The sequence below is a fragment of the Streptomyces sp. NPDC048481 genome (assembly GCF_043200075.1).
GTDB lineage: Bacteria > Actinomycetota > Actinomycetes > Streptomycetales > Streptomycetaceae > Streptomyces.
This window is the reverse complement of record NZ_JBICXC010000004.1, coordinates 394,365-452,035: the sequence shown is the minus strand read 5'-3', so window position 1 is coordinate 452,035 and position 57,671 is coordinate 394,365. Positions and strand designations below refer to the sequence as shown.

General features: G+C 72.6%; 45 protein-coding genes (2 of these 45 cut by a window edge). 29 read left to right on the top strand and 16 right to left on the bottom strand.

Annotation, left to right across the window (positions count from 1 at the left end; all coding sequences use genetic code 11):
- The 5 genes in view from ACGFSH_RS16065 to ACGFSH_RS16045 are tightly spaced (at most 53 nt apart) and all read left to right on the top strand, a layout consistent with a single transcriptional unit that may run on beyond the window.
- On the top strand, positions 1–647 hold the 3' portion of the coding sequence (locus tag ACGFSH_RS16065) for a beta-ketoacyl-[acyl-carrier-protein] synthase family protein (RefSeq protein WP_393348844.1). It extends 622 nt beyond the left edge of the window; the window shows 647 of its 1,269 coding nt (coding positions 623–1,269); its start codon lies off the left edge, out of view; its stop codon occupies positions 645–647.
- Positions 644–1,894 carry a ketosynthase chain-length factor gene (locus ACGFSH_RS16060; protein ID WP_393348842.1) on the top strand — a complete coding sequence of 417 codons (1,251 nt, stop codon included), beginning with the start codon at positions 644–646 and terminating at the stop codon, positions 1,892–1,894. The genes ACGFSH_RS16065 and ACGFSH_RS16060 overlap by 4 nt, the downstream gene beginning before the upstream one ends.
- Positions 1,895–1,947: 53 nt before the next feature.
- The gene (locus tag ACGFSH_RS16055; RefSeq protein WP_393348840.1) at positions 1,948–2,202 is read left to right on the top strand and encodes an acyl carrier protein; all 255 of its coding nucleotides are present in this window, start codon (positions 1,948–1,950) and stop codon (positions 2,200–2,202) included.
- 1 nt (position 2,203) lies between these two features.
- The gene (locus tag ACGFSH_RS16050) at positions 2,204–2,683 is read left to right on the top strand and encodes an SRPBCC family protein (protein WP_393348838.1); all 480 of its coding nucleotides are present in this window, start codon (positions 2,204–2,206) and stop codon (positions 2,681–2,683) included.
- Positions 2,684–2,703: 20 nt separating this feature from the next.
- On the top strand, positions 2,704–3,036 hold the full coding sequence (locus ACGFSH_RS16045) for a TcmI family type II polyketide cyclase (protein WP_069772252.1): 333 nt from the start codon (positions 2,704–2,706) through the stop codon (positions 3,034–3,036).
- 90 nt (positions 3,037–3,126) lie between these two features.
- On the opposite strand, the gene ACGFSH_RS16040 is transcribed toward ACGFSH_RS16045, so the two are convergent.
- From ACGFSH_RS16040 to ACGFSH_RS16015, 6 genes are all read right to left on the bottom strand, one after another.
- Positions 3,127–4,194 (bottom strand): methyltransferase, encoded by a 1,068-nt coding sequence (locus ACGFSH_RS16040; RefSeq protein ID WP_393348836.1) that lies wholly within the window; start codon positions 4,192–4,194, stop codon positions 3,127–3,129.
- Positions 4,195–4,312: 118 nt separating this feature from the next.
- Positions 4,313–5,458 (bottom strand): nitrous oxide reductase family maturation protein NosD, encoded by a 1,146-nt coding sequence (locus tag ACGFSH_RS16035; RefSeq protein WP_393348834.1) that lies wholly within the window; start codon positions 5,456–5,458, stop codon positions 4,313–4,315.
- Positions 5,459–5,570: 112 nt separating this feature from the next.
- Positions 5,571–7,829, bottom strand: coding sequence for a nitrate- and nitrite sensing domain-containing protein (locus ACGFSH_RS16030; RefSeq protein ID WP_393348832.1), 2,259 nt, complete (start codon positions 7,827–7,829; stop codon positions 5,571–5,573).
- 254 nt (positions 7,830–8,083) lie between these two features.
- Positions 8,084–9,283, bottom strand: coding sequence for a sugar ABC transporter permease (locus tag ACGFSH_RS16025; protein ID WP_393349168.1), 1,200 nt, complete (start codon positions 9,281–9,283; stop codon positions 8,084–8,086).
- Positions 9,284–9,288: 5 nt separating this feature from the next.
- Positions 9,289–9,882: a sugar ABC transporter ATP-binding protein gene (locus tag ACGFSH_RS16020; RefSeq protein WP_393348830.1), complete on the bottom strand. Its 594-nt coding sequence runs from the start codon at positions 9,880–9,882 to the stop codon at positions 9,289–9,291.
- A gap of 24 nt (positions 9,883–9,906) precedes the next feature.
- Complete coding sequence (locus tag ACGFSH_RS16015; RefSeq protein ID WP_393348828.1) at positions 9,907–10,995, bottom strand: sugar ABC transporter substrate-binding protein; 1,089 nt, start codon at positions 10,993–10,995, stop codon at positions 9,907–9,909.
- Positions 10,996–11,116: 121 nt separating this feature from the next.
- Between ACGFSH_RS16015 and ACGFSH_RS16010 the strand changes: the two genes are divergently transcribed.
- Together ACGFSH_RS16010 and ACGFSH_RS16005 are read left to right on the top strand one after the other, a co-directional pair.
- Positions 11,117–13,462 carry a SpoIIE family protein phosphatase gene (locus tag ACGFSH_RS16010; protein WP_393348826.1) on the top strand — a complete coding sequence of 782 codons (2,346 nt, stop codon included), beginning with the start codon at positions 11,117–11,119 and terminating at the stop codon, positions 13,460–13,462.
- Positions 13,459–14,544, top strand: a complete 1,086-nt coding sequence (locus ACGFSH_RS16005) for a sugar ABC transporter substrate-binding protein (protein WP_393348824.1) — start codon at positions 13,459–13,461, stop codon at positions 14,542–14,544. Before ACGFSH_RS16010 ends, ACGFSH_RS16005 begins: the two co-directional genes overlap by 4 nt.
- A gap of 12 nt (positions 14,545–14,556) precedes the next feature.
- Here the strand turns inward: ACGFSH_RS16005 and ACGFSH_RS16000 are convergent, their stop codons facing one another.
- Positions 14,557–14,853, bottom strand: coding sequence for a zinc-ribbon domain-containing protein (locus tag ACGFSH_RS16000; RefSeq protein ID WP_393348822.1), 297 nt, complete (start codon positions 14,851–14,853; stop codon positions 14,557–14,559).
- Between the two features lie 204 nt (positions 14,854–15,057).
- On the opposite strand from ACGFSH_RS16000, the gene ACGFSH_RS15995 reads away from it, so the two are divergent.
- The gene (locus ACGFSH_RS15995) at positions 15,058–16,038 is read left to right on the top strand and encodes an SMP-30/gluconolactonase/LRE family protein (protein ID WP_393348820.1); all 981 of its coding nucleotides are present in this window, start codon (positions 15,058–15,060) and stop codon (positions 16,036–16,038) included.
- A 138-nt stretch (positions 16,039–16,176) separates the two neighbouring features.
- Here the strand turns inward: ACGFSH_RS15995 and dacB are convergent, their stop codons facing one another.
- The 3 genes from dacB to ACGFSH_RS15980 form a co-directional block, all read right to left on the bottom strand.
- Complete coding sequence (gene dacB, locus ACGFSH_RS15990) at positions 16,177–17,559, bottom strand: D-alanyl-D-alanine carboxypeptidase/D-alanyl-D-alanine-endopeptidase (RefSeq protein ID WP_393348819.1); 1,383 nt, start codon at positions 17,557–17,559, stop codon at positions 16,177–16,179.
- 166 nt (positions 17,560–17,725) lie between these two features.
- The gene (locus tag ACGFSH_RS15985; protein WP_393348817.1) at positions 17,726–19,294 is read right to left on the bottom strand and encodes a hypothetical protein; all 1,569 of its coding nucleotides are present in this window, start codon (positions 19,292–19,294) and stop codon (positions 17,726–17,728) included.
- A 240-nt stretch (positions 19,295–19,534) separates the two neighbouring features.
- Positions 19,535–20,119, bottom strand: a complete 585-nt coding sequence (locus tag ACGFSH_RS15980) for a hypothetical protein (RefSeq protein ID WP_393348815.1) — start codon at positions 20,117–20,119, stop codon at positions 19,535–19,537.
- 345 nt (positions 20,120–20,464) lie between these two features.
- On the opposite strand from ACGFSH_RS15980, the gene ACGFSH_RS15975 reads away from it, so the two are divergent.
- The gene (locus tag ACGFSH_RS15975) at positions 20,465–20,755 is read left to right on the top strand and encodes a DUF6355 family natural product biosynthesis protein (protein ID WP_329407447.1); all 291 of its coding nucleotides are present in this window, start codon (positions 20,465–20,467) and stop codon (positions 20,753–20,755) included.
- Positions 20,756–21,333: 578 nt separating this feature from the next.
- Here the strand turns inward: ACGFSH_RS15975 and ACGFSH_RS15970 are convergent.
- Positions 21,334–22,275: a TIGR01777 family oxidoreductase gene (locus ACGFSH_RS15970; protein ID WP_393348813.1), complete on the bottom strand. Its 942-nt coding sequence runs from the start codon at positions 22,273–22,275 to the stop codon at positions 21,334–21,336.
- 265 nt (positions 22,276–22,540) lie between these two features.
- Here ACGFSH_RS15970 and ACGFSH_RS15965 point away from each other — a divergent pair, with 265 nt between their 5' ends.
- Both ACGFSH_RS15965 and ACGFSH_RS15960 read left to right on the top strand, forming a co-directional pair.
- Entirely contained in the window at positions 22,541–24,601 is a 2,061-nt protein-coding gene (locus ACGFSH_RS15965) for a discoidin domain-containing protein (RefSeq protein ID WP_393348811.1), read from the top strand.
- 35 nt (positions 24,602–24,636) lie between these two features.
- The gene (locus tag ACGFSH_RS15960; protein ID WP_393348809.1) at positions 24,637–25,293 is read left to right on the top strand and encodes a TetR/AcrR family transcriptional regulator; all 657 of its coding nucleotides are present in this window, start codon (positions 24,637–24,639) and stop codon (positions 25,291–25,293) included.
- Between the two features lie 19 nt (positions 25,294–25,312).
- On the opposite strand, the gene ACGFSH_RS15955 is transcribed toward ACGFSH_RS15960, so the two are convergent.
- Entirely contained in the window at positions 25,313–27,385 is a 2,073-nt protein-coding gene (locus tag ACGFSH_RS15955) for a SpoIIE family protein phosphatase (protein ID WP_393348807.1), read from the bottom strand.
- A gap of 136 nt (positions 27,386–27,521) precedes the next feature.
- Between ACGFSH_RS15955 and ACGFSH_RS15950 the strand changes: the two genes are divergently transcribed.
- From ACGFSH_RS15950 to ACGFSH_RS15935, 4 genes are all read left to right on the top strand, one after another.
- Positions 27,522–29,984 carry a SpoIIE family protein phosphatase gene (locus ACGFSH_RS15950; protein WP_393348805.1) on the top strand — a complete coding sequence of 821 codons (2,463 nt, stop codon included), beginning with the start codon at positions 27,522–27,524 and terminating at the stop codon, positions 29,982–29,984.
- 123 nt (positions 29,985–30,107) lie between these two features.
- Positions 30,108–30,917, top strand: coding sequence for a BTAD domain-containing putative transcriptional regulator (locus ACGFSH_RS15945; protein ID WP_393349166.1), 810 nt, complete (start codon positions 30,108–30,110; stop codon positions 30,915–30,917).
- Positions 30,914–31,834, top strand: coding sequence for an amidohydrolase family protein (locus tag ACGFSH_RS15940; RefSeq protein WP_393348804.1), 921 nt, complete (start codon positions 30,914–30,916; stop codon positions 31,832–31,834). Before ACGFSH_RS15945 ends, ACGFSH_RS15940 begins: the two co-directional genes overlap by 4 nt.
- Before the next feature lie 55 nt (positions 31,835–31,889).
- Positions 31,890–33,194, top strand: coding sequence for a diaminopimelate decarboxylase (locus ACGFSH_RS15935; RefSeq protein ID WP_393348802.1), 1,305 nt, complete (start codon positions 31,890–31,892; stop codon positions 33,192–33,194).
- A gap of 20 nt (positions 33,195–33,214) precedes the next feature.
- Here the strand turns inward: ACGFSH_RS15935 and ACGFSH_RS15930 are convergent, their stop codons facing one another.
- Positions 33,215–34,696 carry a hypothetical protein gene (locus ACGFSH_RS15930; RefSeq protein ID WP_393348800.1) on the bottom strand — a complete coding sequence of 494 codons (1,482 nt, stop codon included), beginning with the start codon at positions 34,694–34,696 and terminating at the stop codon, positions 33,215–33,217.
- An 840-nt stretch (positions 34,697–35,536) separates the two neighbouring features.
- On the opposite strand from ACGFSH_RS15930, the gene ACGFSH_RS15925 reads away from it, so the two are divergent.
- The 6 genes from ACGFSH_RS15925 to ACGFSH_RS15900 all read left to right on the top strand — a co-directional run bounded on the left by ACGFSH_RS15925 (position 35,537) and on the right by ACGFSH_RS15900 (position 43,655).
- A complete protein-coding gene (locus ACGFSH_RS15925) occupies positions 35,537–37,225 on the top strand; it encodes a hypothetical protein (protein WP_393348798.1) in 1,689 nt (562 codons plus the stop codon).
- 645 nt (positions 37,226–37,870) lie between these two features.
- Positions 37,871–39,463 carry an arabinofuranosidase catalytic domain-containing protein gene (locus ACGFSH_RS15920; protein WP_393348796.1) on the top strand — a complete coding sequence of 531 codons (1,593 nt, stop codon included), beginning with the start codon at positions 37,871–37,873 and terminating at the stop codon, positions 39,461–39,463.
- A gap of 115 nt (positions 39,464–39,578) precedes the next feature.
- A complete protein-coding gene (locus ACGFSH_RS15915; RefSeq protein WP_393348794.1) occupies positions 39,579–40,739 on the top strand; it encodes a ricin-type beta-trefoil lectin domain protein in 1,161 nt (386 codons plus the stop codon).
- Between the two features lie 491 nt (positions 40,740–41,230).
- Positions 41,231–42,574 carry a ricin-type beta-trefoil lectin domain protein gene (locus ACGFSH_RS15910; protein ID WP_393348792.1) on the top strand — a complete coding sequence of 448 codons (1,344 nt, stop codon included), beginning with the start codon at positions 41,231–41,233 and terminating at the stop codon, positions 42,572–42,574.
- 380 nt (positions 42,575–42,954) lie between these two features.
- Positions 42,955–43,158: a cold-shock protein gene (locus ACGFSH_RS15905; protein ID WP_393348791.1), complete on the top strand. Its 204-nt coding sequence runs from the start codon at positions 42,955–42,957 to the stop codon at positions 43,156–43,158.
- 170 nt (positions 43,159–43,328) lie between these two features.
- Positions 43,329–43,655, top strand: a complete 327-nt coding sequence (locus ACGFSH_RS15900) for an SCO5918 family protein (protein ID WP_393348789.1) — start codon at positions 43,329–43,331, stop codon at positions 43,653–43,655.
- 113 nt (positions 43,656–43,768) lie between these two features.
- On the opposite strand, the gene ACGFSH_RS15895 is transcribed toward ACGFSH_RS15900, so the two are convergent.
- Entirely contained in the window at positions 43,769–45,454 is a 1,686-nt protein-coding gene (locus ACGFSH_RS15895) for a ribonuclease J (RefSeq protein ID WP_393348787.1), read from the bottom strand.
- A 267-nt stretch (positions 45,455–45,721) separates the two neighbouring features.
- Here ACGFSH_RS15895 and ACGFSH_RS15890 point away from each other — a divergent pair, with 267 nt between their 5' ends.
- Positions 45,722–47,635, top strand: coding sequence for an ABC transporter ATP-binding protein (locus tag ACGFSH_RS15890; RefSeq protein WP_393348786.1), 1,914 nt, complete (start codon positions 45,722–45,724; stop codon positions 47,633–47,635).
- A gap of 149 nt (positions 47,636–47,784) precedes the next feature.
- Here ACGFSH_RS15890 and ACGFSH_RS15885 read toward each other — a convergent pair whose 3' ends face one another.
- Positions 47,785–48,783, bottom strand: coding sequence for a PaaX family transcriptional regulator C-terminal domain-containing protein (locus ACGFSH_RS15885; RefSeq protein WP_393348784.1), 999 nt, complete (start codon positions 48,781–48,783; stop codon positions 47,785–47,787).
- Positions 48,784–49,008: 225 nt separating this feature from the next.
- Here ACGFSH_RS15885 and ACGFSH_RS15880 point away from each other — a divergent pair, with 225 nt between their 5' ends.
- Positions 49,009–49,506, top strand: coding sequence for a pyridoxamine 5'-phosphate oxidase family protein (locus ACGFSH_RS15880; RefSeq protein ID WP_393348782.1), 498 nt, complete (start codon positions 49,009–49,011; stop codon positions 49,504–49,506).
- Between the two features lie 153 nt (positions 49,507–49,659).
- On the opposite strand, the gene ACGFSH_RS15875 is transcribed toward ACGFSH_RS15880, so the two are convergent.
- Positions 49,660–51,126 carry a non-reducing end alpha-L-arabinofuranosidase family hydrolase gene (locus tag ACGFSH_RS15875; protein ID WP_393348781.1) on the bottom strand — a complete coding sequence of 489 codons (1,467 nt, stop codon included), beginning with the start codon at positions 51,124–51,126 and terminating at the stop codon, positions 49,660–49,662.
- Positions 51,127–51,710: 584 nt separating this feature from the next.
- On the opposite strand from ACGFSH_RS15875, the gene ACGFSH_RS15870 reads away from it, so the two are divergent.
- From ACGFSH_RS15870 to ACGFSH_RS15845, 6 genes are all read left to right on the top strand, one after another.
- The gene (locus tag ACGFSH_RS15870) at positions 51,711–53,147 is read left to right on the top strand and encodes an endo-1,4-beta-xylanase (protein ID WP_393348779.1); all 1,437 of its coding nucleotides are present in this window, start codon (positions 51,711–51,713) and stop codon (positions 53,145–53,147) included.
- Between the two features lie 684 nt (positions 53,148–53,831).
- The gene (locus tag ACGFSH_RS15865; RefSeq protein WP_393348777.1) at positions 53,832–54,146 is read left to right on the top strand and encodes a DUF6400 family protein; all 315 of its coding nucleotides are present in this window, start codon (positions 53,832–53,834) and stop codon (positions 54,144–54,146) included.
- Positions 54,133–54,390, top strand: a complete 258-nt coding sequence (locus ACGFSH_RS15860) for a hypothetical protein (RefSeq protein ID WP_393348775.1) — start codon at positions 54,133–54,135, stop codon at positions 54,388–54,390. The genes ACGFSH_RS15865 and ACGFSH_RS15860 overlap by 14 nt, the downstream gene beginning before the upstream one ends.
- A gap of 194 nt (positions 54,391–54,584) precedes the next feature.
- Positions 54,585–56,366 carry an enoyl-CoA hydratase-related protein gene (locus ACGFSH_RS15855; RefSeq protein WP_393348773.1) on the top strand — a complete coding sequence of 594 codons (1,782 nt, stop codon included), beginning with the start codon at positions 54,585–54,587 and terminating at the stop codon, positions 56,364–56,366.
- 63 nt (positions 56,367–56,429) lie between these two features.
- Positions 56,430–57,518, top strand: a complete 1,089-nt coding sequence (locus ACGFSH_RS15850; protein ID WP_007380333.1) for a hydrogenase expression protein HypE — start codon at positions 56,430–56,432, stop codon at positions 57,516–57,518.
- An 86-nt stretch (positions 57,519–57,604) separates the two neighbouring features.
- On the top strand, positions 57,605–57,671 hold the 5' portion of the coding sequence (locus ACGFSH_RS15845; RefSeq protein WP_097260870.1) for a nickel-dependent hydrogenase large subunit. 1,718 nt of this gene lie beyond the right edge of the window; the window shows 67 of its 1,785 coding nt (coding positions 1–67); it begins with the start codon at positions 57,605–57,607; its stop codon lies beyond the right edge, outside the window.

Below are 57,671 nucleotides of genomic sequence, written 5' to 3'. Positions count from 1 at the left end.
TCGACGCGATCAAGGCGACCTCCTGCAACAACGACGACCCCGCCCACGCCTCGCGTCCCTTCGACGCCGACCGCGACGGGTTCGTGATGGGCGAGGGCGGCGCCGTGCTCGTCCTGGAGGAACTGGAGCACGCCCGCGCCCGCGGCGCCCACGTCTACTGCGAGCTGGGCGGGTACGCCACCTTCGGCAACGCCTACCACATGACCGGCCTGACCAGCGAGGGCCTGGAGATGGCACGGGCCATCGAGGACGCCCTCGACCACGCCCGCGTCGACGCCGGCGCGATCGACTACGTCAACGCGCACGGGTCGGGCACCAAGCAGAACGACCGTCACGAGACCGCCGCCGTGAAGCGGGTCCTGGGCGCGCACGCCTACGACACCCCGATGAGCTCCATCAAGTCCATGGTGGGCCACTCCCTGGGCGCGATCGGGGCGATCGAACTCGTCGCCTGCGTCCTGGCGCTGGCGCACCAGGTCGTGCCGCCGACCGCGAACTACGAGACGCCCGACCCCGAGTGCGACCTGGACTACGTCCCCCGTGTGGCCCGCGAGCGCAGGCTGAGCAGTGTGCTCTCGGTGGGCAGCGGGTTCGGCGGCTTCCAGTCCGCGGTGGTCATGAACCGGCCGAGGGAGAAGACACGATGAGCGAACCCCTTCAACGGCGCCCGGTCGTCACGGGAATCGGCGTGGTCGCGCCCAACGGCGCCGGCACGGAGACCTTCTGGAAGTCCACCAAGGAGGGCATCAGCGTTCTGGACCGGGTCACGCGCGAGGGCTGCGAGCACCTGCCGCTGCGGGTGGCGGGCCAGATCCGCGACTTCGACCCGTCCGCCGCGGTCGAGGAGCGCTACCTCGTCCAGACCGACCGGTTCACCCACTTCGCGATGGCCGCCGCCGACCAGGCGCTGGAGGACGCGGGCCTGAGCCGGGCCGAGACCGACGCCGCGCCGTACTCCGTGGGCGTGGTCACCGCGGCCGGTTCCGGCGGCGGCGAGTTCGGCCAGCGCGAACTTCAGCAGCTGTGGAGCAAAGGCAGCCGCCACGTCGGCCCCTACCAGTCCATCGCCTGGTTCTACGCCGCGAGCACCGGCCAGATCTCCATCCGCCGCGGCTTCAAGGGCCCCTGCTCGGTCGTCGCCGCCGACGAGGCCGGCGGCCTGGACGCCCTCGCCCACGCGGCGCGCGCCGTGCGCCGCGGCACCGACGTGATCGTCGCCGGGGCGACCGAGGCCCCGATCGCCCCGTACTCCGTCGTCTGCCAGCTCGGCTACGAGGAACTCTCCACGGTCGACGACCCGACCCGCGCCTACCGCCCGTTCACCTCCGCGGCCTGCGGGTTCGTGCCGGCCGAGGGCGGGGCCATGGTGGTGGTCGAGGCCGCCGGGACCGCCCGGGCGCGCGGGGCGCGGACGCGGGCCGTCCTCGCCGGACACGCGGCGACCTTCACCGGCGCCTCGCGCTGGGCCGAGTCCCGGGAAGGGCTCGCCCAGGCCGTCCGGGGAGCCCTGGAGGAGGCCCGCTGTGCCCCGGAGGAGATCGACGTGGTCTTCGCCGACGCCCTCGGCGTCCCGGAGGCGGACCGCGCCGAGGCGCTGGCCATCGTCGACGCGCTCGGCCCGCACGGGGCCCGGGTGCCCGTCACGGCGCCGAAGACCGGCATCGGGCGGGGGTACTGCGCGGCGCCGCTCACGGACGCCGCGGCGGCCGTGCTCACGATGGAGAACGGCCTGATCCCCCCGACCCCCAACGTCTTCGACGTCTGCCATGACCTCGACCTCGTGACCGGCCGCGCCCGCACCGCCGAGGTGCGCACGGCACTGGTCCTGAGCCGGGGACTCATGGGGTCGAACTCGGCGCTGGTGCTCCGGCACGGCGCCGCCGACGCCTCGTAGCGAGGCGCCGCCCAGCCAGGAGACAACGCTCAGCCAGGAGAGAAGAGGAACCGATGAGCGACCGCATCACCGTGGAAGAGCTGGCCGAACTCATGAAGAAGTCCGCCGGCGTCACCGTCGCCCCGGACCGGCTGCGGGAGCCGGAGACCGGCTTCGACACCCTCGGCGTGGACTCGCTGGGGCTGCTCGGCATCGTGGGCGAGCTGGAGAACCGGTACAGCACGCCGATGCCTCCCGACGCCGAACGCTCCAAGACGCCCCGCGAGTTCCTCGACCTCGTCAACAGCGCCCTCATGACAGGAGCCTGAGATGTCCGGACACACACAGAACGAGATCACCATCGCGGCGCCCCTGGACCTCGTCTGGGAGATCACCAACGATCTGGAGAACTGGCCGCGGCTGTTCACCGAGTACGCGTCCGTCGAGATCCTCTCCCGGGAGGGACGCAGGACGACCTTCCGGCTGACCATGCACCCGGACGAGAACGGGACCGTGTGGAGCTGGGTGTCGGAGCGCGAGCCGGACCGCGAGACGCGCACGGTCAGGGCCCGCCGGGTCGAGACGGGCCCGTTCGACCACATGAACATCCACTGGCGCTACGAGGAGGTCCCCGGCGGCACGCGGATGGTGTGGACGCAGGACTTCGCGATGAAGCCGGAGGCTCCGGTCGACGACGACTGGATGACCGACAACATCAACCGCAATTCCAAGGTCCAGATGGGCCTGATCCGGGACCGCATCGAGAAGGCCGCCGCCGAGCGCGGCGCCACTCCCGGACTGACCGACTGAGCCGGACGGAGAACGGTTCCATGCACCAGGCCCTCATCGTCGCCCGGATGGCCCCCGGATCGGCCCCCGACATCGCCAAGGTGTTCGAGGAGTCCGACCGGGGAGAGCTGCCGCACCTCGTCGGCGTCGTCCGGCGCAGCCTCTTCCAGTTCGGCGACGTCTACATGCACATGATCGAGTCGGAGCGCGAGCCCGGCCCCGCCATCGCGAAGATCACCGGACACCCCGAGTTCCGGGACGTGAGCGAGCGGCTGTCCGCGTACGTCAGCGCCTACGACCCCGAGACCTGGCGCTCCCCGAAGGACGCCATGGCGCAGCGCTTCTACCTGTGGGAGCGCGAGCCGGCCGGCTGACCCCGGCCGTCACCGGTCGCCGGGCCCGCGGCGCTGCGGGCCCGGCGACCGGTGGTCTGCGGGGGTGCGAGGGACGGAAGGGAGGCGCGGTCAGCCGCCGACGTGGCAGTCGAACGCGTGCAGGTAGGGGTTGACCGGGCTGATGTCGTCGATGACCAGGCCCGCGTCGGTCAGCCGGGCGACCATGCTCTCGGTGGTGTGCTTGGCCCCTCCGACGTTGAGCAGCAGCATCAGGTCCATGGCGGTGCTGAACCGCATCGACGGCGTGTCGTCGACGAGGTTCTCGATCACCACGACCCGTGCTCCGGGGCCGCCCGCCTCGCGCACGTTGCGCAGGGTGCGCGCCGTGCTCTCGTCGTCCCACTCCAGGATGTTCTTGATGACGTAGACGTCCGCCTGCACCGGCACCGCCTCGCGGACGTCGCCCGGCACCACGCGCGCCCGGTCGGCGAGGTCGCCGCCGGGGAGCAGCCTCGGCACCGCGTTCTCCACCACGCGCGGCAGGTCGAGCAGCGCCCCGTGCATCGTCGGGTACTTGTCCAGCAGGCTCGCCACCACGTGCCCCTGGCCGCCGCCGAGGTCCGCGACGGACGAGTTCCGCGACAGGTCGAGGAACTCCGCCACGTCCCGCGCCGACTGCACGCTGGACGTCGTCATGGCGCGGTTGAAGACGTCCGCCGACTCCGGGGCGTCCTCGTTGAGGTAGGGGAAGAACTCCTTGCCGTACAGGTCCTGCACGACGTTGCGGCCGGTGCGCACGGCCTCGTCCAGCAGCGGCCAGGCGTCCCACGTCCAGGGCTCGGTGCACCACAGGGTGATGGCGCGCAGGCTGCCCGGGTCGTCCTCGCGCAGCAGCCGGGAGACGTCGGTGTGCGCGAACGTCCCGTCGGCCTGCTCGGCGAAGACGCCGTAGCAGGACAGGGCCCGCAGGAGCCGGCGCAGCGGCTTGGGCTCGGTCTTCACTGCGGCCGCGAGGTCGGCCACGGGCATCGGGGCGTCGCCGAGGGCGTCGGCGACGCCCAGCCGGGCCGCCGCGCGCAGGGCGGCGGCGCACGCCGCCCCGAACGCGAGTTCCCTCAGCCGCATGGACGGGGGCGGGACGGGGGGCGCCCCCTGCACCGGCGGGTCGGAGAGCTCGCGAGGCTGAACGGTCGTCATCTGCCGCCTTCTTTCCTGCGTGGGTTCCTGAGTGCCTGAGGTTCCTGGAGTGCCGAGGCCGCCGGTGGCCGGGGTCTCGTGCCCGGTGCCCGGGTGAACGGCGTCGGCGGGCGGCCGTTCAGCACAGGCCGGCGGGCTGCGAGGCCCGGCACGAGTTGCCTTCGAAGGTGTTGCCCTTGCCGGCGGTGTCCGTGTTCACCAGGTCCGCGGGGGAGTTGCCGCGCAGGTCGTTGTCGCTGATGCGGTTGCGGTCGCTGGTGGTGCCCACGAAGCTCTTGAACAGCACGATGCCGCCCGAGAGCGGGGACGTGCCGGCGTTGTCCTCGATCACGTTGTGGGTGATCAGGCTGTCCTCGGCGCCGGTCAGCACGATCCCGGAGCCCTGGAGCGCGTCCAGCCGGGCGGTCTTGGGGCACGACTTGTTGTTGCGCACGATGCGGTTGTCGCGCACGGTCACGAGTCCGGCCTTCGGCTTGTTCTCGTCGCCGACGACGAAGACCGCGGCGCAGTTGCCGGTCAGGTGGTTGTGCGCGACGGTCAGGTTGCGCAGCCGGCGCACGGTGACGCCGATCCGGTTGCCCTCCAGCCGGTTGCGCTCGACCACCGTTCCGTCCGTGTCCGTGGCGCCCTGCTCCTGCGAGACGCTGTTGGCGAGGAACAGTCCCGCGTCGCCGTTGTCCCGGGCGGTGTTGCCCCGGAACACGCCCCGCACGGAGCCTTCCTGCGCGATGCCCCAGACCCCGTTCTTCAGGGCGGTCACGTTGCGCACGGTCAGGTGGTCGGTCGCCGCGGCGTAGACGCCGTTGCGGGTGAAGCCGGAGACGGTCAGGGCGGCGACGGTGACGTCCTCGACGCGGTCGCCCCCGGTGCCGACGACGCAGATGCCGTTGCCGCCCGCGGCGCAGGTGCCGACGGCCGCGGGCTCGGCCGTGCCCGAGGCCTTGGCCGTGCCTGTTGTCATGGCCGTGCCCGAAGCCTTGGCCGTGGCCGTGGTCTTCGCGGCGTCGGCGGCCGGTTCGAGCACCGTGCGCCGGCCCATGCCGCGCAGGGTCAGCCCGGGCGTGCTGATGGTGACGCTCTCGTGGTAGACGCCGAGGCTCAGCAGCACCGTGTCGCCGGGCCGGGCGGCGTCCACCGCCTTCTGGATCGACTCGCCCGGCTTGACCAGGTGGACCCTGTGCGCGGCGACGGGCGGGGCGGCGCCGAGGCCCGTGCCGAGGAGCGCCGCCGTGCACGCCAGGTATGCGATATGGCATTTCTTCATATTGCTGACGTTATGACCGGAAGGACCCTCAGGTGGTGTGATGGGCCATCCGGCGGCGTGTCCCGCCGCCGGATGCGCCGTCCTCGCTGTAAGGGGGCCGCGTCCGCGGGGCTCAGGGGGAGCGGTGGCCCCGGCCGCCGGGCGCCCGGCGGGGGAGGGGCCGGGGGCGGGCCGTCGCGGGCGGCGGCTCCTCGGCGGGCCGTGCTCCGGCCGGTTCGTCCTGCCAGGCCTCGTAGCCGCTGAACGCGTCGTCGGATCCGGAGCCGCCGCCCAGGGCGGACATCGCGTCGGCGTGGCGGGACTCCGGGACGTTCTTGACCATGGCCAGGGTGAGCGTGTCGGAGTCGGACGGGGCGTCGGCGGGGCGGTGGGCGAGGGTGTCGGGCAGCATGACGAGGGACGTCGTGCCCGACCGTTCGCCGGACGGCCGCAACTGCACGCGGACGCCGTGCTGTTCGGCCAGCCGGCCGACCACGAACAGTCCCATGTGCTGGGCGATGTCGACGTCGACGGTCGGCGGGTGGGCCAGCTTGTGGTTGATCGTCGCGAAGTCCTCCGCCGCCAGGCCGATGCCCTCGTCGTGGATCTCGACCATGATCCGGCCGTCGGGCAGCCGGGCCGCGGTCACCCGCACCTGTGAGCGGGGGGACGAGAACACGGTGGCGTTCTCCAGCAGTTCCGCGAGCAGGTGCACGAGGTCGGTCACCGCGCGGCCCTCGATGTGCACCTCGGGCAGGCCGGAGAAGTGGATGCGCTCGTACTGCTCCACCTCCGAGGAGGCGGCGCGGATCACGTCGACCAGCGGCAGCGGCCGGTCCCACGCCTGCGCGGGCTTCTCCCCGCCGAGCACGAGGAGGTTCTCGCCGTTGCGGCGCACGCGGGTGGCCAGATGGTCCAGCCGGAAGAGGTTCTCCAGCTGGTCCGGGTCGGTCTCGTTGTCCTCCAGGCTGGTGATCAGGGCGAGTTGGCGTTCGATCAGGGACTGGCTGCGGCGCGCGAGGTTGGTGAAGATCGCGTTGATGTTGCCGCGCAGCAGGGCCTGCTCGGCGGCGAGGCGGACGGCCTCGCGGTGGACGTGGTCGAAGGCCCGGGCCACCTCGCCGATCTCGTCGGTGGTGTCGATCGGGATCGGCGTCACCCGGACGTCGGCCCGGCGCGCGTCGGCCTGCGACATCTGCTCGATGAGGCTCGGCAGGCGCTTTTCGGCGATGTCGATGGCGGAGGCGCTCAGTCGGCGCATGCCGGTGCTCATCGTGCGCGCCACCCAGGAGGCGAGCAGGAAGGCGGCCAGCACCGAGGCGAGCACGAGCGCGGTGTTGGTGATGGCGTCGCGCCGCGCGTCGTCGGCGATGTCCTGGGCGCTCGCCAGCGCGGCGTCGGTGAGGTTCACCTGGACGCTGCGGTAGGCGTCGAAGCCCAGGGTGGACGCGGCGAAGAACGACTCGGGGGTGATGCCCTTCGCGGCGAGTTCGCCGGGCGGCGTCCCGTCGGCGATCGCGGTGATCATGTCGGCCATGGGGGGCGGGCTCACATAGGGACGACCCGCCGCCGACGCCTGCGCGGCGGCCTCGGCGCTCTGCTGTCTGCCGCGCGCCTCGGCGGCGGCGAGCGCCTGTCGCAGCCTTTCCGTGTCCTCGGCGGTTCCGGCGCCGGAGTATTCCTGGAGGCCGACCTGTTCGAGGTAGGCGTAGGAGCGGAACGAGGCGAGCTGGGCCTTCAGCTCCCCGGGGGCCAGGGCGGCGCGGTCCTCGACCAGCAGGTGGGTGCCGATGGAGCGGATGAGCGATTCGGTCGCCTGCGTCAGGGACACCGCGTAGAGCGTCCGGCCGAAACTCGTCCGGTTGTCGCTGCCGAAGCCGAGCTCGTTGGACAGCTCCATCAGGGGGTGCTGGACGGTGTGGTAGCTCTCCTCCGTCTGCACGCCGGACATCCGGGAGGTGAACGCGTTGGCCCGCACGGCGGCGAGCTGCTTCTCGCCGTCGCGGACCAGTCGCACGCGCCGCGTCAGACCGCTGGTCCCGGGCATCCTGGCGACCGCGCGGTCGAAGACCGCGGCGTCCGCGTCGGTCGTGGCACGGGCTTGCACGACCGCGTCCGAGACCTTCTTCTCGGTCAGCAGCGGGATGACCGAGACGTCGCGTTCGTTGATCGCGTCGCTGGCGTACTTGTTCGCCGCCTGGACGAGTTCGGCCACCCGGACCGCGTCGTCGGCGTCCTGCCAGGTGTCCACCGAGCGTTTCACCCGCACGCCCCCGAGCACGAGGGCGACGAGCACCGGGATGAGCAGGACGGCGCGCAGCCGTCGGCCCACCGGCCAGTTGCTGGTGAGGGATCTTCTTCGTCCCTCCGCTGCGGGTGAGCTGTTCGGCACGGTCGTCCTATCGCCTGGAACGCGGCGCACGTGACGCGCCGTTCTTCCCTCACTACGGGGAGACGGCGGCGCTGCGTTCAAAAGTGGTGCAAGTTTCACCAAAATCGGAACGGCACCACCGTAGACCGCACGCGGTCACCGCACAGCCGAACGGAGATACTCATGTCCGCACAAAGTCGAGTCCGCATCGGCGCTGCCGCGCACCCCCGGGCCGGGCCGGCCCCCGTGCACCCCCGGGCCGGCCCGTGCTCCCGTCAGGCCCGGCCGGTCGCCCCGTGAGAGCGGCGTGACAGCGAGTCGATGACCACCGCGGCGAACAGCACCCCGCCCGTGATCACGAACTGGACGGCCGGGGGAGTGTCCGTGATCGCCATGCCCGAGGCGATCGACTGGATGACCAGCATGCCGAGCACCGCCGACCACGTCGTGCCACGCCCGCCGAACAGACTGGTGCCGCCGATGACGGCCGCCGCGATAGCGTTGACCAGCAGCACGCCCGACCCCGACGTCTGACTGACCGAGGTGATCCGCGAGGCCAGGAACAGACCCCCGATCGCGGCCATGGTCCCCGACGTCGCGAGGACCGCCGTCTGCACCCGCGTCACGTCGATGCTCGCGCGCCGGGACGCCTCGATGCTGCCGCCGAGCGCGTACACCTGCCGTCCGTGGTGCGTGCGGCGCAGCACGACGTCGAGGACCGCGACCAGCACCAGGAAGACCAGCAACGCCAGCGGCAGCCCCTGGAACCGGTTGAGCGCGTAGGCGACGGAGAACGCGAGCACGGCGGTGCCCCCGGTGCGCACCAGGACGGCGCGCAGCGAGCGGTGCGGCATGCCGACGGCCCGGCGGCGGCGCCGGGCCCGGTCGGACACGAGGAAGACCGCCGCCGCGGCCACCGCCGCCAGACCGTAGGCCACCGCGTCGTCGGTGAAGTAGTAGCTGGTCAGCCGGGCGACCAGCCCGTTCTCGTCGAGGTTGACGGTGCCGCTGTTCCCGAGCACGGCCAGCATCAGGCCGTTCCAGGTGAGCAGCCCGGCGAGCGTGACCACGAACGCGGGCACCCGGGTTCTGGCGACGGAGTAGCCCTGCACCGTGCCCGCCACGGTGCCCACGAGCACCGCGACGACGAGCGCGAGCCACTCCGGCACCCCGTTGTCGACGTTCAGCACGGCGAAGACCGCCGCCGCCAGACCGCTGATCGACCCGACGGACAGGTCGACCTGTCCGAGCAGCAGCACGAAGACGATGCCGACCGCGATCATCCCCGTCCCCACGATGTCCACACCGAGGTTGGACAGGTTGCGCGGCGAGAGGAAGTTCTGGTTGAGGCACTGGAAGGTGATCCAGACGACGGCCAGGACGAGGACGACGGGGAGCGACCCCAGTTCGCCGGCGCGCAGCCTGCGCCGGACGGCCTCGACCGCGCTGCGCGCACCACGGGAGACGACCCGCATGCTCTTCACCACCCCGCCTCCCGGCCGGCCGGCCGGCGGGGCACGTTCTGCGTGGCGCCGGTGATGGACGAGACGATCTGTTCCCGGGACGCGGTGTCCACGTCGCCCGGGCCGTGGCCGATGAACGGGACGCCGGGACCGCGGCCCCGCGACCGGTCTACCAGGTCGAGGACCTCGGGGGTCCGCTCGGAGCCCAGCGCGGCCGTGGGTTCGTCCAGGAGGAGCACGCGCAAGTCGTCCGGGAGCGGGCGGGCGACGGCGACCGTCCGCCGCCGGCCGCCGCGGAGCGGCACGACCGGCCCGCGCGGGCCGGCCGGTCCGCGCGGTCCTCCGGTCGGCCGTTCCGGCGGCCGCCCGCCGGTACGGCGGCGCTCCGTCTCCACCCCCTCCAGGAACCCGGACCGGCGGATCCCGCGGCCCCACGGGCTCCCGAGGGTGTCGAGATCCCCGTACGGGGCGGGGTCGCGGTGGACGGCGGCGATGCCAGGTTCCCGGGCGTGGTGCGGACGCCGGACGCGGACCGGCCGCCCCTGCCGCCCGATGGCGCCCCTCTCCGCCGGGGCGGCCCCGGGGGCGGCCGGCAAGGGGGGAGCCGGCACGGGAACCACCTCCTCGGTCGCGGGTCAGGTCAGTCCGGCGCGGGCGCAGGCGGCGCGCAGCCGCGGGACGCAGATCTGCCCGACCGTGTGCAGGCCGTCCTTGACGACCGTGTCCCCGATGTTGTCGGCCGTCACGGACACCGGCGTGAGCAGCACCGAGGCGACGGCCTGTCCGCCGCGCGTCGGCACCTCCCCGGTGGCCACCGGCCCGAGACTCTCCCCGCGCGCCGCCGCCACGGCCATGGCGCCGCCCGCGGCGGCCTCCGGGCCGAACGGCTTGAACACCGTCATGTACTGGTCGCCCCCGACGATCCTCCGCAGCGCCGACAGTTCGGCGTCCTGCCCGGTGACCGGCGGCAGCGGACGGACCTTGTTCGCCTTGAGGGCGGAGATGGTCCCGCCGGCCAGTCCGTCGTTGGCGGCGTACACCCCGTCGACGGCGTCGTCGCCCAGGGCCGCGAGCGCCCCGGACATGTTCATGTTGGCGATCTCCGGCCGCCACTGCGGGGTGTCGTAGGCCTTGCCGATCTTCACCTTCCCGTCGAGCACGGAGAGCGCGCCGCGCCGGAAGGCCCGCGCGTTGGGATCGCCGGGATCGCCGTTCATCATCACGATCCGGGCGCCGGGCACCTTGTCGCCCATCGCCTTCAGCAGCGCGCGGCCCTGGAGCCTGCCCACCTCCACGCCGTCGAAGGAGACGTAACCGGAGATCGGGCCCTCGGCCAGGCGGTCGTAGGCGATGACCGGGATGCCGGCGGCGTGGGCCTGCGAGACCGAGGGGGCCAGCGCGCGGGCGTCCACGGGGACGAGCACGACGGCGTCCACGCCCCTGGTGATCATCGCGTCCATCTGCTCCTGCTGGAGGGCCACGTCGCCCTTGGCGTTGGCGTGTTCGACCGTGCAGGCCGCGCACAGCTCCCGGATCCGCTTCTCCAGCAGGGGCCGGTCCTGCGTCTCCCAGCGTGCCGTCGTCACGTCCGGCAGCAGCAGACCGATGCGCGGTCCGCCCCGTGCGGCGGGGCCGCCGTCCGCGTCCGCCCCGCAGGCCGCCAGCACGAAGGCGGTGGAGACGGCCGTCACGGCGGCGGCGGTGTCCCGAATGCAGGCCTTCATATGCGATACCCGCCGTAGACGACAATAAGGTGGATATGTTCGGTTGATCCTTGTATGCGATTCTGGTGGGTGGGTGCCCCGATCTCAACCTGTCGGCACCTGCGGCAGGACGGGAGGTACGGTGCGCAGATGCCTCGACCGGACCCTGGCCTTCGCCGGAGCGGCACAGGCCGCGGTCTACGCGCCCGCAGCCGGCGAGGGGGAACTGCGGCTGATGGACGCCTCCGGCGACGCCCCCCTCGGCGTCCGGCCGCCGGACCGGCTGGAGATGTCGGGCGACTCGCCCGCCGCACGCGCCTACCGGACCGACCGGCCCCTGTGGCTCACCGCGCGGCCCCCGATCGGCGTGCTGCCCCTCGACGCGGACGGCCGGCGGCTGGGCTGCCTCGTCCTCCAGGGCGCGGCGGACGGCTTCGACCTCGAGCAGCGCCGGTTCCTCGAACGCTATGCCGACGCGCTCGCCGTCCTCCTGCGCCCGGTCGCCGACGCGCCCGCACCGGTGCCGCTGCTCGTACCCGCCCTGCGCAGCCTGCGCGTCGGTTCGTTCGTCCTGTTCCCCGACACCGGCCTGATCGAGGCCGACGAGACGCTCCTGGACCTGGTCGGCATCACCCCCGACGACTTCGACGGCAAGGTCGACACCCTCCTCGCCCATGCCCTGCCCGAGGACATGCACGCCCTGATGTCGGTCCTGGAGCCGTCCGCCCAGGCCACCGTCCGACGGGACCTGGAGTTCCGGGTCCGCGGCCCCACCGGCGAGATGCGCTGGCTGAGCCTGAGCTGCCGCGTGGCGGGAGGCGCCCCCGACGCGCCCGGAGAGGTGCTGGGCGTGGTGACGGCCACGCCGGTCCTGCGCCGCGGCACCGACGACGTCGCCCGTATCCAGTGGCTGACCGCCGCCCTCGACGACGCCGCCACCGTCCGCGACGTCGGCCGCGTCGTGGTCTCCGCCCTGCGCGAGCCGCTGGGCGCCGACCGGGTGGCCCTCGCCGCCATCCAGGACGACCGGCTCCTGGTCACCGTCCTCGACCCGCCCCGGCCGAGCGCCTGGCCCGAGGTGTGGCGCAGCGAGTGGCGCACCGAGTGGCCGGACGCGCCGCTGCGCGCCCTGCCCACCCTCCAGGCCGCCCTGCGCGACGGCCGGATGGACCTGTGGCCCGCCGGCACCGGCTTCGAACCCGGACTGACCGGCGTCGGCGACGGCGGACTGGCCGTCCTGCCGCTGCCCGCCAAGGGCCAGGTCACCGGCGTGTGCCTGGTCGGCTGGGAGCGCCCCCACGAGTTCGTCCCCGAGGAACGCTCCCTGCTCACCGCCACCGCGTCTCTCGTCGGCCAGGCCCTCAAGCGGGCCCACGCCCACGACGCCGAGCAGGAACTCGCCACGATGCTCCAGCGCAGTCTGCTGCCCCGGCGGCTGCCCGAACTGCCCGGCGGCACCGCCGTCGCCCGCTATCTGCCCGCAAAGCGCGGCCTCCAGGTGGGCGGCGACTGGTACGACGTCATCGCCCTCTCCGAGGACCGGGTGGCCCTGGTCATCGGCGACGTCCAGGGACACAGCGCCGGCGCCGCGACGATCATGGGCCAGATGCGCACCGCGGTCCGGGCCTACGCCATGGAGGGCCACCCGCCCGACGTGGTCGTCTCGCACGCCAACCGGCTCCTCGTAGCCATGGAGACCGACCTCTTCGCCACCTGCTGCTACGCCGAACTCGACATGGAGGAGGGCAACACCCTCTTCGTGCGGGCCGGTCACCTCGCCCCCCTGGTCCGCGGCCCCGACGGCGTCGCCGAGGAGATCGAGGTGGCGGGCGGACCGCCGCTGGGCATCCTCGCCGAGGCGGACTTTCCCATGACGGCCGTCGAACTGGCGCCCGGCGCCGTCCTCGCCCTGGTCACCGACGGTCTGGTCGAGGCCGCCGACCTGCCCCTGGACGAGGGCATGCGCCGCACCCGCGCCGCACTCGCCGCCGCCGATCCCGCGGACCCGGGCGCCATGGCCGACGCACTGCTCGGCGACCTCGGCCGCCGCGAGGACGACGTGGCGCTGCTGCTCCTGCGCTACGACGGCATGAAGACCCGCCCCATCCGGGCCGGATGGATGGTGTGGCGGCTGCCCGACGCGGTCATGCACGCCCGCCGCTTCACCGCGCGCACCCTGCGCCGCTGGAAGGTCCGGGAGGCGGCCGACGCCGTGCTGCTCGTCGTCTCCGAACTCGTCACCAACGCCCTGGTGCACACCCAGGGGCCGGTCCGGCTCGACCTGATCCTGCGCGGCGACCGGGTCCGCGTCTGCGTGAGCGACTCCTCGCCGCGCGCGCCCGCCAAGCCCGTCATCGTCGACTGGGAGTCGACCGGCGGCCGTGGCCTGCTGCTCGTCGAGGCCATGTCGGACGCGTTCGGCTCGGTGCCGGTGGCCGGCGGCAAACAGGTGTGGAGCGAGATCACCGTTGCGGAGGGAGCGCCGTGACGATCCGCCGGCAGCAGGTGCTCGCGGTGCTCACCGCGGCCCTCGTAGCGATCGCGCTGGCCTCCTGCGGGGGCGGCGGGCAGCGGCCGGCCCGGGACGGCTTCACCGTGGGCCTGCTGCTGCCGAGCCGCGCGGTCCCGCGCTGGGAGCACTCCGACCGGCCGCTGATCGAGGCGCAGGTGCGCAGACTGTGCCCCGGCTGCACCGTGGAGTACGCCAACGCCGAGAACGACGTGACCCGGCAGCGCCAGCAACTGGTCTCCATGGTCACCAAGGGGGCCAAGGTCATCGTCCTGGACGCGGCGGACACCCGGGCGGTCCGCTCCTCCGTGCAGGAGGCCGACCGGGCGGGCGTCAAGGTCATCGCCTACGACCGTCTCGCCGAGGGCCCCGTCACCGGCTACGTCGGCTTCGACGCGCTGCGCATCGGGCGGCTCCAGGGCGAGGCGCTGCTCAAGGGCATGGGGCGGCGGGCCGGGGGAGGGGACGTCGTCATGATGAACGGCGACCCGTCCGGCCCCAACGCGGCCCGGTACAAGAAGGGGGCGCTGTCCGTCCTGTCCGGCCAGGTACGGGTCGCCCGCTCGTACGACACCCTCGACTGGAGCACCCAGAACGCCCACGGCAACATGTCCGCCGCCATCGCGGCCCTCGGCCCGGACCGGATCGACGGCGTGCTCGCGGCCAACGACTCCATCGCGGCCGGCGTCGTCGCCGCCCTGAAGAGCGCCGGCGTCACGAAATTCCCGCCCGTCACCGGCCAGGACGCCGACCTCGACGCCGTACGACGCATCGTCCGGGGCGAGCAGTACATGACGGTGTACAAGCCGTTCAAGGACGAGGCGGCCGCGGCGGCCGCGATGGCGGTCTCCGTCGGACGGGGCGAGGATCCGCGCGACGGCGCGACCACCACCACCGACAGCCCCACCACCGCCCGCATCCCGTCCGTCCTGCTCACCGCGGAAGCGGTGACCGTCGACGACATCCGGCGCGTCCTGGTCGACCACGGCGTCTACACCGTCGCCCGCATCTGCACCCCCGGGCTCCGGACCGCCTGCGAACGGGCCGGCCTCACCCCTTGAGGGGGCGGTGCGTCAGTGCTGGTGCGGCTGCTGCTGCGGCGAACCGTACTGCTGGCCGTACGGCTGGCCCGCGCCCGCGCCCTGGGCGAGCAGCTGGTCCGCCTGCTCCTTGGTCACGTTCTGCTCCGCGCCGCAGAAGGTGCACTGCGTCGCGTACTTCGTCGAGATCGGGAACAGCGGCACGAAGAACAGCGTGAACTTCGTGACGCGCTTCCTGAGCGTGTGGGCGGCGGGGTTGCCGCAGCGGCCGCACACCAGCGTCAGTATCGCCAGCTGGTAGAGGTATCCCTTGGTGCCGAAGATGATCACGCTGTGCTTCCTTCTGGGAGGGTTGCCGGTCTTTACGGACAGTCTGCTGCATCACCTCACCCACGTGAGCGGCAGCCGGGTTTTTGCCGTGGGCCACGCGGGCGACCTCCCGGCCGCGACTGCGCCGGGCGCCGCGGCGCCGCGGCGATGGTCGTCTGGCCGCCGTCCGGCGGAGTGCCCCACTTCTCAGCAAGGAAGGGCCCCATGCCACGAGTTCCCCGTCCGGCGGTCGTCGCCGCCGCCGTTCTCGCCCTCGGCACCCTCGCCGCCGCTCCCGCCGCGGGAGACGGACCGGCCGTCACCGCTCCGCGCGTCGCCGCCCACTTCGACCTCGCCCGGGGACAGTCCCCCGAGAACATCGCGCTCGCCCCCGACGGCTCCGCCGTCCTGACGCTGTCCAACGCCCGGCAGGTCGTCGACGTGAACTGCCATGGCCGGACCCGGCTCCTCGCCACCCTGCCCGCCGTGGCGAACCCGCACACGCCCGTCGTCGGAGCGGCCGTCGTCCTGGGCATCGCCCGGGCGCAGGACGGCACCCTGTTCGTCAACTACGCCACCGGCACCGCCGCGACCGGCATCTGGCGTATCCCCGCCCACGGCGGAAAGCCCCGCCAGATCGCCCAGCTGCCGCCGGCCGGCTTCCCCAACGGCCTCGCCCTGGACGAGCGCCGGGGCGTCCTCTACGCCGCGGACTCGGTGCTGGGCACCGTCTGGCGCGTCCCGCGCGCCGGGGGAGAGCCCACGGCGTGGGCCACCGGCGCCGCACTGGAGCCGCGCAACCCCCGGCCCGCGGCCAAGGTCGGCGCCAACGGGCTCCGGCTCCACCGCGGTGCCGTGTGGGTGTCCAACACCAACGCCGGCACGCTGCTGCGCGTCCCCGTGCGCGAGAACGGGTCGGCCGGCGCGATCGAGACCCGGGCGACCCGTCTCTACGCCATCGACGACTTCGGCTTCACCGAGCGGCACCGCGACACCGTCCTCGCCGCCATGACCGGCGGCAGCGAGGTCGAGCTGGTCCGCCCGGACGGCACCCACCACGTCGTTCTCACGGCGGCCGACGGATTGTCCAACCCCACCTCGGTGGCCGTCCGCGGCCGGACCGTGTACGTCACCAGCGCCGCGTACTTCACCCAGCGGGACCCGAACCTGCTGCTCGCCCGCGTCCAGCAGCGCGACCGCGGCTAGCCGGCCCGCCCCGCCCGGCACGGCAGCGTCCCGAGAGTGGTGCTGTCGGGCCGGGCATGCGGGCGGGCCGGCTCCGCCGGAGCCGGCCCGCCCGCATGCTTCCTCCTCGCCCGCTTCCGCCGCTCGGCCGGGTGGGCGCTACGCCCAGCAGCCGTTGACGGTCGCCGCGAGCCCGTCCATGGCGTCCTTGACGGCGTTCGGGTCGGCCGTGGAGCCGTTCTCGACGAACGAGAACACCTTCCATCCGCCGTCCTTGCCCTGCGTGAGACCGCTCAGGGCGACGGCCCCGGTGAGCGTGCCGGTCTTGGCGCGCACCTCGCCGACGGCGCACCGGGAGTTCGCGTCGTCGAACCGGCCCCACTCGGGGCCCAGGGTGCTGCCCGCCTCTCCTGCGACGGGCAGGCCGTCGCGGACGGAGCCGAGCGTGCGGGCGTGGCGGGGCTCCGTGAGCAGTTCGAGGATGTCGGCGAGCGTCGCGGCCGGAATGCGGTTCGCGCGGGAGAGCCCGCTGCCGTCGTGGATCTCGAAACGGTCGAGGGACACTCCGTAGCGCATGCTCAGCACCCGGCGCACGACCTGCGTGCCGCCCTCGAACGTGGCCGGGCGGCCCGCGGCCAGAGCGGTCGCCCGCAGCAGGGTCTCGGCGACGTCGTTGTCGCTCACCTTGATCATCCGGTGGACGATCTCCGACAGCGCGGCCGACCTGTGCCGGGCCACCGGGACGTCCCGGGCGCTCGCCGTCGCGCGGGTGACCGCGCCCTCGACGGCGACCCCGGCCGCCGCGAGCTTCTGCGCGAAGAGCCGTCCGGCGTCGAGCGAGGTGTCGTCGACATGGCGCCCGTCCACGACGAGCGCGCGCACCGGGGCGACCGAGTCGGGGTAGTAGCCGGTGTTCCACCCGACGGCCAGGGCCGGCTCCGGGAACAGGCTGTCGTCCACGGCGACCCTCACCGAGGTCAGCCCCGCCGCCTTCAGCCCCGCGGCCGCACTGCCCGCCAGCTCGGCCAGGTCGGCCCCGCTCAGCGTCCGGTCCGCGCCCCCGACGAGGGTCAGCGTGCCGTCGCCCAGGACGACCTCGGTGGTGAACCGGTGGTCCGGGCCCAGGACGGTCAGGGCGGCCGTCGCGGTGGCGAGTTTGGTGTTGGACGCCGGCATCAGCGCGGTCGCCCCGTTGTGGTCCCACAGCGTCCGGTGGGACGCGGAGTCGAGGACCACGCCGCCGACGTTCGCGCCCAGCCGCGGGTCCAGAACACGGGCGGCCAGGTTCCTGACCATCCGCCGGTCGTCGGCGCCGTGCCCCGGCCCTCGCGCGCCGTGCCCCGGCCCTCGCGCGTCGGCCCCGGCCGTCGCCCCGGCCCTGTCCGCGGCGAACGCCGCAGGGGCGGCCAGGGCGGCCGAGGTGAGGGGGACGGCGAGCGCGAGCACGAGCGCCCGGCGCAGCCCGGCGCCGCTCTGCCGGGGTCCGTGGCGCCTGCGGCCGCCGCCGCCCGGGACGAAGGAATCGAGAAAGACGTCCGCCATCGTGTCGTCCATTCCTTTGTCCAAGGCTTTCGCGTGGAATATCGCCCGGCGTGCACAGGGGAATTCCGGCGCACCTTATCACCCGTCAGGCGCGGCCCGCGGCCGACGCATTCACGTTCCGCCGGAAATTCAGCGGCCGGAATTCTCCCGCTTGTTCAGCCCTCGTTCACAGTCCCGATCCCAGGCGCTGTGTGGTGTAGGCGCATTCCGTGTAGACATAGCCCGACCGCAGCTCGGCGGTGTCCGAGGCGGGCGTGGCGAGGCTGTCGCCCATCGGTTTGTGCAGGAAGTACGTGGTGCCGACGGGCAGGGTGATGGTGCGCTCCGGATAGTTCTTCCCGCTGTCGCCGCACGGCTTGAAACGCGGGTCGAGAGTCGTGCCCAGGGAGTACCCCTTGCAACTGCCGCAGGCCTTGAGGGTGAAACTCCCGGTGACCGGGCCCGTGTAAAGGACGGTGATCTCGTCGGGGCTGTCGTTCTGCACCGTCACCGAGATGCTCCCGCCCGTACGGGTGGTCGGCAGGGTCCGGCCGGCGGCCGGCACGGTCCGGGCGATCTCCGCCGCTATCGCGATCTTCTTCGCCCGCGGGGCGTTCTTCGCGCTCTTGTGGGCCGAGGCGTAGTCCGTCAGGGTCGTCTGCGCCGCGTCGAAGTCGCCGTCCCGGTACTGGTCCACACCGCAGGTGTACGCACCCGCGTCGGCGCTGCCGGCGGCCCGCCGCGAGTCCTTGCCCAGGGCGTCGGCGACGCCCGGGCCCCCGCCGGTCAGGCCGTCGATCCGGGTCCCCAGCGTGCGCAGCCGCTCGACCGCCGTGCAGGGATCCGCCCCGGCCAGTTCCTTCTCCGTGCGGACGACGGCGGCCGCGACGGCCGGTTCGACCTTCGCCGCCTGCGCGGATTCGGGGAACGTGGTGAGCAGCTCCCCGAACTGCGACGGCCAGGTGGCCTCGCCGGACGTCAGCGCCGCCGAAGCGCACTCGTACAGCGAGGTGGCCAGCCGGTCGTCGGGCCAGGTCCTGAGGTCCCCGAGGTCCGTGCCGGGCAGGCTCTTCGGGACCGTGCGCAGATACTTCAGCGGCGCCGTCGCCGCGCAGTAGTCACCCCGCGCGAAGGGCGCGCCGACCGTCGTGTAGAAGGTCTTCATCCGTGACGGCACCCGCTGCCCCGCCCGGGAATCCGGGTGGTCCGCCCGCAGGCCGGCGTACACCGAAAGGGCGCCGTCGTAGTCGGCCTGGGCCGTGCCGAAGGCCTTCCCGCCGGCGGCCTCCACCGCGCGGTCGGCCTCGTCGAGGCGGTCGAGGAGCATCTGCTGCGTCGCCTCGTCCCGCGCGTCGTCGTACAGCACCACGCCGCCGGCCGGCGCCACGAGCAGGACCAGGCCGAGCCCGAGCGCGAGCGGGGCGTGACGCAGTCCGGCGAGCCGGGTGCGCAGGCCCACGCGCGCGCCGTGCGCCGCCGCCGCGGCGAGGAACGCGGCGTACAGGACCAGGGCGAGGACCGGGACGCCGTCCGGGTCGGCCGGCAGGGCCACGAGCAGCAGGGCGGCGGTCGCGGCCCAGCACAGCGCCATCAGGACCCAGCGGCGCACCAGCGCGTAGCCCAGGCCGAGCCCGCCGAGGTTGAGCACGGCCACCGCCACGGCCCGCACCCCGTCCGCGGGCGCCGGCGGCGGCGCCGTCGGCATCGGTGGTGCTTGGATCGTGTAGTCGTGTCTGTCGTACTGGTCCCCCGACATGGCGGCTCCCCCCGGTCAACTGCGCCCGCACATCTGCGATTTGTCAGTGTACGGGCGCGGAGGGGGCGCCGACAGGGGTGGCCGGGCCCGCCCGGCGGCCGGCCCTGAACGGCTCGCACCGGGGGAGGGACGGACGGCCGCTCGCGGGCCCGGACGACGCGGGACCGACCGGACGGAAAGCCGGCCGGGCCGCCACGCGCAGGTGCGTGACGGCCGCGGCCGCTATCGCGTCAGGCATGGTCAGGCCACACCCCCCGCCGTCTTCACCGTCTTCTTGCGGCGCAGGGCGTACAGGCCGGTGCCGGCGAGGGCGAGGACGCCGAGTCCGCCGGCGGTGAGGGAGGGGCCGGCGAGGGCGCCGCCGCCGGTGTGCATGCCGCCGCTGGGCTTGTCGTGCTCGCCCTTCCAGCCGCCGCCGTCCTCCTGGTGCCCGCCGCCCCAGGAGGTGTCGTCCTGGCCGTGCTCACGGCCGTTGTCGTGCTCGTTGTCCTGTTCCTTCTGCCAGTCCTTGTCCTTGTAGGTCTCGGGGTCGAAGCGGGGGTCCTTGGCGGCGGAGCCGTCGCGGTCGCCGCCCTGGGTGACGGCGGTCAGCGCGCCGCCGCCGGTGTGCATGCCGCCGTGGGGCGAGTCGTGGTCGCCGCGGTCCTCCTTGTCGTGCTTGCCGGACCAGGAGCCGTCGCCCTTGCCGGTGGAGGAGCTGTCCTCCTTGCTGTGGGACGAGCCGTCGTGGTCCCAGCCGCCGTCGGCCGCGTGGGCGCCGGGAGCGCCCACCGCGAGAGCGGCCGTCGCGGCCGCGGTGGCCAGGATCATGCGAGCAGAACGCATCTGATGGTCCTTCCGTCACGACCGGGCAGCCGACACCACGTCAGCTCACCTGACCCGGTCTGACGTGATCCACCGTCAGCCAGGCCGCGCGCCGCCACCACTCGGGACGGTCAGCCGGGTGAACCCGGCCGCCTTGCCCCCACCCCGGGCCCTCGACCCCCGCCCACGAAAAGGATCACTCGCACGGCGTAGCGGAGAATCGTTTCCCGGGGTGAAGGGCCTCTGATGCCCGGTCAGTTCGGCGGGTCCGCGACGATCCTGGTGCAGCCATCCCGCCGATCGGCGGCCCCGGAGCCTCCCGGTCCCGGGACCGGTCCCGATCCCCACCCGGCAAGGAGTTCTGCTGTGCGTGTTCGTCGTACGGTGCTCGGCACCCTCGGTTCCGCCGCTCTCGTCTTCGCCTCCCTCGGCGCGGTGACCGCCACCGCGGGTCCCGCCGCCGCCAACCCCTGCGGCTTCTACGAGACCGGTTCCGACGCCTTCTACAACCACTGCACCTCGGACGGCTCACGGGTGGTCATCAAGGTCGAGGTGGCCCGCGCGCCCGACCACGAGTGGTGCGTCGGACCGGGCACGACATGGCTGGGCTCGGCGTCCAGGATCCAGGGCGCGCACTACACCGGCCGCCTCTGCTGACACCCGCCGGGGTTCACGGCACCACGGGGCCCGGGACGAAGCCGTCCCGGGCCCCGGCGCACCCGTCCTGGGCGCGCGAGGGGCGCGGACAACGCCCCGCGGCGCACGGTGACTCCACCCCGCACATGCACCTCGTGCCGCTCGGCGTCGGCGGTGGCCGTACCCCGCCCGGAGGCGGTCGGCCCGGTCCCCGACGCGGTGCACGCGACGCGGCGACGCCCGCGGAAACCGCGTGACGACCGCGCGGACGCGACCCCTGTGCGCGGCCGCACGGTCATCTGGCCGCCGGTGGCGAGCGCGGTCCGTGCGCGCTCGGGTGGTCCCCGGGCGGGTTCGCGCGACGTCCTCGTCCCACGCGGCAGTGTCCCGGCCGGGGCCGTCGGCGGCCCGGTCCCCGACGCGGTGCGCCCGATGGGCCGACGCCGCCGGAAACCACGTGGCGACCGCACGGCAGGGCAGGGTCGCCGGGCCCACCGGGAGTCGCGCACCGTGCGGGCCGTGGGCGCACCCGCACCCGTGGTCCCCGGATCGGTTCGCCGACAGCCGACGGCCTCACCCGGTTCCCCGGCCGTCCGCTGTCAGCGGGCGCGGACCCGTCGTACGAGGTCGGCGGCCGCCCGCGGCCACTCGGGGTGGTCGAAGGCGAAGCCGGCGTCGAGCAGGCGGCCCGGGACGACGCGCCGGCTCTTGAGGAGCAGCTCGGTGTCGGAGCGCAGGGCGAAGGCGCCGAGTTCGGCCATCCATCTCGTCGCGGGCAGCCCTGCCGGGACGCCCCGGGCGTGCCGCAGTTCGCGCATGAAGGCGCGGTGCGGCAGGGGACAGGGGGCCGCGAGGTTCACCGGCCCGTCCAGGTCGTCCCGCGCGACGAGGAACTCGACGGCGCGGACGAAGTCGTCGTCGTGGATCCACGACACGTACTGCGCGCCGCCCGCGACCGGCCCGCCCAGTCCGAGCCGGACCAGCCGCAGCAGGACGTCGAACACCCCGCCCCGGTCCGGGCTCATCACCATCGCGGACCGCAGCGCCACCTTGCGGGTGCGGGGGGTGTCGGCTCTCTCCTGCTCCGCCTCCCAGGCCCGCGCGATGTCGACGCTGTAGCCCCAGTACGCCGGGACGCCGGGCTCGGCGCCGCCGATCACACCGGTGGCCTCGTCGTTGGGGGCGTCGAACCGATGGGCGTAGATCGTGGCGGTGCTCATCTGAAGCCACACCTTCGGCGGACGGGCGGACGCGGCGATCGCCTCGCCCACGGCCCGCGCGGAGTCCACCCGCGAGTCCATCATCGCCTTGAGGTTGGCCGGTGTGTAGCGGCAGCTCACGCTGCGCCCGGCCAGGTTGACGACGACGTCGCTGCCGTCCACCGCCTCGGTCCACGGCCCGGGAGTCCTGCCGTCCCAGGCGACCTCGCCGCGGCCGACGGGCCGCCTGCTCAGCACCACGACCTCGTGTCCGGCCGCGGTCAGCGCACGGCGCAGCACGGTCCCCACCTGTCCGGTCCCGCCGGGCAGCACGATCTTCACGGGTAGGCCCCCTCCCTGTCGGAAGACGACACTACTCCCAGTTTGAACGTGTTCAAAACTCCGCCGCGCACCGCTCGCGGCCGGTGTGCGGGCGCGGGGGGTTGGGGCCGGCGCGGCGGTCATCAGGTCAAGCGTCCCGGACTCTTGACTCGGACGGAGTCTGTCGCGATCCTCGACCCACTATCTTGCGCCGGTCATGACAACTCTGGGAGCGGGCGGAACGCTCCCGCCGACCGCGCCTTCCCCCGACCGAAGGACGTGGGCCGTGACCGTGACCGGACGCCCGTACCGCAGACGCCGCAACGCCACCGTCGTCTCGCTCCTCCTCCTCGTCCTCGCGGCGGTCCTCGGCCCCACGCCCAGCTCGGCGGCCGGCTCGGACTGGTGGACGCCCACCGCCCGGCCGAACCCCGACTCGCAGATCGGCGTCACCGGCGAACCGTTCACCGGCACCGACTCCGCGGGGAACGTGCGCGGGTTCGTCGACGCCCACAACCACCTGTTCTCCAACGAGGCCTTCGGCGGACGCCTGATCTGCGGCAAGGTCTTCTCCGAGGCCGGCATCGCCGACGCCCTCAAGGACTGTCCCGAGCACTACCCGGACGGCACCCTCGCGATCTTCGACTACATCACCCACGGCGGCGACGGCAAGCACGACCCGGTCGGCTGGCCGACGTTCAAGGACTGGCCGGCCTACGACTCCATGACCCACCAGGCGAACTACTACGCCTGGGTCGAGCGGGCCTGGCGCGGCGGACAGCGGGTGCTCGTCGACGACCTCGTCACCAACGGCATGATCTGCTCCGTCTACCCCTTCAAGGACCGCGGCTGCGACGAGATGACCTCGATCCGGCTCCAGGCGAAACTGGCCTACGACCTCCAGGCCTACGTCGACAAGCAGTACGGCGGCGCCGGGAAGGGCTGGTTCCGCATCGTCCTGGACAGCGCCCAGGCCCGCGACGTCATCGAGCAGGGCAAGCTCGCCGTCGTCCTCGGCGTCGAGACCTCCGAGCCGTTCGGCTGCAAGCAGATCCTCGACATCGCCCAGTGCGGCAAGGCCGACATCGACAAGGGACTGGACGAGCTGTACGCGCTCGGCGTGCGCAGCATGTTCCTGTGCCACAAGTTCGACAACGCGCTGTGCGGCGTCCGCTTCGACGAGGGCGGCCTCGGAACGGCCATCAACGTCGGGCAGTTCCTGTCGACGGGCACCTTCTGGCAGACCGAGAAGTGCACCGGCCCGCAGCACGACAACCCCATCGGCACCGCCGCCTCCAAGGCGGAGGCGGACCTGCCCGCGGGCACCCGCGTCCCGTCCTACGACGCGGACGCGCGCTGCAACACCCGCGGCCTCACCGCGCTCGGCGAGTACGCGGCGCGCGGCATGATGAAACGCAAGATGATGCTGGAGATCGACCACATGAGCGTCAAGGCCGTCGGCCGGGTGCTCGACATCGCCGAGGCCGCCTCCTACCCCGGCGTGATCTCCTCGCACAGCTGGATGGACCTCGACTGGACCGAGCGCGTCTACGCCCTCGGCGGCTTCGTCGCCCAGTACATGCACGGCTCGCAGGGGTTCGTCGCGGACGCCGCACGCACCAAGGCGCTGCGGGACAAGTACGGCGTCGGCTACGGCTACGGCACCGACTTCAACGGCATCGGCGACCACCCCGCCCCGCGCGGCGCCGACGCCGCCGACAAGGTCACCTACCCGTTCCGCACCGCCGACGGCGGCTCGGTCGTCGACCGGCTGACGACCGGCTCGCGCACCTTCGACGTCAACACCGACGGAGCCGCCCACGTCGGCATGATCCCCGACTGGATCGAGGACATCCGGCGCGTCGGCGGCCAGGACGTGGTGAAGGACCTCCTGCGGGGCGCCGAGTCCTACCTCGGCACCTGGGGCGCCTCCGAGCGGCACCAGGCGGGCGTCAACCTCGCCAAGGGGGCCGCCGCCACGGCCAGTTCGTCGGAGTACAACCCCTTCACCAGCTACCAGCCGGGCCGGGCGGTGGACGGCGACCCCGGCACCCGCTGGGCCAGCGACTGGAGCGACGACCAGTGGCTGAGCATCGACCTGGGCGCCACCAACCTGGTGAGCCGCGTCACCCTCGACTGGGAGCGCGCGTACGGCAGGGCGTACCGCATCGAGCTCTCCGCCGACGGGACGAACTGGCGGACCGTCTGGTCCACCACGTCGGGCGACGGCGGCCTGGACACGGCCTCCTTCACCGCCGCACCGGCCCGCTACGTCCGGGTGCACGGGCTGGGCCGCGGCACCGACTGGGGATACTCGCTGCACGAGGTGGGCGTCCACAGCAGCTGACGGCCGCCGCAGCGACGAACGCGAAGGACACGCTCATGCCACGGATGCCGTCGGCCGAACGGCGCCGTCAGCTGACCGAAGCGGCCATCAGGGTCATGGCCCGGGACGGCGTCGCCACGGCGACGACCCGGGCGATCGCCGCCGAGGCGGGCGTGTCCCTCAGCGTCTTCCACTACTGCTTCGACTCCAAGCAGGCCCTGGTGGAGTCCGTCATCACCGCCATCACCGACCACTACGTGACCCTGGTCAAGGAGGCGCTGCGCCCCAAGGCGACCCTGGAGGACACCGTCCGGGCCGGTTTCCAGGCGTACTGGGAGCATGTGCGCGCGCATCCCGACGAGCACATGCTGACCTATGAACTCACCCAGTACGCCCTGCGCCGGCCCGGGTTCGAGCACCTGGCGCGCCGTCAGCACGAGATGTACCGCGAGGCCTACACCGACCTCATCGAGCAGCTCCGCGCCGACATGCACCTCGGACTGCGGGTGCCCGTCGCCGTGCTCGCCCGCTACCTGGCCGCGATGACCGACGGCCTGACCCTCAACTACCTCGTGCTGGGCGAGGAGGCGGCCTGGAGCGGCGTCCTGGACACGGTCACCGCCCACGTCGCCTCCCTCGTCACGGCCGAACGGCCGGCCGATGCGCCGCGGCCGGCCGATGCGCCGCGGCCGGCGGAGGACGCCGCCCGGTGAGCGGCCGGCCCCCGACCCGTCAGAGGCCGGTGGCCCGGGCCACCAGGAGGGCGACGTCGTCGTGGTCCTCGGGGTGGCGCAGGCCGTACAGCAGGAGGTCGCAGATCTCCTCCAGCGGACGCTCCGGCTCGTCCAGGAAGCTCAGCAGGACCTCCAGCCGGTCGTCGATGGAATGGTGCCGGGTCTCGACGAGACCGTCCGTGTAGAGGACCAGCAGGTCGCCGGGGGCGAGTTCGGTCGTGGTGGCCTCGAAGGGCACGCCGCCGACGCCCAGCGGGGCCCCGGCGGGCAGGTCGAGCAGCCTCGGGCGCCGTCCGGGGCGGGCCAGCGCGGGCGGCATGTGCCCGGCGTTGGCCGCCAGGCACCGCCCGCTCCGGGGGTCGAACACGGCGTACAGACACGTCACGATGTAGTGCTCCAGATCGCAGGTGATCTTGTCCAGATGCTGGAGCACGGCCGCCGGTTCGAGGTCGAGGTCCGCGTACGCGCAGGTGGCGGTGCGCAGCCGGCCCATGGTGGCGGCCGCGTCGATGCCGTTGCCCATCACGTCCCCGACGACCAGCGCCGTCTTGTCGTCGGTCAGGGGGATGACGTCGTACCAGTCGCCGCCCACCTCGCTGGTGGCCTGGGCGGGCTGGTAGCGGGAGGCCAGCTCGAGGCCGGTGTGGCGGGGCGCGTGGTCGGGCAGCAGGCTGCGCTGGAGGGTGAGGGCGGTGTTGCGCACGCTCTGGAACCAGCGGGCGTTGTCGATGGCCACGGCGGCCCGGCCGGCCAGCTCCGCCGCCAGGATGACGTCGTCCTCGTCGAACGGCAGCGGATTGCGGGTGCGTTTGAGGTCGAGCGCGCCGAGCACCTCCCCGTGCGCGATCAACGGCACCGCGAGGTACGAGTGGACGCCGGCCCGGGCCAGCAGGGCGCCCGCCTCCGCGTCCCGGGCGATCCGGGGCAGGTCGCGGTCGCCGACGTGCGGCACCAGGACCGGGCGGCCGGTGTGCACGCACAGGGTGACCAGGCGATCCCCGTCGTAGGCCGCGAGATCGCCGGGCGAGTCGGCCGCGCGCACCGCCACGGTGGGATGGCCCGCCTTCAGGGCCAGGGCGCGGAACAGCTCCGGGCCGTTGTCCGGGCGGCGCGAGCGACGACAGGCCAGCGCGGAGTCCAGGACGTCCACGGCGACCACGTCGGCGAGCTGCGGGACGGCGATCTCGGCCAGTTCGAGAGCGGTCTGCTCCACCTCCAGGGTGGTGCCGACCCGCGTGGACGCCTCCGCGATGAGGGCCAGCCGGCGGCGGGCCCGGTCGGCCTCGGCGGCCGCGCGATGCCGTTCGGTGACGTCCACCACCGAGGCGGCCGCCCCCAGCACCCGGCCGCCGGGGTCCTCCAGCCGGTAGAACGACAGGGACCAGGCGTGCTCGCGGTCGGGGTCGGTCGGCGGCCGGCCCACGTGGTACTGGTCCAGCAGCGGCGTGCCGGTGGTGAGCACCTGGCGCAGCGCGGACTCGATGGTCTCGACGTCGGGCAGCAGCAGGGTCTCGCCCAGCAGACGGCCGACGTGGTCCTCGGCGGGGACACCGTCGATCGTCGCGAGGGCCGGGTTCACCAGGAGGTAACGCAGGTCCGGGTCGAGCAGGGCCAGCCCGATCGGGGACTGGTTGATCAGCCGCTCGCACAGGGCCAGGTCGGTCTCCACCCGCTGGAGCAGGGTGTGGTCGGCGGCGATGCCCAGGGCGTACACGTCCCCGAGGTCGTCCTGGAGCCGCATGTTGCGGAACTCCATGAGACGGGTGCTGCCGTCCTTGTGCCGGATGGGGAAGGCGCCCGCCCAGCTGCGGCCGGTCTCCAGCACCTCCGCGAACAGCTTCGCCACGGCCTTGAGATGCTCGGGGTGGATGAACAGCCGCGCCGCGTACTTGCCCAGCGCCTCCTCGGCGCTGTACCCGATGAGCTCCTCGGCCTGCGGGGTCCAGAACACGATGCGTCCTGCGGCGTCGACGACCATCGCGGAGACGCTCAGCACGTCGAGCAGCCCGGTCGGCGGGGGCGTCCTCGGACGGTACACGTCGCCGTCGGAGCTCACGGGGTCGGATGTCATCGGATCCTCCTCCAGCCCTTCCATGCTGCCTCCCGGACGGCGTGTGCGGTAGCCGGGCGGCCCGTGGCGGGCCGCGTCCGGCGCCGTGCGCATCGGGCGGACTAGCAGGACCATGGTCCTGTGGAGGACGGCACCCATGGATTCTGCGCGAGAAGCTTCCGAGGTCCCGACGCCCGCAGGTCCAGGAGATCTCCTGGACGCGTCCACCGACGCGGCGGCGATCCTCTCGGCGGACGGCGTCGTGACGGGCTGGACCCGGCAGGCGCAGGCGCTCCTCGGCCGGGCGGCCGCTGACGTCGTCGGCCGGTCCGCCGCGGAACTGGTGGCGATGGACCGCGACCCGGCCCGGGTGGCCGCCGTCGCGGAGCGGTGCCGGGCCGGCATGGGGTGGAGCGGCGTCGTCTCCCTGCGCCGCGGTGACGGCCGCACCCTCGACGCCGACCTGCGCGTGTCCGCGTCCTTCCGCATGGGCGGCGCGGAGTGCTTCCTGGTCTCGGCCCGCGAGCGCGGCCGCCGGTGGGAGGTCGGCCAGTCCGTCCTCGACGGGTTCCTCACCCGCTCCCCGGTCGGGATGGCGGTGATGGACCTCGAACTGCGGTACGTGTGGCTCAACGACACCCTGGAGCGCTTCGGCGGCGTGCCCCGCGAACAGCGGCTCGGCCGCCGGCTCAGCGAGCTGCTGCCCGGCCTCGAGGGGGTCGCCCTGGAGAAGCTCATGCGCAAGGTCCTGGAGACCGGCGCCCCGGTCACCGACTACGAATACGTCGGCTGGAGTTGGGCGGACCCGCACCGCCGGCACGCCTACTCCACGTCCTTCTTCCCGCTGGAAGGCGCCGACGGCAGCCCCGCCGGGGTCTGCTACATGGTCCAGGACGTCACCGAACGGTGGACCGCCCGGCAACTGCTGGCACTGGTCAACGAGGCGGGGACCCGCGTCGGCACCACGCTCGACGTGATGCGCACCGCGCAGGAACTCGCCGACTTCTGCGTCCCGCGCTTCGCCGACTTCGTCATCGTCGACCTCCTGGAACCCGTCCTCAGCACGGAGGGACACGGCACCTGGCTCACCGACGCCGGGCCGCCCCCCGACCGGCCCGTGATGCGCCGGGCCGGGATGACCTCGGTGCGCGAGGGCTGCCCGGAGGCCGTCGCCCAGGTCGGGGACAGCGTGGACTTCGTCCCCCCGCCGCACGGCGCGGACCTGCTCATCGACGGCGAGCCGATCCTCATCCCCGTCCTGGACGGGTCCGACGAGTTGTGGACCGCCGAACAGCCCGAACGGGCGGCGCACATCGACGAGTTCGGACTGCACTCGCTCATCTCCGTGCCGATGCGGGCCCGCAACACCGCCCTGGGCCTGGCCACGTTCGTCCGGTCCCTCAACCCCGTCCCGTTCCAGCCCGACGACGTGCTGCTGGCCCGCGAGCTGGTGGCGCGCGCGGCGCTGTGCGTCGACAACGCCCGCCGCTACACCAGGGAGCACACCGCGGCCGTCACCCTCCAGCGCAGCCTGCTCCCGCACGCCCTCGTCGGCGGCACGGCGCTGGAGGTGGCCTCCACCTACCTCCCGGCCGATCCGACTGACGGGGTGGGCGGCGACTGGTTCGACGTGATCCCGCTGTCCGGGGCGCGCGTCGGCCTCGTCGTCGGCGACGTGGTGGGGCACGGCATCGCCGCCGCGGCCAGCATGGGACGGCTGCGCACCGCGGTGCAGACCCTCGCCGACATGGAGATGCCCCCGGACGAGCTGCTCGCCCACCTCGACGACCTGGTCCTGCGGCTCAGCGCCGAGCGCACCGACGACTCCTTCGCCCCGCAGGGCTCGACCGGCTTCCTCGGGGCGACCTGTCTGTACGCCGTCTACGACCCGGTCACCCGCCGGTGCACGATGGCCCGCGCCGGGCACCCGCCCCCGGTCGTCGTCGAACCCGACGGGCGCGTGTCCTTCCCCGAGCCTCCCGCCGGACCGCCCCTGGGACTCGGCGGCATGGCGTTCGAGGCCGCCGAGATCGAACTCGCCGAGGACAGCCTCATCGGCCTCTACACCAACGGCCTCATCGGCGGGGCCGGACAGGACATGGAACAGGGCATGACCCGGCTCGGCGAGGCGCTCGCCGGACCCCACGGCGACCTGGACGCCCTGTGCACGTCCGCGGTGCGCCGGCTGGTGCCCGTGCCCCGGTCCGACGACATCGCCCTGCTGCTGGCCCGCACCCACGCCCTGGGCCCCGACCGCGTCGTGTCCTGGGACGTGCCCGCCGACCCGGCCGCCGTCGCCGACGTCCGGGCCCGCGCGACCCGGCAGGTGGCGGCCTGGGGGCTGGGCGAGCTCGCCATGACCTCCGAACTCATCGTGAGCGAGCTGGTGACCAACGCGGTCCGCTACGCCACCCCGCCGATCCGGCTGCGTCTGCTCTGCGACGCGCGACTGACCTGCGAGGTGGCCGACGCCAGCAGCACCGCCCCGCGGCTGCGCCACGCCCGCATCACGGACGAGGGGGGCCGCGGACTGTTCCTGGTGGCCCAGCTCGCCCATCGCTGGGGCGCCCGGTACACGGCCGAGGGAAAGATCATCTGGGCCGAGCAGGAGATCCCCTGAGCGGCCCGGAAGCAGGGTCCCGGGCACGGAGTTGCCGCGTCCGGGGCTGCGGCGGAGACTGGTGACGGAGGCCTCCTCGACCCACGTCGCACGCCGTTCTCCGCCGGCGCACCACCACGGAGGATCAAGTTGGCGTCTCCGCCCCGGTTGCGGTTGCTCGGCGGGTTCCGCCTGGAACTCGCCGACGGGACCGCCGAACCGTGCCGCAACGGCCAGCGTCTCCTGGCCTTCATGGCACTGCGCCACAGGGCGGCCCGCACCGTCCTCGCCGGCACGCTGTGGCCCGAGGTCACCGAGGAGCACGCCCGTGGCAGTCTGCGCACCGCCCTGTGGAAGCTGCCCCGCGTCGAGCCGCCCCTCGTGGACTGCCGGGGGGACTCCCTCCAGATCGCCCCGGCTCTCGACGTGGACGTCCACCTCCTCGTACGGACCGCGCTCGCCGTGGTGCGCGGCTGCGGCCCGCCGCCCGACGCCCTCTCCCCGGCGGACCCGCTGCTCGGCGAGGACCTGCTGCCGGGCTGGGACGAGGAGTGGGTCCTCGTGGAGCGCGAACGGCTGCGGCAACTGCGGCTGCACGCGCTCGACGCCCTCGCCGAGGCGCTCGTCCGGCAGGACCGGCCCGCCCTCGCGCTGGAGGCGGCCTGGGCGAGCGTGCGCGCCGAGCCGCTGCGCGAGAGCGCCCACCGCGCCGTCGTCTCGGCGCATCTCGCCGAGGGCAACCTCAGCGAGGCGGTGCGCCATTACCGCGCGTTTTGCCGTCTGCTGCGCGAGGAACTGGGCGTCGAGCCCTCGCCCCGGTTCGCCCGCATGCTTCCCGAACGGCTGCCGGCGCCGGTCACGGCGGCCACCCCGGTCCGTGACGCATTCCTCACCGGTCCCGGGTGCGAGGCAGTGGACCCGCCCCCCGGGCCGGGCCGATCGTGGACGCCATGAACGATCACCCCACGCCCGCCGCCGGCCCCGACCGCGCCACCGGCGCCGAGGCCGCCGAGGTCCGCCGGTTCTGGGGCGGGCTCGGCCTGCCCGGACTCGTCGACGTCCACACGCACTTCATGCCCGAGAGCGTCCTGCGCAAGGTGTGGGAGTACTTCGACGCGCTCGGACCGCTGACCGGCGGCCTGTCCTGGCCGATCACCTACCGTCACGAGGAAGCCGAACGGGCGCGACTGCTGCGGGAGTTCGGCGTACGGGCCTTCACCTCGATGCTGTACCCGCACAAGCCGGGCATGGCCCGCTGGCTCAACGGCTGGGCGGCCGGCTTCGCCCGCCGCACCCCCGACTGCCTGCACACCGCCACCCTCTACCCCGAGCCGGGCGTCGAGGCCTACGTCCGCGAGGCCGTCGAGGAGGGCGCGCGCGTCTTCAAGGCGCACGTGCAGGTGGGGGCCTACGACCCGGCCGACGAACTCCTCGACCCGGCCTGGGGGTTGCTGGCCGAGGCGCGGGTCCCCGTCGTGATCCACTGCGGCTCCGGGCCCGCGCCCGGCAAGCACACCGGCCCGGAGCCGATCGCCCGGGTGCTGGCCCGGCACCCCCGGCTGCGCCTGATCGTCGCGCACATGGGGATGCCGGAGTACGAGGAGTTCCTCGATCTCGCCGAGCGGTACCCGCAGGTGCGTCTGGACACGACCATGAGCTTCACCGACTTCGCCGAGCGGCTCGCGCCGTTCCCCGCCGCGGCCCTGCCCCGGCTGGTCGCCCTCGGCGACCGCATCCTGCTCGGCTCCGACTTCCCCAACCTCCCCTACCCGTACATCCGCCAGCTCCAGGCCCTGGAGCGGCTGGACCTCGGCCCGCGGTGGCTGCGCGCGGTGTGCCACGACAACGGGGCCCGCCTCTTCGGACTGTGACCCCCGGCGATCCCCGGCCCCCGCCCCGCCACGAGCCCACGAGGAGCGCACACCCATGACGAACGTGAACGCCTCCGCCGCCGGACGACGCGAACGCATCCTGCGCGCGGCCGTGCGGCAGGGGCTCCTCGCACCCGACCGCGCCGTCCTGGCCGCGTTCGTCGACCTCGACGGCGTCGCCGCGAGCGTGCGGGCGCTGCACTCGGCGTTCCCCGGCGCCGTGAGCGTCCTGCACACCTTCGCGGCGAAGGCGAACTGCCTGGTGCCCGTGCTCAGGGAACTGCGCGCCCTCGGCACGGGCTGCGAGGCCGCGAGCGCCGGCGAACTGGCCCAGGCCCTGGCCGCCGGCTTCGCCCCCGACCGGATCGTCTTCGACTCCCCGGCCAAGACCCGCCCGGAGCTGGCGCGCGCACTGGAGCTGGGGGTCGCGGTTAACGCCGACAGCTTCGAGGAACTCGACCGCATCGACGCGGTCCTCGCGCGCGGTCCGTCCTCCTCGCGGATCGGCGTGCGCCTGAACCCGCAGGTCGGAGGCGGCCGCATCGCGGAGATGAGCACGGCGACCGCGACGTCCAAGTTCGGCGTCGCGCTGGACGACGACGGAAACCGCCGGCGCCTTCTCGACGCCTTCCGTACCCGCCCCTGGCTGACGTGGGTCCACACCCACGTCGGCTCGCAGGGCTGCCCGCCGGAACTGCTCGCCGAGGGCGTCGCCAAGGCCGTGGCCTTCGCCGACGAGGTGGGCCGCACCACCGGCCGCCGGGTGAGCGGCATCGACATCGGCGGCGGACTCCCGGTCGACTTCCGCGGCGACGACACCGGTCACGGCTTCGACGCCTACGTGCGGCGCCTCCAGGAGCGTGTGCCGCGCCTGTTCGGCGGCGAGTACCGGCTCGTCACCGAGTTCGGCCGCTCCCTCCTGGCCAAGAACGGGTTCACCGCGGCCTTCGTGGAGTACGCCAAGACCTCCGGCGGACGCTCCGTCGCCATCACCCACGCCGGCGTCCAGGTGGCCGCCCGCACCGTGTTCATGCCGTCCGCCTGGCCGTTGCGGATCACCGCCCACGACCCCGACGGCGGCCCCAAGGAGGGCGAACCGGTACCGCAGGACATCGCGGGCCCCTGCTGCTTCGCCGGCGACCTGCTCGCCCGGGACCGCCCCCTTCCGCTGCTCGCGCCCGGCGACATCGTCTGCCTCCTCGACACCGGCGCGTACTACTCCTCCACCCCCTTCCACTACAACAGCCTTCCCGACCCCGCCGTCCACGGCGTGCGCGTCGGCCCCGGCGGCGACATCGCGTTCGAGCCGCTGCGCCGTGCGGAGACCCTCGACGACGTCCTCGCCCGCACCGGAGGCTGACGCCCCCGGCGGACGCGGGCTCACCAGCCGGTCAGCAGCAGGTGGTTGAGCAGGAGGGCGAGCACGGTCTGCGCGGCCAGCCAGGCGCGGGGGCGGCTCAGGAACGCGCACGAGGCGAGCAGCCACAGCGCGAACGGCAGCCAGATGCGCTCGGTCTCGGCCTTGCTCATCCCGGACAGGTCGGCCAGCAGCAGCGCGGTGAGCGCGGCGGCGGCGAGAAGGGCGAGGCGCAGCCCGGGGGAGGCGCCGGGCGCGCCGGGCAGCGACCGCAGGGGCCTGCGCAGGACGACCGCGGTGCCCCCGGACGGCCCGTGGCCGCCGGCCGCCGGGGCGGACGGGGGAGCGGGCGGGGCGAGCGGCCGGGCCGGTGAGGGCGACTCGCGCGAGAGGCGCGCCCGGACGCGTCCCGCCCCCGCGAGGAGCATGGCGACGGTGCGCCGCAGGCCCGCAACCGTCGCCGGGCCCACGACCAGCACCGTGCAGGCGAGGTTGGCCCACACCCAGTAGCCGTAGGGCCGGATGCCGCCGGCCCCCTGGTAGTAGCGCTGGACCAGGAGCCGGTACGCCTCCCACCAGTCGAAGCCCGCGAGGGTGAACACGAGGGGGACGACGGCGGCTCCGGCGAGCGCGAAGGGCAGCGGCCGCAGCCGGTGCGGGCCGCCGAGCAGGAGGACGACGCCGCCGATCACCACGAACAGGGTGAGCCCGTAGGAGAGGTAGCAGGTGAGCCCGAAGAGGAGCCCGGCGGCGAAGCCGGTGAGCCACGGCCGGCGCCCGGTGACGGCGAGGGCGAACAGGGCGATCGTCCAGGCGGCGACCGCCGCGAAGTACCCGTCCGCCGACGTGCCCATCCACACCGCGGCCGGGGCCGCCACCAGGAACGGCGCCGCCCGCCGCGCGAGCGCCTCGCCCGCGAGCGCCCGCACGGCGACCAGCACCGCCGCGCAGGCCGACGCGCCGACGGTGATGCACCACACCCCGGCCCAGCCCCCGCCGCCGAGACCCACCCGGTCGAGCAGGACGAACGTGAGCGTCGCCGCCGGCGGATGACCCGCGACATGCGCGGGCCAGTTGTCGGGGGAGTGCATCAGGATGTGCCCGGTGAAGTCCCGCAGCGTCGCCGGGATGTCCTGGAAGCGGTCGATGACCTGCAAATACTCGTAGCGGGTGGTGAGCCGTACGGCGATGCCCCGCTCCCAGCCGTCGACCAGCGCGAGCGACCACGTCCATGCCATGGCCGCGCCCCAGGCGACGCCCAGCAGCGCACGCCACGGCAGCCGGGCCGCCAGCCGCGGGCCGTACGCCACGACGCCGACGGCGAGGGCCACGGCCGCCGGGGTCCCGGGGCCGACGTGGGCCTCCGCATGGGCGTACAGGGGCGGCCAGCCCACGTGCAGCGTGCCGTGCCGCCGCTCGATCGCGCCGCCCACCAGCACGGCCGTCGCGACGAGCAGCGCCGTGGCGGCGGTCGCGTACAGGTCTCGGAGAAGATCACGGTTCACGCGAGGAGGCTAGGCCGCCCCGACCGCCCAGGAGCCGCCGCGAGCGCGGACGTCAGCGTTTCGTCATATTCGCCGCGAGAGGCGGCGCCGCCCGCGGCAGCTTCATGACACGGGCGGCGCCACCGGTCCTGGATGGTCCCATGCGCGGCGCACCCCGGCCCGACGCGGACCCCCGCACGCCGTGCGCGAACCTGTGAGGAGGCCCGACGGACGCGGGGAGGCCGGTGACCGGTGCGCTCTCGCCCCCACCGTAGGGCGGGCGGGCCGCGGCCGCGGCGGAGGGGCCCACCGCGTCACGACTTCGTAAGACTCCGCCGCGCGTTCGCGGGACGAGCAGCGCCCTCCGAACGCCCGCGAGCGGCTCACCAGCGGATTCTCTCCCGCGGACGGTAACGCCTTGCATGAGGCTGACCTGTGGAAATAGCCTCTGCTGAAGCCGGTGGAGGGTTGCCGGCCCGGGAAGGTCCGGAATCACCGTCGGAGACGCGCTCCGGCCGGTGTCCGCAGTCCGCTTGGGCAGCAGAACCCCATTCCGGGACCTCCACCGATACCGGAGCGGTTCAGTGCATGATGTCGGCCTCCTGGCGCTGACGCGGTCAGCGGGTTGCGCGGTACGCGCGGTGTGGCCCCACGCCCACACCGCCGCGACGGACGGGAGACGGACCGACCGGAACCGGCCGCATGACGAATCCGGCCCGGCGCGCCCGCCGCGCGCGGCAGCGCGACGGACGGAGGAGGCCGGGGTGTGACGCGCACGCGTCCGCCGGTTCCGGAAGGCCCCAGGGCCACGGATTCCCCGGCGGACCCGTCCGGCGTCCGTACCGCACCGGGAAAGTCGATATGTCCGTACAGTCCTCCACTCTGGTGGTCCCCGCCGCCCTGCGCCCCTCCTCACCGCCGCTGCGCCGGCCGCGACGGCCGCGCTGGTCGTTCGCCTCAGCAAGACACCGCGTCCCGCTCCTGGCCGTAGCCGTCGTCCTCCCGCTGTACTGGGGGTGGGACGCCTTCCTCGCCACGGGCGGCGGAGACCTCGCCGCCCAGTACGCGTGGGCGGGATTCGTGGGCAGGCACCCGGACACGCCCTACGGCCTCTTCTGGTTCGGCGGCACTCACACCGTCAACTACAGCGTCATTTCGCCCCATTTGATGGCACTGCTCGGCGTCCGCGCCGTCTCCGTGCTGTCCGGGATCAGCGCCACCTGGATGCTCGCCGCGCTCCTGGACCGCACCCTGGCTCGGGTGGCGCTGGCGCCCGCGCTGGTCGGCGCGCTGGCCCTCTGGTACAACGTCGTGCTCGGCCGCACCACGTTCGCCCTCGGCCTGGCCTTCGCGCTCGCGGCCCTGCTCGCCGTGGCGGACCGCGCCCCCCGCCCCGCCCGGCTCACCGCCGCCGCGCTCGGGGCGCTCTTCGCCACCATGGGCAGCCCGGTGGCCGGACTCTTCCTGCTGGTGGCGGGCGCCGGATACCTGATCGCCCGGCAGTACGCCAAAGGGCTCGCCCTGGTCGTCCCGCCGGTCGTGGTCGTCGGCCTGACGACCGTGCTGTTCCCCTTCCAGGGCGAACAGCCCATGGCGGCGGGCCGCATGATCCTGCCTGTGCTGCTCTCCGCCGCCGTGATGTGGGCGTCCCCGCGGGAGTGGCGCGTGGTGCGGGCGAGCAGCGCCCTGTACGCCGCCGGCGTCGTCCTGACCTGGCTCATCCCCTCGCCGATCGGCAACAACGTGGAGCGGCTCGCCCTGCTCTTCGCCCCCGCTGTGCTGCTCGCGGCCGCGCTGCACCGCCGCTCCCGGCGCATCCGCCACGGCGTCCACCGCTCCCGGATGCGCGCGATGGCGGTGGTGACCGCCCTCTCCGTCTCCTATCTCTGCGTGACGTCGCTGATGCATCTGCGCGGCCCGGACCCCGTGCCGGGCTGGGTCACGCACACCGACGGCGTGCTCGCCGCGCTCGACCGGCTCGGCGCCGACCGCGGCCGGGTCGAGCTCCCGACGGACCGCGATCACCGCGGGGCCACGCTCCTGGGCCCGCACGTCGAGCTGATGCGGGGCTGGAACCAGCAACTGGACGTGGAACGGGGGCGACTGTTCTACGAGGGGACGCTCGACGGGCCGCGCTACCACGCCTGGCTGCGCCACTGGGCGGTCGGCTTCGTCGTCCTGCACGACGGCACACCCGACCGGTCCGCCGTGGAGGAGACCGCGTTGATCAAGGCGGGCCAGGACTGGCTGGAGCCCGTCTGGCAGGACCGCTACTGGAAGATCTACCGCGTCCGCGACACCCTGCCGCTGGTCTCCGCCCCGGCCGAACTGGAGCACGCGGGTGAGGCGGAACTGACGCTGAGGATGCCGCACGCCGGGACGAGCACCGTGCGCATCGAGTACTCGCCGTGGCTGCGCGCCGAGGGCGCGTGCCTCAGCGCGGACGGCCAGTGGACCCGGCTGACCGTGGCCAGGGCGGGCGTGTACCGGCTGACCTCCGACTATGCCGGCGGCCCCGTCGACGAGCGCGGCTGCTGGCTGGACGACTGAGGGGCGTCCACCCGGAACCGCGGGACGCCGCCGGGCCGCACGGGGCCGTCACGCGCTCCGCGCCTCACTCCGCGCCGGGGCCCCGCGGGACGACGGGAGGCCGGGCGAACCGCTTCCACGCAAGCGCTTCGACGGGAGCGGCAGGATCGGCGGCCCACGCGTTCGATGCCGCTCGGCGCGGGCGGTAGTGGCGCGGCGCCGCGGACCGGACGGCCGCCGTGCCGTGCCGGACCGGGCCGGCGCCCGCCCGGCCGGCGGTGCGCCGGGCGAGCCCCTGGCCGCGCCCCAGCTCACCGGCCTGACGGACGGTCACCCTCTGGCTCCGGGCGGGCCGCCCAAGACGCCTCCGAACCCGGCCGCTGCCGCCGGCGGGCGAGGATTCGTGCCCGTCCACCCGCCCCACAGGGGGTGTTGTCCGAGGGGTCGAACCGGCCTGCGACGGCGGAATCCAGCCGTCGAACCGATTCCGCGACAACGTTCCCCGCGGAAGCCTCCACACCCTTGACAGCGCGGGGCGCCCGGAGCACCGTCTCCCCCCGGACGTCTCCGCAATCCCCCTGTGAACACGGCGCCTTCCAGCGCCTCCGGTCTGTCTGCGCCACCGACGCGTTCCGATCGCGTCGGCCGGCCCGGGAGGGAGATCAGATGGGCACCACGCGTACCCGACGCCGCCCGCCGTCCCCGAGCGGGGGCGCGCGCCGGCTGATCGCTGCGTCACGACGCCGTGGCGGCACCGACGACGCGCCCGGCCGGACCCCCGCCTCGCGGCCGGCCCGCCCGCCCGGCTCCCGGCGCCGGGCGCTCGCCCGCGCCGGAGCGGCCGCCGTGCTCGTCGTCGGCGCGCTGGCCGGCGCCACGGCCACGGCGGCCACGGCCGCCGACTCGTCCCGGCCCTGCGACCTCTACGCGGCGGGCGGTACGCCGTGTGTGGCCGCGCACAGCACGACGCGCGCGTTGTACGCCTCCTACAACGGGCCGCTCTACCAGGTCCGGCGCGCCTCGGACCACACCACCCGCGACATCGGCCTCCTCAGCGCCGGCGGATACGCCGACGCCGCCGCCCAGGACTCGTTCTGCGCGGGAACGACCTGTCTGATCACGACCGTCTACGACCAGTCGGGCCGAGGCAACCACCTCACCCAGGCGCCGGGCGGCGGCGCCGCGGGCGGCCCCGACAACCTCGCCGACGCGACCGCCGCGCCGACCACGGTGGGCGGTCACAGGGCGTACGGCGTCTTCGTGGCCCCCGGCACGGGCTACCGCGACAACCACACCAACGGCGTCGCGACCGGGGACAGCCCCGAGGGCATGTACGCGATCTTCGACGGCACGCACTACAACGGCGGCTGCTGCTTCGACTACGGCAACGCCGAGACGGACAGCCGCGACGACGGCAACGGCACCATGGAGGCCATCTACTTCGGCAACATCAAGGTCTGGGGCTACGGCGCGGGCAACGGCCCCTGGATCATGGCCGACCTGGAGAACGGCCTCTTCTCCGGGGTGAACCAGCACTACAACGCCAACGACCCGTCCATCAGCCACCGTTACACGACCGCCGTGGTCAAGGGCGGCCCGAACCACTGGGCGATCCGCGGCGGCAACGCGCAGTCCGGCGCGCTGTCCACCTTCTACGACGGACCACGCCCGAACGTGTCCGGCTACAACCCGATGCGCAAGCAGGGAGCCATCATCCTGGGCATCGGCGGCGACAACAGCAAGGGCGCCCAAGGCACCTTCTACGAAGGCGTCATGACCTCGGGCTACCCGTCGGACGCCACCGAGAACGCGGTGCAGGCCGACATCACCGCCGTCGGCTACGGCGCCTCCACCGGCGGCACGGGCACCGGCGCTCTGCACGCGGTCGGCGCCGGCAAGTGCCTGGACGTGCCGAACTCGTCCACCACGCCCGGCGTCCAGCTCCAGATCCGGGACTGCACCGGCGCCGCCAACCAGCGCTGGACCCGCACATCCTCCGACCAGCTGACCCTCTACACCGGCAGCAGCCGGATGTGCCTGGACGCGTACGGCAACCAGACCTCCCCCGGAACCAAGGTGGTGACCTGGCCGTGCGGCGGCGGCGCCAACCAGCAGTGGCGGGTGAACTCCGACGGCACCGTCACCGGCGTCCAGTCCGGGCTCTGCCTCGACGTCACCGGCGCCTCCACGGCGGGCGGCGCGCCGGCCGAACTCTGGTCGTGCAACGGCCGGTCCAACCAGCAGTGGAGTCTCGGCTGACGCCCTCCACGAACCTCGAACGACTCCGAGCACCCGAACGCCCCGGCCCGTGACCGGCCCGCCCGGCTCACGGGCCGTTCGACGCACCCACTGTCCCCCACCGGTGAGGAACCCCATGAAGTCGAGGACCACGCGCCCGGCACTCCTGGCCGCGGCGCTGACGACCGCGCTCGGATTCGGCGGCGCACTGCCCGCGGCCGCCGGCACCGGCGGCGAGTCACCGCCCGCCGCCCCGCCCTTTGCCGAGCGGACCGCGGCAGCGCCGACCGCCCTGCGGCTGATGCCGCTGGGCGACTCGATCACCTGGGGGGTCGGAAGCCCGTCCGGGAACAGTTACCGGGACTTCCTCGGAACTCGGCTGGCGGCTGACGGACACGCCCTGGACTTCGTCGGCTCGGGCCGCAACGGCACCATGTCCGACCCCGACAACGAGGGCCATTCGGGCTGGCGGATCGACCAGATCGACGGCATCGCGGACTCCGTGCTGGCCCGTCACCGCCCGAACGTAGTCACCCTGGAGATCGGCACCAACGACCTCAACGGCAACTACCAGGTCTCCACCGCCCCGGACCGGCTCCGTTCGCTCATCGACCGGATCACCCGTGACGTCCCCGGCGTGACCGTCCTCGTCGGCACCGTCATCGTCTCCACCAGCGCCACCGAGGAGGCCCACCGGGCCGGCTTCAACTCCACGCTCCCCGGGATCGTCCAGGCCCAGCAGGCCGCCGGCAGGCATGTGCGCCTGGTCGACATGAGCGCGCTGACCGCCGCGGACCTGTCCGACTCCCTGCATCCCAACGACAACGGCTTCCGCAAGATGGCGGACGCGTTCAGCGCCGGCGTCCGGGCCGCGGACGCGGCGGGCTGGATCGAGCCGCCGGCCTCCGCGGGCGGACAGGTGCGCTCGGGGATCGCGGGGAAGTGCCTCGACGTCAAGGGCGGCGTCGGCGCGAACGGGACCGCCGCGGACATCTGGACGTGCAACGGCTCCACCGGACAGCAGTGGTCCGCACGCTCCGACGGCACCCTGCGGGCCCTCGGCAAGTGCCTCGACGCGGCGGGGCTCGGCACGGCCAACGGCACCAAGGTCCAGGTCTGGGACTGCAGCGGCGGCGCGAACCAGAAATGGCAGTCCTTCAACGGTGGTTACCGCAATCCCGCCTCCGGGCGCTGCCTCGACGACCCAGGCGCGTCCAGCGCCGACGGCACCCAACTGGTCCTGTGGGACTGCAACGGCCGCGCCAACCAGCAGTGGACCTCTCTGCCCGTCACCTGATGCCCCCGATGAGGTGACGGGGAACGCCCCTGCCCGGCCCTGCCCTGCCCTGCCCTGCTCCGGTCCGCCCCGGCCGAGGGCGAACCCTCCGCGCCCGCGACGCCGGCCGTCGCGGACGCGGCTCTCGGCATGCCCCGCCGCGGTGCTCTGACCAGGGGAAACATGGGACGGCTCGGTTTCTGACGGGGCGTGACATGTGTATTGACAGCGCGCCCGGCGCATGGGATCACTGACGACATGGGATGTCTGAGCGCCCCCCGGGGGCGCTCTCCGCGAGCGCTCTCGGTGAGTGCTCTCGGACACGCGGCGGATCCGGCCGCCGACGCAAGAACCCACCGTGACCGTTCGCAGGTCCCGAAGTGCCGCGCAGCGCGCGCACGTTCACCACGAGCGCGGACACGGGATCACCGACCACGGATCACCGATGACCACGCATCGATGACCGAACACCGATGACCGATCAACGATCACCGATCACGGAAGAAGGCTGCATGAAACACAAACCGTTCTTACTGTCCCTCGTGGCCGCGCTCCTCCTCGTGCTGACGGCCGCGGGCAGCTCGTCCGGCAGCGGACTCGGCCCCGGTACGCGTACGCCGGCCGCCACGACCGCCGCCGCCGCGGCGAGCGCCGGCTGCGGCAAGGCTCCGGCGCTGACGAGCGGCGCCCACACGATCCAGAGCGGCGGCCAGAACCGCAGTTACCTCCTGCGGGTGCCGTCCGGCTACGACAGCAACCGCCCTTACCGGCTGGTCTTCGGCTTCCACTGGCGCGGTGGCACGGCGGGCGACGTCGACTCGGGCGGAACGGACGGCTACAACTGGTCCTACTACGGCCTGCGCCGCCTGGCCGACGCCGCCAACAACGGGACGATCTTCGTCGCCCCCCAGGGCAACGGCAACGGCTGGGCCAACCCCGGCGGCCAGGACATCGCCTTCGTGGACGCCCTGGTCGGCCAGATCGAGTCGGGCCTGTGCGTCGACACCACCCAGCTGTTCTCCGCGGGCTTCAGCTACGGCGGCGCGATGTCGTACGCCCTCGCCTGCTCCCGGGCGACGGTCTTCCGCGCGGTCGCGGTCTACTCCGGCGCCAACCTCAGCGGGTGCAACGGCGGCACCCAGCCCATCGCCTACATGGGGCTGCACGGCCTCCGCGACAACGTGCTGCCCATCTCGGCGGGACGGGAACTGCGCGACACCTTCGTCCGGGCCAACGGCTGCACGCGGCAGAACCCGCCCGAGCCGGCCAACGGAAGCCTGACCCACATCATCACCACGTACTCCGGATGCAGGTCCGGCTACCCCGTCGTGTGGGCGGCGTTCGACGGAGCGGGCCACGACCCCGGCCCCATCGACGGCTCCACCGGTGACGGCTGGCGCACCTGGACATCGGCCGCGGTGTGGCAGTTCTTCAGCCAGTTCGGCTCCAACCCGCAGCCGCCGCTCCCGTCCGGCGGCCAGGTCGTCGGCCAGGCGTCGGGACGCTGCCTCGACATCGCCAACTCCAGCACGACCGACGGCACCCAGGCGCAACTGTGGGACTGCAACGGCGGCGCCAACCAGCGGTGGACCTACACGGCCGCGAAGCAGCTCGTCGTCTACGGCGACAAGTGCCTGGGCGTCGGCTCGTCCGGAGGCGACGGCGCCCCGGCGGCGATCCGGGGCTGCGGCGGCCAGACGGACCAGCAGTGGAACGTCAATCCCGACGGCACGATCACATCGGTGCAGTCGGGGCGCTGCCTGGACGCGAGCGGTCGGGGCACCGCAAACGGGACGAAGATCCAGGTGTGGAGCTGCTCGGGCGGCGCGAACCAGGCCTGGCGCCTGGCGAGCTGACCCGACGGGGGCGGGCGCGACGGAGGCCGGGCGCGGCGGGGGCCCGTCCCCGGCTTCCTCCGGTCCGCCGTCGCCGACGGGACGTCGCGCCCCGGCGGCCGTATATCTGTCACCGCGAAGCGAGAATTCCACCGACCGGGCCCAGAGGGTTTTAGTGCTGATGAGCGGACGCGGAATTGTGTTCCGTGCACGGGCCGTTTCGGCGTGCTACTGTCGATCTCAGTTGCAGTTGTGGTTCCCGAAACTTCAAGTGCCCCACCGGAATTCCACGGTGCGGAGCGCTTTTGTATTTCCGGTCGTTTCCGGGCTGGGTGATCATTGCGGCGACACGGCGTCCGCGCAGTGCGGACGCCGATGCACTGCCCCGAAGGAGATTTGACATGGCTGCCGGTACCGTGAAGTGGTTCAACGCGGAAAAGGGCTTCGGCTTCATCGAGCAGGACGGCGGCGGCGCCGACGTGTTCGCCCACTACTCGAACATCGCGACGCAGGGCTACCGCGAGCTGCTCGAAGGCCAGAAGGTCACTTTCGACATCGCGCAGGGCCAGAAGGGCCCGACGGCCGAGAACATCGTTCCGGCCTGACGTCGCGCACACACGTAGCTGGGGCCCGCATCCTTCGGGGTGCGGGCCCCAGCTGCATGCTTTCCGCTTTTCCCGCACCGTCGTCGCCCTGCATTCCGTGCTTTCCCCTGCGGCTCACGTTGCGTGAATTGCCTGTCGGACCGCTCTTCCCTTCTCCTTTGTGAGGCCCCATGCGCTGCGTCATCGCCCGTTTCCCGTTCGAACTCACCAAGGGCGGGGTGCTGGAATCGATGAAGGGCGTCAAGCCCGAGCCGGTCAGCGGCGAATCCGTGACCATCGGCCGCCGCCACTACCCCGTCAAGCAGGTCGGCCAGGTCCTCACCGGCCAGGACCGCCGTGACTTCAGCGCCGCCGAGGTGACCCGCGCGATGGCCCAGCTCGGCTTCACCTGCCGCAGCGCCCCCGGTGCCGAGCCCGCCCCCGTGGGCGTCCTCAGCTCGCTGCAACGCGCCTCCGCGATGCTCGGCGCCCCCGCCCCCGCCTCCGCGACGGCCTGACGCACCGGCTGCCCGCGCAGCGCCGGCTGCCCCCGACGGCCGTCGCCACGACGCCCCCGCAACCGTGAACGGTTCCGGGGGCGTCGTCCGCTGTGCCGCTGTGCGGCCGTGTCTCAGGCGTCGATGATGACGGGGATGATGAGGGGCTTGCGGCGGTACGTGCGGAACGCCCAGTTCGCCACGGCGCGGGCGACGAGCTGTTCCAGCTGGCGTGCGTCTCCGACGCCCTCCTCGGCCGCGGTGGCCAGCGTCTTCTCGATGACGGGGATGACGGGCTCGAAGGTGGCCTCGTCGTGGACGAAGCCCCGGGCCAGGAAGTCGGGGGCCTCGGCGAGCGCGCCGGTGTCCGCGTCGACGATCGCCACCACCGTGACCACGCCCTCGGCTGCGAGCGTGAGACGGTCCTTCAAAGAGGCCTCGGTTGCTCCGCCGACCTCCATGCCGTCCACGTAGACGTTGCCGGCGGGGACCTTGCCGGTGATGGACGCCTTCCCGCCCACGAGGTCGACGACGACGCCGTCCTCGGCGATGACGACCCGCTCGGGGGCGACACCCGTACGGATGGCGAGATCGCCGTTGGCCCGCAGATGACGCCATTCGCCGTGCACCGGCATCACGTTGCGCGGCTTGACGATGTTGTAGCAGTAGACGAGTTCGCCGGCGCTGGCGTGACCGGAGACGTGCACCTTGGCGTTGCCCTTGTGCACCACATGGGCGCCCCATCGGGTGAGCCCGTTGATCACGCGGTAGATGGCGTTCTCGTTGCCCGGGATGAGGGAGCTGGCGAGCAGGACCGTGTCGCCCTTGCCGATGCGGATGACGTGGTCGCGGTTGGCCATCCGCGACAGCGCCGCCATCGGCTCGCCCTGGGACCCGGTGCACACCAGAGTGATCTTGTGGTCCGGGAGCTTCTCCAGCTCCTTGGTGCTCACCACCAGGCCGGACGGAACCTTGAGATAGCCCAGGTCACGGGCGATGCCCATGTTGCGGACCATCGACCTGCCCACGAAGGCGACCTTGCGGCCGTGCTGGTGGGCGGCGTCCAGCACCTGCTGGATGCGGTGCACATGGCTGGCGAAACTGGAGACGATGACCCGCCGCGGCGCGGTGCGCATCACCTGCTCGATCGCCGGGTTCAGCTCCCGCTCCGACGTGGTGAAGCCGGGCACCTCGGCGTTGGTCGAGTCGGTGAGGAAGAGGTCCACGCCCTCCTCGCCCAGCCGGGCGAAGGCGCGCAGGTCCGTGATGCGGTCGTCGAGAGGGAACTGGTCCATCTTGAAGTCGCCGGTGTGCAGCACCATCCCGGCGCCGGTGCGGATCGCGACCGCGAGGCTGTCCGGAATGGAGTGGTTGACCGCCACGAACTCGCAGTCGAAGGGGCCGAAGCGCCGCCGGTCGCCCTCCCGCACCCGTACCGTGCGGGGGCGGATGCCGTGCTCCTTGAGCTTGGCCTCCAGGAACGCCAGCGTCAGCTTGGAACCGACCACGGGGATGTCGCGCCGCTCGCGCAGCAGGTACGGCACGCCACCGATGTGGTCCTCGTGGCCATGGGTGAGGACGATGCCCACGATGTCGTCCAGCCGGTCCCGGATCGAGGTGAAGTCCGGCAGGATCACGTCCACGCCGGGCTGGGTCTCCTCGGGAAACAGCACGCCGCAGTCGACGATGAGCAGTTTGCCGGCGTACTCGAAGACGGTCATGTTGCGGCCGATCTCACCCAGGCCGCCCAGGGCGATGACCCGCAGCCCTCCTTCGGGAAGGGGAGGGGCGGCTTTCAGTTCGGGGTGCGGATGACTCATACCCTGACGTTACCCGGAGTGCGGGACGGAGTGATCCATTGCCCCGCCTTCCACGACCCGCCCGACGGCCGGCCGGGGGAGGAACCCGGGCGTCCCGGTCCTCCGCCTGCGCCCGGCGCCGGCGTGATCCCCTCCTGGTCGATCCGTATACGTCCACTGCGTCCCCTTGAGCGCGACGGTGTCCGGTTATCGCCGGTCCGCCGTAAATGCGTGGACCTGGAGCCCCCGCGAACGGGACACTTCCGACTTCCGACCTCCGGGAGTGTGATGGGCACCACAGGAAAGCCAGGACCGACGCCGGACAGGAGCGCGGTGCTTCTGGCACTGCGCCACTACGGCCGCGAACTGCTGCGACTACGCCGGCTGGCGCTGCCCGCGCTGCTGCTGCCGGCCCTGGGCAACATCGGCATCCGCTACATCGCCCCTCTTCTGATCGCCAAACTGGCAGGTCAGGCCGCCGACGCGGGCGGTCTCACCCTCGGCACGGCACTGCCCTACGTGCTGGGCTTCGGTGCGACGCTGCTGCTCGCCGAAGCCGTGTGGCGGGTCGGGCAGCACTGCCTGAACCGCGTGGACGCCCTCGGCATGGAACACCTCTACGTGAGCGGCATGGACGAACTCCTCGCCAAGGACGCCGCCTTCTTCCACGACAACTTCGCCGGATCCCTCACCAAACGAGTGCTGAGCTTCGGCAAGCGCTTCGAGGACTTCGTCGACACGGTGACGTACCGGATCGTCGGCAGCCTCGTCCCGCTGGTGTTCGGCGCCGTCGTGCTGTGGAGCTACGAGCCCATGCTCGTCGTCGGCCTCCTGACGATGATCGCGCTGACCGTGCTGGCGGCGACGCCCCTGATCCGCCGTCGGCAGAGGCTCGTCAACGAGCGCGAGGCGGCGATCGCCCGGGTCTCCGGTCACGTCGCCGACAGCCTCGTCAACATGGAGACCATCCGCGCGTTCGCCGCCGAGGACCGCGAGGCCGACGAGCACCGCCGCCGCGTGGCGGACTCCCGGCGCCTGACGCTGACCTCGTGGGACTACGGCAATCTGCGCGTCGACACCCTGATCGCTCCCATGTCCGTGCTGACCAACGTGCTCGGTCTGCTGGTCGCCGTCGTCCTCGGCGGCCCGGGCCAGGGGGTGGAGGAGGTCGTCGTCGCGTTCACCTACTACTCCAACGCGACCCAGATCATGTTCGAGTTCAACCAGATCTACCGGCGGCTGGAAAGCTCGATGACCGAGGCGGCACAGTTCACCGAGCTGCTGCTCGACCCGCCCACCGTGCTCGACCCGGACGAACCCGAACCCCTCGCGCCGCGGGACACCGGCGTCCGCTTCGACGCGGTGACCTTCGCCCACGCGGGTGCCGAACCGATCTTCCTGGGGCTCGACCTGGACGTGCCCGCGGGCGCGCGCGTCGGCCTGGTGGGCAGGTCGGGCGGCGGCAAGACCACGCTCACCCGGCTCCTGCTGCGGATGTCGGACATCGACGGCGGACGCATCCTGATCGGCGGCCAGGACATCAGCCGGCTGCGCCAGAGCGACCTGCGCTCACTGATCGCCTACGTCCCGCAGGAACCCGCCATGTTCCACCGCAGCCTGCGCGACAACATCGCCTTCGCCCGGCCCGGCGCCACGGACGAGGAGATCCACGCCGCGGCGGCCGCCGCACACGTCTCGGAGTTCGCCGGCCGGCTCCCCGACGGCTTCGGCACACTGGTGGGCGAGCGGGGGGTGAAACTCTCCGGCGGCCAGCGCCAGCGCGTCGCCCTGGCCAGGGCCATCCTGCGGGACGCCCCGATCCTGCTGCTCGACGAGGCGACCAGCGCGCTGGACTCGGAGAGCGAACTCCTCGTCCAGGACGCCCTGTGGCGGCTGATGGACGGCCGTACAGCCCTCGTGGTCGCCCACCGGCTGAGCACGGTCGCCGGAATGGACCGCCTCGTCGTCCTCGACCACGGGCGGGTCGTCGAACAGGGCACGCACGAGGAACTGCTCGACGCCGACGGGGCCTACGCCAGACTGTGGCAGCACCAGTCGGGCGGCTTCCTCGGCGAGAGCACCCCGCAGCCTGCCGGGCCCCCGGCCCCGCAAGCCCGCCCCGGCGCACTGCCCGGACCCCCGCCCCGGATCCCGCACGACGACCGGCAGACGTCGTCGCCCGCCCGCACGGGCCCGTCGTGACGGCCCCCTGAACCACCCCGCAGCCGCCCGCCCCCGGGGCACCCGGTCCCGGGAGGTTGCGGGCAGCGGCCGTGCCGCCCGCCCTTGCCTCGGCTCCGGCTCGCTATCGGGGCGGCCCCCTCGGCCGGGGGCGGGCGGCGGGGCGGTCGTCAGCCGTCGTCGACGCCCGTGCTCATGCCGGCGATCGTGTGGGCCCTGATGTCGGGGTGCGGTCCCTCCGAGAGCCGTCCCGCCACGGCGCGCACGTGGTCCTGGGCGGGCTGGGCCAGGCCGTCGTACACCGCGACGCAGACCTCACGCGCCTGCGACCGCGGCCAGTCGGGCGGCAGCAGCCCGATCGGGAGCAACGGGTCCAGGATGGGGAAGTGCCGGTAGGCGTGCATCACCTCGGTGCGTGCGCGCACCGCTTCGGCCCCGGTGACGTCCCCGGCCTCGATGCGGGGAAGCAGACTGCTCCACCGGCTGACGAACGTCCGGTAGTGCCCGGCGATGCCGGAGAGGTCCCACGCCTCGACCGGGTTTCTGTTGGCCTCCGTCTCCAGGTTCTCCTGCCGCGCGCGGAACACGCTCACCGCTCCTCGCGCCAGGTCGGCCACCTCGGTCCGCCCCTTGGGCGTCAAGGGGTGAGGCGACACCCAGACCGCGTCGTAGAGCGGCGCGAAACCCCGCCACCGCAGCGCCGTCCGCAGTGCGCGGCGCCGTGTGCTCTCCGCCTCCGGAACGGAGAAGGCGATCAGGGTCCACCAGCCGTCCCACGCGTCGGGCCGGGTGGTGAACGCGGCGATCGAACTGCCGCCGCTCCACAGATCCTCGGCGGCCAGCGACGTCAGCCGGTATGAGCTGAACCGCCCCTGCCGGCTGCCCTCCAGCACCCCACGACGCGCCAGCCTGCTGATCGTCGTACGGGCCGCGCCGGCGGCCACCCGGAACTCGCCGAGCAGCGCCACGATCGCCGCCGACGGCACCCACGCGCGGGCGGGGAAGGTGTAGTCGGCGATCAGGGTCACCGTCAGCCCCTGTGGTGACACGCTGCTCTGCCAGCCGGGGGAGCGCACCGGACCACCGGCGCCGCCCTCGTCGGAGAACAGTTCTTCCAGGTGGGACAGGTTCGGCAAGGTCAGCTCCGACACGATCGAAACGGCGTCCATCACACTAACGGCTGGACGATCACCGGAACGGGTCAACAGCGGATCGACGGCCGGCCGACACGTCGTGGCCCGCGGCCGTTCCGGGAGCCCGGCGGCAGGGGCCGCGAGAATTTCCGGATGCCGTGCGCGAGGGATGTCGAGAACGTCGGGCAGGCTCCGTCCCAGGGACACGAGCGGCCACCGACGTGCCGCCGTACGAACGACGCCGACGGAGGAACGATCACCATGCGACCCAACGAGATCGCCGAGGTCCTGAACCGCCCGCTCAGCCGCGAACTGCTGGCCCGTGACCTGACCCGGCTGGCATACGTCGCCAAGGACGGCACACCGCGCAGCATCCCGATCGCGTTCACCTGGAACGGTTCGGAGATCATCCTGTGCACCACGAAGAACGCCCCGAAGCTGCACGCGCTGCGCCGGAACCCGATGGTCGCCCTGACCATCGACACGGAGGCCCATCCGCCGAAGATCCTGCTCATCCGCGGGCGGGTCGAGCTGGACGTCGTCGACGGCATCCCGGAGGAGTACCTCCAGATGAACGGCAGTTACGAGATGACGCCCGAGCAGCGCGTCGCGTGGGAGGCCGAGGTCCGCTCGCTCTACGACGGCATGGTCCGGATCGTCGTCACCCCGACCTGGGCGAAACTCATCGACTTCGAGACCACCCTGCCCTCCGCGGTCGAGGAACTGGTGCGGCGACGGGCCGAACGGGAGCAGTCCTGACGGCGCCGCCCGCCGCGCGACCCGGGCGGGCCCGGCCTTCGGCCGAGCCCGCCCCGTCGGCCCCCCCCACCGGTACCGGACCCCGTGTCACTCCCTCGTTCCTGTCACCCCCGTCCTGTCGGTGCCGTCGTGGGGCCAGTGCGGTCAGTGCCGTCAGCGTTGCAGTGTCAGCAGACCCGGACGGTAGGGCAGGAGGCCGTAGTCCCCGCCGGAGCCGGGGCTGCGTCCCTGGTAGAGCAACTGCAGATGGCAGGGGTCGACGGTCATGGTCTGGTCGGCCCCGGCGCGGATCAGCTCGCCGTGGCTGATGTCGTTGGTCCAGGTCGCGCCGCTGTTCGCCTTGCCGGCGAAGGGGTTGCTCTCGCTCGCGGCCTGGGGGGTCCACGAACCGTTCAGGCTGGTGGCCGTGAACGAGCGGAAGTAGCGGCCCTGTGAGCCGATCGCCTCGACCATCATGAGATAGCGGTTCTGTCCCTGAAGCTTGTAGACCTGCGGGGCCTCGAACAGGTTGTTCGTCGAGTCGCTCATGACCACGGTCGAGGACGTGCCGAAGCTGCCCGGGAAGTTCCCGATCGGCATGCTCGACCGGTAGATCTTGCCGTTGTCGCCGGCGAAGAACAGGTACATGTTCGTCCCGTCGCCGATGAGCGTCTGGTCGATGGGGCCCGTTCCGGAGCCGGCGATGGTTCCGGAGAACAGCGTCTGCTGGGCCGACCAGCCGTTGGGGTTGGCGGGGTCGCTCGACGTCCGGTAGGAGAAGGCGGTCCCGCCCCACTGGTAGGTCAGCACCCAGATGTTCTTCGGCGCGAAGTAGAACAGCGTGGGCGCGACGGTGGAGGCCGACATCGTGTTCTGACCGGCCGAACCCATCTCCGACCAGTTGGTGAAGAGGCCGAAGTTCATCGATCCCCAGCGCGTCCCCGTGTCGTGCGTCGTCGCGTAGACGAGTTGCCGGCCGTTGTAGGGGGCGACGGTGAAGTCCTTGAGCGAGACCCACCCCGACTTGGGCTGCGCCAGGGCGCCCGTCGACGTCCAGCGGTACGACGACGGAAGATCGCACGCACCGGGGCTGTCGCCGCCGGCCTTGACGAGTTGCCACTGCTGGTTGGCGCCGCCCCAGTCGTCGTACTGGACGATGTTCGCGTTGTCGGCGGTGGCGCCGCCCTGCACCTCGAGGGCCTTGTTGCTGTGGCGCGAGATGAGCCGCACGTAGCCGTCCGAACTGTCGGCCAGCCGCCACTGCTGGTTGGCGCCGTTCAGATCGGCCCACTGGACGATCGAGCCGCCGTTGGCGGTGGAGAAGTTGTAGACGTCCAGGACCTTGCCCGAGAGGCGGGACTTGATGCGGTAGTAGCCGCCTCCGGCGTCGACGAACTGCCACTGCTGCTGGTTCTGGTCGTTCCGCGTCCACTGGGTGAGGCGGGCGCCGTCCTCGGTGGCCATGTTGTACACGTCGAGCGCTTTGCCGCTGTTGCGGTTGACCAGCACATACGAGGCGTCGGGGTCGACGGTCGCCGCTTCGGCGGGCTGGGCGCCGAAGAAGGCTGCCACGAGCAGCAAGGGCGACAGCAGCGCGAGTAAGCGCCTGGCCCGGACCGGGAACGGATGGCGACAGCGCATCAGATGGCCTCCTTGGGGGCGGGGGAGGTGACACCGCTGAACCGCGGGGAGGCGGCGGCACCGGGGCGGAGCGGCTGTACCGAGGCGCGGAGCGGATACACAGGACGGAGGGGCTGCCGACGAGGAAGCCGCTGCCGAAACATTCGGAAACCTCTCCGAACCTTTAACGCCACAAGCTAGGAATGCGGAGCCGTCAGGTCAAGGTCTGTCACTGATCTGTCCAAAACAGCTCTTCCCTCACCCCTCGCGGATTCGGGTCAAAGCCCCTCGTTGCAAGGGCCTCTGGCGTGGGACGGGGTGAGCGGGTGATGTCTGCCGGACGTCAGCGATTCCGAAAGATTCGGAAATTCATCGGAAACTTTCCCTGCGGCGAGTATTGACGATCCACCGTCAATCCCTCAATCATCCCTCTCTGGGTGGCCGACGGCGGTTCGATATTGCGAACCGCGTTGCCCGTAGGTCGCCTCCGACCGCTGCGGCCCGGCGCGCCCGACCCCCCGGCCCGTCCGTCCGCCGCACGGGAGCGGATGACGCATGCCGCTGCGCTTCAGTCCTTCCCTGATGTCTATCTTGGAGGCACACACATGGGCTCCTACGCCCTTCCCAGAGCCGGCGTCCGCCGGAAGATCCGCGGCCTGTTGCTGGCGCCGGCCGTCTGCGTCCTGGCCACGGTCGCCGCACTGGTCGTCCCGCCGCCGAGCGCGCACGCCGCCGAGAGCACGCTCGGCGCCGCAGCGGCGCAGAGCGGACGTTACTTCGGCACCGCCATCGCCTCGGGCAGGCTGGGCGACTCGGCCTACACGTCGATCGCGGGCCGTGAGTTCAACATGGTCACGCCCGAGAACGAGATGAAGATCGACGCCACGGAACCGCAGCGGGGCCAGTTCAACTTCTCCGGCGGCGACCGCGTCTACAACTGGGCGGTGCAGAACGGCAAGCGGGTCCGCGGGCACACCCTGGCCTGGCACTCCCAGCAGCCCGGCTGGATGCAGAGCCTCAGCGGCGGCACGCTGCGCCAGGCGATGATCGACCACATCAACGGCGTCATGGCCCACTACAAGGGCAAGATCGCCCAGTGGGACGTCGTGAACGAGGCCTTCGCCGACGGCGGTTCGGGCTCCCGGCGCGACTCCAACCTGCAGCGCACCGGCAACGACTGGATCGAGGTCGCCTTCCGCACCGCGCGCGCCGCCGACCCGGCCGCCAAGCTCTGCTACAACGACTACAACGTCGAGGACTGGACCTGGGCGAAGACCCAGGCCATGTACTCCATGGTCCGGGACTTCAAGCAGCGCGGTGTGCCGATCGACTGCGTCGGCTTCCAGTCGCACTTCAACAGCGGCAGCCCGTACAACAGCAACTTCCGCACCACCCTGCAGAACTTCGCCGCCCTCGGCGTCGACGTGGCCATCACCGAACTCGACATCCAGGGCGCGCCGGCCTCGACCTACGCCAACGTGACCAAGGACTGCCTGGCGGTGTCGCGCTGTCTCGGCATCACCGTCTGGGGTGTGCGCGACTCCGACTCCTGGCGATCGGACCAGACACCGCTGCTGTTCAACGGCAGCGGCGCCAAGAAGCCCGCCTACACCGCCGTCCTCGACGCGCTCAACGGCGGCACCACCACCACGCCCCCCACGGGTGGCGGCACGATCAAGGGCGTCGGCTCCGGCCGCTGCCTCGACGTGCCCGGCGCTGGCACGGCCGACGGCACACAGCTCCAGCTCTGGGACTGCCACAGCGGCACCAACCAGCAGTGGACGTACACCTCCGCCGGCGAACTCAGGGTCTACGGCGACAAGTGCCTCGACGCCGGCGGAACCGGTAACGGCGCCAAGGCCCAGATCTACAGCTGCTGGGGCGGCGACAACCAGAAGTGGCGCCTCAACTCCGACGGATCCATCGTCGGCGTCCAGTCCGGCCTGTGCCTCGACGCCGTCTCCAGCGGCACAGCCAACGGCACCCTCGTCCAGCTCTACTCCTGCACCAACAGCAGCAACCAACGCTGGACCCGCACCTGATACGCCCTGCCACGGCGAGGGCGGACCGAAGGCCGACCCGATGACGACGGGGACGAGCCGGACGACCTGGACGACCTGAAGTGCGGTTCCCCCCCCCCCCCCGCCACCGTGCGAACGCCCACCGGGCGGTCCCGGGCCGCCGCCCGACGCAGCGGCCCGGCGCACCCCCCACCACGAGCAGCCCGACCACCGGACCGGCCGGCCCGGGGTCGGGCAGTCCGGCGGTCGGGCAGTCCGGTGGTCGGGCCGCCCGGCGACACGGCATCGCCGGGCGGCCCGACTCGGAGCTCCTGAAGGACCAGGCTCTAGAAGAACCCGAGCTTCTTCGGACTGTAGGAGACGAGGAGGTTCTTGGTCTGATGGTGGTGCCGCCCCGCATCTGGCATGACCAGAGGAATGATGCCCGGTGCGGCGTCGGCGGGGCGAGCGGCCCGTGAATGGTCCGGATCTTGATCCTCGAGCCCGATGCATAGGGCCTCAGCGAAGTGCTGACGTGTTTCCGGCAGGATCGGGCCCGCCCCCGCAACGGTCCTCTTCCCGGGGTGCATCCGTGCTGTGCGGGGAATGGGCCCAGCATCACCTGGCATGTACGGGTCGCACCGGACGTTCCCCTGGGGCGGGCCTGCTGTGACTTCTCCCACCTGCTCTTGCCGGGGCGAGAAGCGCTTGCCTACGTTCGGTCGCATGTCCTCCCATGGCCGCGCCCTTCCAGGCGAACCGGACGAAACCGCCGCGGAAAGCAGGCCCGCGACGGAACGACCCGACCCGCTCCCGACGGTCGACCTGGACGTCGACCTGAGCTCACATGAAGTGCTCCGGCGCGCTCATGTCCTGGACGCTCTAGGCCCCGACTGGGACCCCGTCGCCGTGCTGCGCGGCGAGGAAGCGGCGTATGAGCTGCTGTATTCCGGCCTCAGCGCGCAGCAACAGCGCGTGTACGACGAGCTGGTCTCGGCCGGCGTGCTGCCTCGGAGAGGGGGCAGCGATGCTGCCGCTTGACCCACACGCGGACATCGGGCGGCGCGCCTGGGTGGCCTGCCCGAACTGCGACGACCGTCGCGGGTGCGCCACCTGCGAGCAGGGGCGCACCTGTTCCGAGCACTGGCGCTACCTGCTTTCCCACGTCGGCAGCCTGCTTCACCTGCAGTGCCGGTCCTGCACCCACATCTGGGCACACGAGACCCACTTCGGTGCCACCCGCTCCCGGTGGGAGCGCATGACCAGCGGCCTGCGACGAATGTGAGCATTTACCGCGGTCCGCTCGGTGAGCCGGACCGTCGGTGCCGCCGTCGGTCGTGGCCAGTGAGGCCGGACGGCGGATCGGCGCCCGCATTCGGATGATCCCACCGCCTGTCGTCGGGAGCGGCAGGCCGCCTTGCCCGAGGATCGCGTCCGGCGGGCGTCCCTGCCTGCCGTTCGTCCGTCTCGGAGGCAGCGGTGCACATCCTGCTCCTGGCCAGTGCGTTCAACAGCCTCACCCAGCGTGTCTTCGCCGAACTGCGCGACCGTGGCCACACCGTGGCGGTGGAACTCGCCCTGCCCGGCGGCTCGTTGCCCGAAACCGTGCGGCGGCACGCACCACAGCTCGTCGTGGCGCCGATGCTGAAGACGGCGATTCCCGAGGAGGTATGGACAGCGCACACCTGCCTCATCGTCCATCCGGGGCCCGTGGGCGACCGTGGACCCTCCTCCCTGGACTGGGCGATTCACGAAGGCGTCGACCAGTGGGGCGTCACCGTCCTGCAGGCCGACGGGGAGATGGATGCCGGTGACGTGTGGGCCTGTGTGCCGTGCCGGGTCCCTCCGGTTCCCAAGAGCGAGCTGTACCGGGGCGAGATCGCCGACGCCGCGCTCGAGGCCGTCATGCTCGCGGTGGAGCGCTTCGCCGAGGGAACCCACGTCCCACGCAAGCAGGACGCGGCTCCTACGGCTGACGCCCGTCTCCGCCCCCGCCCCTACCTCGACCAGAGCGTCCGGCGCATCGACTGGGCCGAGGACTCCACGCAGGACGTCCTGCGCAAGCTGAGAGCGGCGGACTCGCAGCCCGGTGTGCTGGACGTCCTGCTCGGCCGTGAGTGGTATCTGCACGGCGGTCATCCCGAGAGCGTGCTGCGTGGCCGCCCGGGCGAGCTGCTGGCCACCAGTGCGGGGGCGGTGTGCCGGGCGACCAAGGACGGCGCCGTGTGGATCCCCGAGCTGCGGCCCCGGCGCGTGCCCGGGCAGCCGCCCACGTACAAGCTGCCTGCCGTGATGGCACTGGGCGACCGGCTGCCGCCCCTGCCCGATCATGCCCTGCCCCTATCGCCCGAGGTGCCGCACCGTACCTGGACGGACATCCGCTACCGGGAGGACGGGAACGTCGGGTTCCTCTCGTTCTCCTTCCCCGGCGGCGCGATGAGCACGGAGCAGTGCCGTCGTCTGCTGGACGCCTACCGGGAAGCGTGCGAGCGGCCCACGTCCGTACTGGTGCTGGGCGGCGAACGGGGCTTCTTCTCGAACGGGATCCATCTCAACGTCATCGAGGCCGCGGACGACCCCGCCGCCGAGTCCTGGGCGAACGTCAACGCCATCGACGATCTGGTCGAGGCGGTCCTGACGACGACGGACCGACTGGTGGTCGCGGCGGTCGCGGGCAACGCCGCGGCGGGCGGGGTGATGCTCGCGCTGGCGGCCGACGAGGTGTGGTGCCGCTCGGGCGCCGTACTGAACCCTCACTACCGCCTGATGGGCCTGTACGGCTCGGAGTACTGGACGCACATCCTGCCCCGCAGGGTGGGTCCGGCGACGGCGGAACGACTCATGGGTGAGGCTCTCCCGGTGAGCTCGGCGGCCGCCGTGCGCCTCGGCCTCGTCGACCGGGTGGTCGACTGCGGTCCGGACGCGTTCGCGGGGGAGGTCGGCGGCCTGGCGACCCGGTTGGCGTCACTGCCGGCGACGGCGGCACGGATCACCGCGAAGAAGACGGAGCTGGACCGGCTGGAGAGCGTGACACCGCTGGCCGGCTTCCGTGAGCAGGAGCTCGCCCGCATGCGCCGGACCTTCGACGCCCCGGACGCCCCGTACCACTCGCTGCGTCGTTCCTTCGTCCGCAAAAAGCGGCCGGCGTGCACCCCGCCGCACCTCGGTCCCGCCCGGTTTGCGCAAACAGGTCCGACCCCCTCCGCCGCGGATGTCACCGGAATGGCCCTGCATACCGTCTCGTCACGGCCGAACGGCTGATACGAAGAAACGCGATGGTCGAAATCTGGGCATTCATCCCTTACCTCCCCAGGAGGCGGTCCCATGACTGAGGCGACGCCGGACACGGTCGGCGCTGCGGACGCGAGCGGCGCGCCCGCCGACGAGGCACCCACGATCCACATTCTCTGGATCAACGCGGGCCTGAGCTGCGACGGCGACTCGGTCGCGTTGACGGCGGCCATGCAGCCCAGCATCGAGGAGATCGTGCTCGGTGTGCTGCCGGGCCTTCCGAAGATCGCCGTCCACTGGCCGCTCATCGACTTCGAGTGTGGTCCGGTCGGCGGCTCGGACACGTTCATCGAGTGGTTCTTCAAGGGGGAGCGGGGCGAGATCGACCCGTTCGTCCTGGTCGTCGAGGGCTCCATCCCCAACGAGGCGATCAAGCCCGAGGGTTATTGGTGCGGCTTCGGCGACAATCCGGAGACCGGCCAGCCGATCACCACCAGCGAGTGGATCGACCGGCTCGCCCCGAAGGCCCTGGCGGTCGTCGCCATCGGCACCTGCGCCACCTACGGCGGCATCCACGCCATGGCGGGCAACCCGACCGGCGCGATGGGCGTGCCCGACTACCTCGGCTGGGACTGGAAGTCCCACGCGGGCATCCCCATCGTGTGCGTCCCCGGCTGTCCGATCCAGCCCGACAACTTCTCCGAGACCCTCACCTACCTGCTCTACCAGGCGACCGGCGCCGCCCCGATGATCCCGCTGGACGACAAGCTGCGCCCCACCTGGCTGTTCGGGGCCACCGTGCACGAGGGCTGCGACCGTGCGGGCTACTACGAGCAGGGCCAGTTCGCCCTGTCGTACGACTCGCCGACGTGCTTGGTCAAGCTCGGCTGCTGGGGCCCGGTCGTCAAGTGCAACGTGCCCAAGCGCGGCTGGATGAACGGGATCGGCGGCTGCCCCAACGTCGGTGGCATCTGCATCGCCTGCACCATGCCCGGCTTCCCCGACAAGTTCATGCCGTTCATGGACGAACCCCCCGGCGCCAAGGTATCGAGCAACGCCAGCGGCGCGTACGGCGCCGTGGTCCGCAAGCTGCGGTCGATCACGGCCAAGACAGTGGACAAGGAGCCCAAGTGGCGCCGTACCGGAGACAGGATCACCACCGGATACCGACCCCCGTGGTGAGCGTCCGCCGCAGATGATCCGCTCCCCGTTCTCGTGCATGCACCCCCCACCTGAACCTCCCGCGCAACGAAGGGCACGGCACACAGATGGCACCGACGACGAAGGCGGCCGGCGACGGCAGCGGCCTGGTGGAGATGGCCTGGGACCCGATCA

Excerpts from the sequence above, each read along its gene's own strand:
- ACGFSH_RS16060 (WP_393348842.1), top strand. The coding sequence starts at position 644 with ATGAGCGAACCCCTTCAACGGCGCCCGGTCGTCACGGGAATCGGCGTG.
- ACGFSH_RS16055 (WP_393348840.1), top strand. The coding sequence starts at position 1,948 with ATGAGCGACCGCATCACCGTGGAAGAGCTGGCCGAACTCATGAAGAAG.
- ACGFSH_RS16050 (WP_393348838.1), top strand. The coding sequence starts at position 2,204 with ATGTCCGGACACACACAGAACGAGATCACCATCGCGGCGCCCCTGGAC.
- ACGFSH_RS16045 (WP_069772252.1), top strand. The coding sequence starts at position 2,704 with ATGCACCAGGCCCTCATCGTCGCCCGGATGGCCCCCGGATCGGCCCCC.
- ACGFSH_RS16040 (WP_393348836.1), bottom strand. The coding sequence starts at position 4,194 with ATGACGACCGTTCAGCCTCGCGAGCTCTCCGACCCGCCGGTGCAGGGG.
- ACGFSH_RS16035 (WP_393348834.1), bottom strand. The coding sequence starts at position 5,458 with ATGAAGAAATGCCATATCGCATACCTGGCGTGCACGGCGGCGCTCCTC.
- ACGFSH_RS16025 (WP_393349168.1), bottom strand. The coding sequence starts at position 9,283 with ATGCGGGTCGTCTCCCGTGGTGCGCGCAGCGCGGTCGAGGCCGTCCGG.
- ACGFSH_RS16015 (WP_393348828.1), bottom strand. The coding sequence starts at position 10,995 with ATGAAGGCCTGCATTCGGGACACCGCCGCCGCCGTGACGGCCGTCTCC.
- ACGFSH_RS15995 (WP_393348820.1), top strand. The coding sequence starts at position 15,058 with ATGCCACGAGTTCCCCGTCCGGCGGTCGTCGCCGCCGCCGTTCTCGCC.
- dacB (WP_393348819.1), bottom strand. The coding sequence starts at position 17,559 with ATGGCGGACGTCTTTCTCGATTCCTTCGTCCCGGGCGGCGGCGGCCGC.
- ACGFSH_RS15985 (WP_393348817.1), bottom strand. The coding sequence starts at position 19,294 with ATGTCGGGGGACCAGTACGACAGACACGACTACACGATCCAAGCACCA.
- ACGFSH_RS15980 (WP_393348815.1), bottom strand. The coding sequence starts at position 20,119 with ATGCGTTCTGCTCGCATGATCCTGGCCACCGCGGCCGCGACGGCCGCT.
- ACGFSH_RS15960 (WP_393348809.1), top strand. The coding sequence starts at position 24,637 with ATGCCACGGATGCCGTCGGCCGAACGGCGCCGTCAGCTGACCGAAGCG.
- ACGFSH_RS15955 (WP_393348807.1), bottom strand. The coding sequence starts at position 27,385 with ATGACATCCGACCCCGTGAGCTCCGACGGCGACGTGTACCGTCCGAGG.
- ACGFSH_RS15950 (WP_393348805.1), top strand. The coding sequence starts at position 27,522 with ATGGATTCTGCGCGAGAAGCTTCCGAGGTCCCGACGCCCGCAGGTCCA.
- ACGFSH_RS15940 (WP_393348804.1), top strand. The coding sequence starts at position 30,914 with ATGAACGATCACCCCACGCCCGCCGCCGGCCCCGACCGCGCCACCGGC.
- ACGFSH_RS15935 (WP_393348802.1), top strand. The coding sequence starts at position 31,890 with ATGACGAACGTGAACGCCTCCGCCGCCGGACGACGCGAACGCATCCTG.
- ACGFSH_RS15925 (WP_393348798.1), top strand. The coding sequence starts at position 35,537 with ATGTCCGTACAGTCCTCCACTCTGGTGGTCCCCGCCGCCCTGCGCCCC.
- ACGFSH_RS15920 (WP_393348796.1), top strand. The coding sequence starts at position 37,871 with ATGGGCACCACGCGTACCCGACGCCGCCCGCCGTCCCCGAGCGGGGGC.
- ACGFSH_RS15915 (WP_393348794.1), top strand. The coding sequence starts at position 39,579 with ATGAAGTCGAGGACCACGCGCCCGGCACTCCTGGCCGCGGCGCTGACG.
- ACGFSH_RS15910 (WP_393348792.1), top strand. The coding sequence starts at position 41,231 with ATGAAACACAAACCGTTCTTACTGTCCCTCGTGGCCGCGCTCCTCCTC.
- ACGFSH_RS15905 (WP_393348791.1), top strand. The coding sequence starts at position 42,955 with ATGGCTGCCGGTACCGTGAAGTGGTTCAACGCGGAAAAGGGCTTCGGC.
- ACGFSH_RS15900 (WP_393348789.1), top strand. The coding sequence starts at position 43,329 with ATGCGCTGCGTCATCGCCCGTTTCCCGTTCGAACTCACCAAGGGCGGG.
- ACGFSH_RS15895 (WP_393348787.1), bottom strand. The coding sequence starts at position 45,454 with ATGAGTCATCCGCACCCCGAACTGAAAGCCGCCCCTCCCCTTCCCGAA.
- ACGFSH_RS15890 (WP_393348786.1), top strand. The coding sequence starts at position 45,722 with ATGGGCACCACAGGAAAGCCAGGACCGACGCCGGACAGGAGCGCGGTG.
- ACGFSH_RS15885 (WP_393348784.1), bottom strand. The coding sequence starts at position 48,783 with ATGGACGCCGTTTCGATCGTGTCGGAGCTGACCTTGCCGAACCTGTCC.
- ACGFSH_RS15880 (WP_393348782.1), top strand. The coding sequence starts at position 49,009 with ATGCGACCCAACGAGATCGCCGAGGTCCTGAACCGCCCGCTCAGCCGC.
- ACGFSH_RS15875 (WP_393348781.1), bottom strand. The coding sequence starts at position 51,126 with ATGCGCTGTCGCCATCCGTTCCCGGTCCGGGCCAGGCGCTTACTCGCG.
- ACGFSH_RS15870 (WP_393348779.1), top strand. The coding sequence starts at position 51,711 with ATGGGCTCCTACGCCCTTCCCAGAGCCGGCGTCCGCCGGAAGATCCGC.
- ACGFSH_RS15865 (WP_393348777.1), top strand. The coding sequence starts at position 53,832 with ATGTCCTCCCATGGCCGCGCCCTTCCAGGCGAACCGGACGAAACCGCC.
- ACGFSH_RS15860 (WP_393348775.1), top strand. The coding sequence starts at position 54,133 with ATGCTGCCGCTTGACCCACACGCGGACATCGGGCGGCGCGCCTGGGTG.
- ACGFSH_RS15850 (WP_007380333.1), top strand. The coding sequence starts at position 56,430 with ATGACTGAGGCGACGCCGGACACGGTCGGCGCTGCGGACGCGAGCGGC.